Source organism: Lactobacillus sp. HBUAS51381 (assembly GCF_012641095.1).
Lineage (GTDB): Bacteria > Bacillota > Bacilli > Lactobacillales > Lactobacillaceae > Levilactobacillus.
The window spans coordinates 1-57,671 of sequence record NZ_JAAVSC010000013.1 but is presented as its reverse complement, the minus strand read 5'-3'; the positions used below and the strand labels follow the sequence as shown (position 1 = coordinate 57,671).

Annotated in this window: 49 protein-coding genes and 1 pseudogene; 5 read left to right on the top strand and 45 right to left on the bottom strand. The window is 48.3% G+C overall.

Annotated features, from left to right (window positions below):
• Positions 1–248: 248 nt before the first annotated feature.
• From HEQ50_RS06225 to HEQ50_RS06100, 26 genes are all read right to left on the bottom strand, one after another.
• Positions 249–596 carry an AzlD domain-containing protein gene (locus tag HEQ50_RS06225; RefSeq protein WP_057732216.1) on the bottom strand — a complete coding sequence of 116 codons (348 nt, stop codon included), beginning with the start codon at positions 594–596 and terminating at the stop codon, positions 249–251.
• A gap of 17 nt (positions 597–613) precedes the next feature.
• Positions 614–1,339: an AzlC family ABC transporter permease gene (locus HEQ50_RS06220; RefSeq protein ID WP_232842698.1), complete on the bottom strand. Its 726-nt coding sequence runs from the start codon at positions 1,337–1,339 to the stop codon at positions 614–616.
• A gap of 287 nt (positions 1,340–1,626) precedes the next feature.
• On the bottom strand, positions 1,627–2,121 hold the full coding sequence (locus tag HEQ50_RS06215; protein ID WP_168899663.1) for a GNAT family N-acetyltransferase: 495 nt from the start codon (positions 2,119–2,121) through the stop codon (positions 1,627–1,629).
• Positions 2,122–2,203: 82 nt separating this feature from the next.
• Entirely contained in the window at positions 2,204–2,599 is a 396-nt protein-coding gene (locus HEQ50_RS06210; RefSeq protein WP_168899662.1) for a type II toxin-antitoxin system death-on-curing family toxin, read from the bottom strand.
• Positions 2,599–2,880 carry an AbrB/MazE/SpoVT family DNA-binding domain-containing protein gene (locus tag HEQ50_RS06205; RefSeq protein WP_168899661.1) on the bottom strand — a complete coding sequence of 94 codons (282 nt, stop codon included), beginning with the start codon at positions 2,878–2,880 and terminating at the stop codon, positions 2,599–2,601. The genes HEQ50_RS06210 and HEQ50_RS06205 overlap by 1 nt, the downstream gene beginning before the upstream one ends.
• 89 nt (positions 2,881–2,969) lie before the next feature.
• Positions 2,970–6,014 (bottom strand): YhgE/Pip domain-containing protein, encoded by a 3,045-nt coding sequence (locus HEQ50_RS06200; protein ID WP_211089233.1) that lies wholly within the window; start codon positions 6,012–6,014, stop codon positions 2,970–2,972.
• Positions 6,015–6,413: 399 nt separating this feature from the next.
• Positions 6,414–7,736: a serine hydrolase gene (locus HEQ50_RS06195; RefSeq protein WP_168899670.1), complete on the bottom strand. Its 1,323-nt coding sequence runs from the start codon at positions 7,734–7,736 to the stop codon at positions 6,414–6,416.
• A gap of 74 nt (positions 7,737–7,810) precedes the next feature.
• Positions 7,811–8,980 (bottom strand): cell wall metabolism sensor histidine kinase WalK, encoded by a 1,170-nt coding sequence (locus HEQ50_RS06190; RefSeq protein ID WP_168899659.1) that lies wholly within the window; start codon positions 8,978–8,980, stop codon positions 7,811–7,813.
• Between the two features lie 76 nt (positions 8,981–9,056).
• The gene (locus tag HEQ50_RS06185) at positions 9,057–9,746 is read right to left on the bottom strand and encodes a response regulator transcription factor (RefSeq protein WP_168899658.1); all 690 of its coding nucleotides are present in this window, start codon (positions 9,744–9,746) and stop codon (positions 9,057–9,059) included.
• A gap of 932 nt (positions 9,747–10,678) precedes the next feature.
• On the bottom strand, positions 10,679–11,818 hold the full coding sequence (locus tag HEQ50_RS06180; RefSeq protein ID WP_168899657.1) for an IMP dehydrogenase: 1,140 nt from the start codon (positions 11,816–11,818) through the stop codon (positions 10,679–10,681).
• Between the two features lie 226 nt (positions 11,819–12,044).
• Entirely contained in the window at positions 12,045–13,691 is a 1,647-nt protein-coding gene (locus HEQ50_RS06175) for a DUF2339 domain-containing protein (protein WP_168899656.1), read from the bottom strand.
• 149 nt (positions 13,692–13,840) lie between these two features.
• Positions 13,841–14,395 (bottom strand): hypothetical protein, encoded by a 555-nt coding sequence (locus HEQ50_RS06170; protein ID WP_168899655.1) that lies wholly within the window; start codon positions 14,393–14,395, stop codon positions 13,841–13,843.
• A 400-nt stretch (positions 14,396–14,795) separates the two neighbouring features.
• Entirely contained in the window at positions 14,796–15,521 is a 726-nt protein-coding gene (locus HEQ50_RS06165; RefSeq protein WP_168899654.1) for a DUF1129 domain-containing protein, read from the bottom strand.
• A gap of 16 nt (positions 15,522–15,537) precedes the next feature.
• Entirely contained in the window at positions 15,538–16,638 is a 1,101-nt protein-coding gene (gene ychF, locus HEQ50_RS06160; protein ID WP_168899653.1) for a redox-regulated ATPase YchF, read from the bottom strand.
• Between the two features lie 5 nt (positions 16,639–16,643).
• The gene (locus HEQ50_RS06155) at positions 16,644–16,850 is read right to left on the bottom strand and encodes a DUF951 domain-containing protein (protein WP_168899652.1); all 207 of its coding nucleotides are present in this window, start codon (positions 16,848–16,850) and stop codon (positions 16,644–16,646) included.
• A gap of 16 nt (positions 16,851–16,866) precedes the next feature.
• The gene (locus tag HEQ50_RS06150; protein WP_168899651.1) at positions 16,867–17,751 is read right to left on the bottom strand and encodes a ParB/RepB/Spo0J family partition protein; all 885 of its coding nucleotides are present in this window, start codon (positions 17,749–17,751) and stop codon (positions 16,867–16,869) included.
• The gene (locus tag HEQ50_RS06145) at positions 17,741–18,508 is read right to left on the bottom strand and encodes a ParA family protein (protein ID WP_168899650.1); all 768 of its coding nucleotides are present in this window, start codon (positions 18,506–18,508) and stop codon (positions 17,741–17,743) included. The genes HEQ50_RS06150 and HEQ50_RS06145 overlap by 11 nt, the downstream gene beginning before the upstream one ends.
• 14 nt (positions 18,509–18,522) lie before the next feature.
• Positions 18,523–19,353, bottom strand: a complete 831-nt coding sequence (gene noc, locus HEQ50_RS06140; RefSeq protein ID WP_168899649.1) for a nucleoid occlusion protein — start codon at positions 19,351–19,353, stop codon at positions 18,523–18,525.
• A gap of 19 nt (positions 19,354–19,372) precedes the next feature.
• Positions 19,373–20,101: a 16S rRNA (guanine(527)-N(7))-methyltransferase RsmG gene (rsmG, locus tag HEQ50_RS06135; protein WP_168899648.1), complete on the bottom strand. Its 729-nt coding sequence runs from the start codon at positions 20,099–20,101 to the stop codon at positions 19,373–19,375.
• Positions 20,102–20,380: 279 nt separating this feature from the next.
• Complete coding sequence (locus HEQ50_RS06130; RefSeq protein ID WP_168899647.1) at positions 20,381–21,262, bottom strand: metallophosphoesterase; 882 nt, start codon at positions 21,260–21,262, stop codon at positions 20,381–20,383.
• 587 nt (positions 21,263–21,849) lie between these two features.
• Positions 21,850–22,764, bottom strand: a complete 915-nt coding sequence (gene rihC / locus HEQ50_RS06125) for a ribonucleoside hydrolase RihC (RefSeq protein ID WP_168899646.1) — start codon at positions 22,762–22,764, stop codon at positions 21,850–21,852.
• Positions 22,765–22,847: 83 nt separating this feature from the next.
• Positions 22,848–24,164 carry an NCS2 family permease gene (locus tag HEQ50_RS06120; protein ID WP_168899645.1) on the bottom strand — a complete coding sequence of 439 codons (1,317 nt, stop codon included), beginning with the start codon at positions 24,162–24,164 and terminating at the stop codon, positions 22,848–22,850.
• A 624-nt stretch (positions 24,165–24,788) separates the two neighbouring features.
• Positions 24,789–26,045 carry a NupC/NupG family nucleoside CNT transporter gene (locus HEQ50_RS06115; RefSeq protein ID WP_168899644.1) on the bottom strand — a complete coding sequence of 419 codons (1,257 nt, stop codon included), beginning with the start codon at positions 26,043–26,045 and terminating at the stop codon, positions 24,789–24,791.
• Between the two features lie 279 nt (positions 26,046–26,324).
• Positions 26,325–27,149: a phosphopentomutase gene (locus HEQ50_RS06110; protein ID WP_168899643.1), complete on the bottom strand. Its 825-nt coding sequence runs from the start codon at positions 27,147–27,149 to the stop codon at positions 26,325–26,327.
• 1,370 nt (positions 27,150–28,519) lie between these two features.
• Positions 28,520–29,161: an SDR family oxidoreductase gene (locus HEQ50_RS06105; protein WP_168899642.1), complete on the bottom strand. Its 642-nt coding sequence runs from the start codon at positions 29,159–29,161 to the stop codon at positions 28,520–28,522.
• Positions 29,162–29,304: 143 nt separating this feature from the next.
• A complete protein-coding gene (locus HEQ50_RS06100; RefSeq protein ID WP_168899641.1) occupies positions 29,305–29,571 on the bottom strand; it encodes a hypothetical protein in 267 nt (88 codons plus the stop codon).
• Between the two features lie 472 nt (positions 29,572–30,043).
• Here HEQ50_RS06100 and HEQ50_RS06095 point away from each other — a divergent pair, with 472 nt between their 5' ends.
• Together HEQ50_RS06095 and HEQ50_RS06090 are read left to right on the top strand one after the other, a co-directional pair.
• Complete coding sequence (locus tag HEQ50_RS06095; RefSeq protein WP_168899640.1) at positions 30,044–30,643, top strand: hypothetical protein; 600 nt, start codon at positions 30,044–30,046, stop codon at positions 30,641–30,643.
• A gap of 137 nt (positions 30,644–30,780) precedes the next feature.
• A complete protein-coding gene (locus HEQ50_RS06090) occupies positions 30,781–31,041 on the top strand; it encodes a hypothetical protein (protein ID WP_168899639.1) in 261 nt (86 codons plus the stop codon).
• Between the two features lie 205 nt (positions 31,042–31,246).
• On the opposite strand, the gene HEQ50_RS06085 is transcribed toward HEQ50_RS06090, so the two are convergent.
• Together HEQ50_RS06085 and HEQ50_RS06080 are read right to left on the bottom strand one after the other, a co-directional pair.
• Positions 31,247–31,633, bottom strand: coding sequence for a MarR family winged helix-turn-helix transcriptional regulator (locus HEQ50_RS06085; RefSeq protein WP_168899638.1), 387 nt, complete (start codon positions 31,631–31,633; stop codon positions 31,247–31,249).
• Positions 31,634–31,866: 233 nt separating this feature from the next.
• Positions 31,867–32,637: a hypothetical protein gene (locus HEQ50_RS06080; RefSeq protein ID WP_168899637.1), complete on the bottom strand. Its 771-nt coding sequence runs from the start codon at positions 32,635–32,637 to the stop codon at positions 31,867–31,869.
• Positions 32,638–32,962: 325 nt separating this feature from the next.
• Between HEQ50_RS06080 and HEQ50_RS06075 the strand changes: the two genes are divergently transcribed.
• A complete protein-coding gene (locus HEQ50_RS06075; protein ID WP_168899636.1) occupies positions 32,963–33,571 on the top strand; it encodes a hypothetical protein in 609 nt (202 codons plus the stop codon).
• Between the two features lie 69 nt (positions 33,572–33,640).
• Here HEQ50_RS06075 and HEQ50_RS12960 read toward each other — a convergent pair whose 3' ends face one another.
• From HEQ50_RS12960 to HEQ50_RS06050, 4 genes and pseudogenes are all read right to left on the bottom strand, one after another.
• A complete protein-coding gene (locus HEQ50_RS12960) occupies positions 33,641–35,026 on the bottom strand; it encodes a hypothetical protein (protein ID WP_168899635.1) in 1,386 nt (461 codons plus the stop codon).
• Positions 35,027–35,195: 169 nt separating this feature from the next.
• Positions 35,196–35,723, bottom strand: coding sequence for a hypothetical protein (locus HEQ50_RS06065; protein ID WP_168899634.1), 528 nt, complete (start codon positions 35,721–35,723; stop codon positions 35,196–35,198).
• A 270-nt stretch (positions 35,724–35,993) separates the two neighbouring features.
• Positions 35,994–36,494, bottom strand: a pseudogene (locus HEQ50_RS12790) (DUF4411 family protein).
• Positions 36,495–36,498: 4 nt separating this feature from the next.
• Positions 36,499–37,644 carry an ImmA/IrrE family metallo-endopeptidase gene (locus HEQ50_RS06050; RefSeq protein ID WP_232842696.1) on the bottom strand — a complete coding sequence of 382 codons (1,146 nt, stop codon included), beginning with the start codon at positions 37,642–37,644 and terminating at the stop codon, positions 36,499–36,501.
• 469 nt (positions 37,645–38,113) lie between these two features.
• Here HEQ50_RS06050 and HEQ50_RS06045 point away from each other — a divergent pair, with 469 nt between their 5' ends.
• Positions 38,114–39,475, top strand: coding sequence for an S-layer protein (locus tag HEQ50_RS06045; RefSeq protein ID WP_168899630.1), 1,362 nt, complete (start codon positions 38,114–38,116; stop codon positions 39,473–39,475).
• Positions 39,476–39,634: 159 nt separating this feature from the next.
• Here HEQ50_RS06045 and HEQ50_RS06040 read toward each other — a convergent pair whose 3' ends face one another.
• From HEQ50_RS06040 to HEQ50_RS06015, 6 genes are all read right to left on the bottom strand, one after another.
• Positions 39,635–40,219: a hypothetical protein gene (locus tag HEQ50_RS06040; protein WP_168899629.1), complete on the bottom strand. Its 585-nt coding sequence runs from the start codon at positions 40,217–40,219 to the stop codon at positions 39,635–39,637.
• Positions 40,212–41,483 carry an AAA family ATPase gene (locus HEQ50_RS06035; protein ID WP_370520130.1) on the bottom strand — a complete coding sequence of 424 codons (1,272 nt, stop codon included), beginning with the start codon at positions 41,481–41,483 and terminating at the stop codon, positions 40,212–40,214. Before HEQ50_RS06035 ends, HEQ50_RS06040 begins: the two co-directional genes overlap by 8 nt.
• Positions 41,484–41,855: 372 nt before the next feature.
• A complete protein-coding gene (locus tag HEQ50_RS06030; RefSeq protein ID WP_168899627.1) occupies positions 41,856–42,941 on the bottom strand; it encodes a glycoside hydrolase family 172 protein in 1,086 nt (361 codons plus the stop codon).
• 27 nt (positions 42,942–42,968) lie between these two features.
• Entirely contained in the window at positions 42,969–44,180 is a 1,212-nt protein-coding gene (locus tag HEQ50_RS06025; RefSeq protein WP_168899626.1) for an MFS transporter, read from the bottom strand.
• A gap of 18 nt (positions 44,181–44,198) precedes the next feature.
• A complete protein-coding gene (locus tag HEQ50_RS06020; RefSeq protein WP_168899625.1) occupies positions 44,199–45,992 on the bottom strand; it encodes an L-fucose isomerase in 1,794 nt (597 codons plus the stop codon).
• A 66-nt stretch (positions 45,993–46,058) separates the two neighbouring features.
• Positions 46,059–47,069, bottom strand: coding sequence for a LacI family DNA-binding transcriptional regulator (locus tag HEQ50_RS06015; RefSeq protein WP_168899624.1), 1,011 nt, complete (start codon positions 47,067–47,069; stop codon positions 46,059–46,061).
• Between the two features lie 388 nt (positions 47,070–47,457).
• On the opposite strand from HEQ50_RS06015, the gene HEQ50_RS06010 reads away from it, so the two are divergent.
• On the top strand, positions 47,458–48,774 hold the full coding sequence (locus tag HEQ50_RS06010) for a tyrosine-protein phosphatase (protein ID WP_168899623.1): 1,317 nt from the start codon (positions 47,458–47,460) through the stop codon (positions 48,772–48,774).
• Positions 48,775–48,950: 176 nt separating this feature from the next.
• On the opposite strand, the gene HEQ50_RS06005 is transcribed toward HEQ50_RS06010, so the two are convergent.
• From HEQ50_RS06005 to HEQ50_RS05975, 7 genes are all read right to left on the bottom strand, one after another.
• Entirely contained in the window at positions 48,951–49,388 is a 438-nt protein-coding gene (locus tag HEQ50_RS06005; protein WP_168899622.1) for a hypothetical protein, read from the bottom strand.
• Positions 49,381–49,938 (bottom strand): toxin-antitoxin system HicB family antitoxin, encoded by a 558-nt coding sequence (locus tag HEQ50_RS06000; protein WP_168899621.1) that lies wholly within the window; start codon positions 49,936–49,938, stop codon positions 49,381–49,383. Before HEQ50_RS06000 ends, HEQ50_RS06005 begins: the two co-directional genes overlap by 8 nt.
• A gap of 2 nt (positions 49,939–49,940) precedes the next feature.
• Positions 49,941–50,216 carry a type II toxin-antitoxin system HicA family toxin gene (locus tag HEQ50_RS05995; RefSeq protein WP_168899620.1) on the bottom strand — a complete coding sequence of 92 codons (276 nt, stop codon included), beginning with the start codon at positions 50,214–50,216 and terminating at the stop codon, positions 49,941–49,943.
• 358 nt (positions 50,217–50,574) lie between these two features.
• Positions 50,575–52,017 carry an S-layer protein gene (locus HEQ50_RS05990; RefSeq protein WP_168899619.1) on the bottom strand — a complete coding sequence of 481 codons (1,443 nt, stop codon included), beginning with the start codon at positions 52,015–52,017 and terminating at the stop codon, positions 50,575–50,577.
• Positions 52,018–52,369: 352 nt separating this feature from the next.
• Entirely contained in the window at positions 52,370–52,981 is a 612-nt protein-coding gene (locus tag HEQ50_RS05985; RefSeq protein ID WP_168899618.1) for a HEPN domain-containing protein, read from the bottom strand.
• Positions 52,978–54,006, bottom strand: a complete 1,029-nt coding sequence (locus HEQ50_RS05980) for a ParA family protein (RefSeq protein WP_168899617.1) — start codon at positions 54,004–54,006, stop codon at positions 52,978–52,980. The genes HEQ50_RS05985 and HEQ50_RS05980 overlap by 4 nt, the downstream gene beginning before the upstream one ends.
• 327 nt (positions 54,007–54,333) lie before the next feature.
• Complete coding sequence (locus tag HEQ50_RS05975; protein ID WP_168899616.1) at positions 54,334–57,429, bottom strand: YfhO family protein; 3,096 nt, start codon at positions 57,427–57,429, stop codon at positions 54,334–54,336.
• Between the last annotated feature and the right edge of the window lie 242 nt (positions 57,430–57,671).

Below are 57,671 nucleotides of genomic sequence, written 5' to 3'. Positions count from 1 at the left end.
AAAGGTTGGATCAAGTATAACACATACTGGCGACTAATTAGGTGAACGTACATTTCAGAAAAGATTAAGATTTTTTATTTATCCTTTGATTGAAATCAAAAGTATTTTGCTTGATTTTTAAGTAGTTGCGACCTTGTGAATGGACTAGTTGCCGATGGATGATCCCACCGACACCGGTTGACCAAGCCATTTAATTCTTCAAAAAAGGACCTCACCAACCGGCAAGGCCCACTCATTTAAAAATTTAGTCACGCCATGAACATCGATAGAATGAAGACGCCAATCAGACCCACGATCACCGAGATGGCCATCGAGCGGGTGCGGTAGGCCACAATAATGACCACGACCGCCGCCAGCATTTCCGAATACTTATTTAACAACAATGCGTAGCTCGCACTGTCAATAAAGATATCCTTTACGACCAGCGCCGTAAACAGTGATACCGGCACGAACTTCATCCATTCGTTAAACCATTCCGGAATCGCCCGCTTGGTGAACAACATCAGCGGGAAGAAACGCGGGATAAAGGCCACAATAAAGCCTAAGATAATTAGCCAAAAATGTTGCGTACTGTTCCACGTATTAACTGCGTTCATATAGCTCTCCCTGTGTCCTAATTAGCATCCGAATGCTCCACGGCTTCCTTCTTGGACCCCGGACTGCGCAAGCGCCACAGCCAATGACTGTCGGGCAATTTCTTGCGGAGCGTGGCCTCCAAGCCAAAACCAATCAGTGAAGCAATAATTGTCGAAATAACCAACCCTAACGTGCTCTTGGTCAGCATCATGCAGACCGCTGCGAGCACCCCTGAAATCAGGCAAATCACAATCGTCAAGCGGTTCTTGATCTGCATGACAATCATGTACAAGAACAACGCCGTCAGCGCAAAGTTGACGATGCTGAGGTCAATCTTCAAGGCACTGCCAATCAGACTCCCGACAACGTTGCTAGCCGCCCAGAAGAGCAACGAATAGTGTTCTACCATCAGCGCTTCTCTGCCCGTCCACTTTTTATCCGTGGCAAATTTCAAATAGTTAATGGCATAGTTTTCATCGTTTAACGAAACCGCGAACATGAACAAGAAGCGGTTAGATGAGCCCTTTAAGTATGGCGATAAACTCGAACTCAGTAATGCATACCGTAATTCCAGGAAAAACAGCATCAAAACAATTGATAGTAATGGGGGATTAATAGTCAACATCGTGGCAATTAAAAATTGTGCCCCACCGGAAAAGATCAACAAAGAAACCAATCCAGTCAGTAAGGTATTGAACCCTGCCGCGTGTAGCAAAATCCCACAAGCCAGCCCAATCGGTATGTAACTTAAGTTAAGGGGCATGGCTACCCGCAGTGTCGACCGCCATAAGGGTTCATTGGGGTCCGGCACTTGCTTGGGGTTTGGCCGTCGTTTATTCAAGAATGTTTGCCTCCGTCGAATACTCTGAGATATGAAGCAACCTAACGGGTTCCCCCGTTATGCATAAAACCACACGATGATATTTTAACATGTTTCACGTCATTTTCATATAACATATACAATATTTATCAAGGATGAGCCCCGACAATCCTTGATTTGATGAACTATTTGTGAAAAATCAAAGCAAGTTTTCATAACTTATTACAGCATTAGAAATGATGCCCATAAACCTCTAAGTCGGCGGTAAATCCCTGCATCTCCGCGATTGCCGGTAAATGCCCCCAGTGGTCATAGCCCGCCTTCTCAAAGAGGTGCCGACTCGCTTGATTATGACCAAAGATGCGAGAGATCACCGTCGTCACGCCTAGTCTGGGCGCCTGCTGGGCGATCCAATCAACGGCCTGGGTACCTAAGTGTTGGCCTTGATAGTGGTCATCCAGGTACAAGGCAACCTCGGCCGTATTGCGATAGCCCGCACGGTCACTGTAGGGTTCTAGGCCCACGAACCCGGCGACTTCACCCGCACTTTCAATCACCCACAATGGAAAATGATCCGGTGTAAAAGCCGCAAACCACGGCTGACGTTGGGCCACCGTTACTGGTGTTAAATCGGCAGTACTCCCCTTAGTCGCCACCGCCTGGTTATAAATGGCAATAATAGCCGCCTGATCGCGACTCTGCGCGACACGAAATTTTACGGACATGCTGTCCCCTCTTTTCTCTTATCTGCCCTCATTATACGCAAAAAGTGCCGCGAAACCAGTGGCTTCACGGCACAAATTGACGTTAAGATTTCTTCCGCAAGTGTTTTTCAAATATGGCATACACATCTTCATACTTCAGTTCACTTTCATCTGTCGCTGCGACACTGAGTGCAAGTTCAGCAATTTCTTGGTTTGTGAACCGCAACTGATAGCCGTTCAATTTAGCCATCACTAGTGCGGCCACAACAGCCGTCCGTTTGTTGCCATCCTCAAACGGGTGAAGATTGATAATTTTGATAAAAACAATGCCAATTTTTTGATGAATCTCTGGATAAGCCACGACTCCAAAAAAAGCTTGTTGCGGTAATGCAATGATTGATTCTAAACCTTTGGCATTACGAATGAACGATCTTTCTGTCGTGCCCGCTAAAACTGCCGTATTAATGGCAATCAATTCCTTTACTTTTAAATATCGCACTATTCATCACTCTTCTTGAGTGTTTCCAATGCCTCGTGATAATCCGCAAGCGTTTCATTCATGGCCGCTACAAATTCCGGCGATAAGATTTCCTTTTTCTTAGTGACTTTCAAACCATCATCTGTCAACGTAACTTCTAGCTTCGTCTCTTTCGTAATTCCCAAGGCTTTAATCATATCTGCCGGAATTGTCACACCTAGAGAATGGCCAATGTTGATAACATGGCGTTCTTCGCTCAGTGCCGAATTTTTCATGTAATCACCTTCTAAATGCTTTTCCATGAGTCTAACATCATAACGTTATAACGTCAAAACTTTACAAAAAAAGAGAAACGCAACACTAACATTGCATTTCTCTTCAGATACGCTATTTATGAATGAGCATTCGTGTTTGGATCTTCAACCGCTTGTAACTTCTGGTTGTCATCCAATTGCGAGATTCCCATCAAATGCTTCTTTTGCAGCCACCACATTGTCGGCCAGAGCAGTGCTAAACCAAGAACGGTAAAGAGTGCTAAGACCCACAAGGCTTGACCGACCATGCCGGACATCCCCGATGTAATGGCTTGCCGGAATCCGAGGATTGAGTAAGTCATTGGCAGGAATGGGTGGACGACGTTGTAGAAGTGGTTCGTCACTTCCATTGGGAACGTCCCACCAGAACCCCCGAGTTGAAGCATCAGGAGAACCATGGCGATGAATCGTCCTGGGTTATCCAGTAACATCGACAGGAACATGACAATAAACATCGACGCCTCGGCGAAGAACACGGAGATCAGAATCATCTGACCTGGGTGATCGACCGTCAAACCACCTAGCATCATCAAGGCTGGTTCAATCAGCCCCATGGCGAGTCCTTCGACTGCGCCAATGGAGACCTTACTCAAGTACCAACCCGTGGCAGTCCCGCCTTCGCGTGAGACCTTCCGAATTGGGAAGGCAAAGTTGAAGACTAGCGCCCCAACGTAGAGGGCAACGGACAGCACGTAAGGTGCCAAGGCATGCCCATAGTTTGGTACATAACTGTAGTTTTCATGCTTCAGCTTGGTTGGTGCGGCAAACATGTCGGCCGTCTTGCTGGTCAACGGTTGGGCCTGAATCTGGTCAGCCCCACTCTTCAATGACTTGGCTAACGTGCCATTCCCATCGGAAAGCTTCTTGGCCCCTTGCATCAACTGATTACTGTTATCATCCAACTTCTGCGACCCATTAGCCAATTGGTTAACCCCACTGGTCAGCGTTGGGACCTTGCTGTTCAGCGTATTTAAGCCAGAGGTTAATTGCCCCGCACCGTTCATGAGTTGACCAGAGGAGCTGGTTAACTTGTTGCCGGCGGCGGTGAGTTGTGGGGTCTTGGAGTTGAGGGTGTTGACACCGACAGCGGCTTGGTTGATACCAGAACTTAGTTGCGAAGCACCGGTAGAAAGTTGGTTAGAGCCGCTCTTTAGAGCTGAACCCTTTTTAGCCAATTTAACTGATCCATTCAGAATTCTAGTAACACCGTTCGTTAAGGTCGGAACCTTGGCATTTAAGCTAGCAACCCCATTATTCAATGTTGTTGAGCCATCAAATGCTGTCTTGACACCACCTGTATAGTCACTAAGCCCAGAATTAAGCGTCTTAGCTCCCGAGCTCAACTCATCGGCTCCCTGAACCAATTTATTAATTTTATCCGTACCACTTGCTAGTTCTGACAGTTGACCCAATTTAGATTGTAAGGCAGTTAGATCAGCTGCCTGAGCATCGCTAAGCGTTGTTTGTAACGATGCAACTTGTTCCTGCGTGAGCCCAGTGCTACTTACCACAGTCAATACTTTCGTCAAAGCAGTCTGTAACTCTCCTGATGCGTTCTGAACAGCAGCAGTGGCAGCTTCTAATGCTGAGGCATCAGCTGAAGTCCCATCGTTAGAATCCCCAGTTGAAGTATCAATCTTATTCTGTTCTGCTTGAGCGGTCTGCAATTGCTCCTGTAATTTAGTTGCTAATTGCTTAGTTTTTGCACTGTCCTCTGAAGAAGCAATCTCCTCGGCGGTCTTCTGAGCACTTGCAGTAGCTGCCTTTGCCCCGTTAACAGCGGTAGAGTCATTCCCAGCAGTAGCAGAACCAGAGGCATCTTGTTGCAGACTTTTAGCTGCCTTACTCTGTGCACTTAATGCGGCATTCATCTGAACCTCAGCAGCCATTAAATCCTTAACTGGTTGCGTCAGTGCTGTAGTCATAGCAACTAAGCTAGGATCGTTCTTTAAAGCATTCAACTCTGTAAGTAAGGTACCGGCACTCGCTAACTGCTTTTGTGTATCAGGATCGGTCAACTTGCCTAATTCGCTTTGAACTTCTTGAACTCCGGCGCTCACTTGGGCCGCACCATCGGCTAAATTACTTGCACCAGTATTCAACTCACCAGATTTACTATTGAGTGTTGACAATCCACTATTAAGCTTCTTACTACCAGTTGCTAACTGTGAAACACCATTCTTAAGTGGACCAACTCCTGAATTTAATTGCTGAGCACCATCTTTAAGCTGGTAAACACCATCAACATACTGATAAGTCCCCGTATTCAGAGTCTTAGCTCCAGTAGCTAACTTATTGGCCCCAGCTTGCATGGTTGGCATCTTAGCACTCAATTGCCCAACACCACTCGTATACTGATTAACCCCACTAGCATACTGCCCAACGCCGCTGGTATACTTCGCCAGCCCCGTCTGCAAGGTTTGCGAACCCGTCGACAACTTCTGAATCCCGGTTGCCAATGGCTTGACGGAGGTCTTCATCTGTTGCAGGCCGTTATTTAACGTGTGAACCCCGGTCGTATAGGTGTTCAGACCATCAGTTAAGGTAACCGTCCCGTCCTTCAACTTCGCGGAACCCTTAGCGGCCTTGTCCATCCCCTGCCCGACAGCGTAGATCTGCTTGAAGGTTGCTTGGGCGTAGGCCTTCGTCACCTTAGCGCGGATTTGGCTATCCAACTTGGATGACCCCACTTCACTCATCACTTGGGCAATGTAGTTCGCCGAGCCGTTCGTCTTGTAGGTGAACGTCATCTTCTTGGGATGCTTATTCAGTGCCGTAGCGGCATTGGCCGAGAAATTCTTGGGGATCGTAATCACCGTGTAGTACTTGTGGTGTTTCAACCCATCGGCCGCCGTCTTAGCGGACACGAACTTCCACCCCAATTGGTGGTTCTTCTTTAAGTTGGTAATCGTCTGATCCCCAACGTTTAATTTCTGCCCCTGATAGGTTACGGGCTTATCCTGATTAACCACCGCAACGGGTAGTTCGCCGGTCTCCCCATACGGGTCCCAGACCGACTTCAGAAAGAAGATACTGTAGAGGAATGGAATAAACATAATGGCAAGAACGGAGATTAAAATCAACCGATTATGCCGAATGTAATTCCATTCGCCTTTAATCATATTCACAAATGCCAACTCCCTTTATCCTCAAAATATCCTTAAAATTGCGCGTTTTCAGCTAATAATAAAAGTATCTTCGCACATTAATACTTGACTTGTCAAAAAAGCAACACGCCATCGACAATTCTTGGAAATCGTCACCAATTCGATAACACCGGCGTTTTGACGTTCTCACACATAATAAATTAAATTTCACCGGTCACAACGTTTCGCCATTCTTCTAAGGCTGATCTCATTGTAGAAGACCAGTCGCCGGGCTACCTTGACCAGAATCAAGTAGCCGCCATAAGACTATCATAGCCGCAAATGATTTCGATGGCACAGGACAATTCCCTCCCGTTGGTTAGGAATCAAAAAAGCCGCCCACCAAATTGGCAAGCGACTCTCAATTATTTTAATTTAAAACAGTGCGACAATTGACCGCCACATCCGAACAAAGATGTTGGCCTTCTCAACGGATTGGGTCACCCGCAACGGCACCTTGGTCGTCTTGGTATTGCCCAAGAAGCCTAACTGATCACCCTTTAAGGATAGGTTAGCCGTCCCAATCGTGGTGTTCTTGGTCACGGGTGCTTCCAAGTCACCCTTATGGCTGTATTTGGACTTCAGCTGGATCTTGGCCGAAACGTTGCTGGCCACTTGGTCGTTACGAATCCAGAGCTTGACGTCCTGACCCAACGCCGTCTTGGCCGTCTTGGCCTTGGCATCGTGGGTCGTGACGCTCTTGGCGCCGGTCACCTGGTCGCCGGCCTTGTAGGTCACGGTCTTGAAGTTATTGTAGACGTATGACATCATCTTCTGGGTTTGTTGGAACCGTGAGGCATCGGTCTCCGACTTGTGGGCCGCGTGCAACACGACCGTCACGATCCGGTTGTTATCGTTGTTCGCCGTCCCGGTAAAGTTGGCCCCGGCGGCATCGGACGTCCCGGTCTTCAGGCCATCGACGTGGAGCTTCGAGTAGGCGGCTGAGAGCCCCTTTAACATCCAGTTCCAGTTCTCCATCTTCGTGGCGTCCTTGGTTCCCTTTTCAAACCACATCTTCTTGATGCTCGTGGTCTGGAGGACTTCCGGATACTTGTTCAGCAGCGCCACGGCCAGCTTGGCTTGGTCGGCGGCGGACCATTCGTTCTCCGCGGATCCCTTAACGTTGCTATAACCGAGGTTACCGACCTGCTTGTTGGTCAGCCCACAGGCGTTATAGATCTTAACGTCCGTCATCCCCAACTTCTTGGCCTGAGCCTTCATCTGGGTGACAAACGCGTGGGGCGAACCTGCGACCGCACTTCCCAGGGCTTCCACAGCACCATTGGCCGAGTAGATCAGTGAGGCTTGATACAGCGCCTTGACCGTGTATTGATGACCGGCTCGTAGCGGGACGTTGGATAGGTCCGTGTTTTGGGCAATCTTCGCAATGTCCTTGTTCACGGTGATCTTCTGGTCCCACTTCAACTTACCCGCGTGAATGGCGTCCAGCACCATGTAGATCGACAACAGCTTGGTCATCGACGCCACGGGTAACGTCTGGTCCGCGTTCTTACTGTAGAGAATCTGGCCGGTCTTGGCATCGACCGCAATCCCCGCCTTGGCCTTCAAATTCACCGTGGTACTGGTGCTACTGGTTGCGGCGTGAGCCGTGACCGGTGCACTTAAACTACTGATGCCGCCGGTGACCAGCGTTACCGCCGTCACCAGTCCAATCAACATTTGCCGTAATCGTTTCATCATTAGAATCAAAACTCCTCTGTCTTATGTAAGGCCAAAGTGGCCATCTTTTATGCAAACTCTTGTCAAATCATTTAGCGTCCCGGCGTCTTTAACCGTTGCGGGATCTCCAGTGGCTGGTCGTGCTTGACCGGCAGATGAATCACAAAGCTAGTCAACGCGTCGTCCGATTCCACGTAAATGTAGCCGCCGTGTAAGGCGACAATGCTCTGGGCAATCGCTAAGCCCAGGCCGGTCCCGCCGGTTTCCTTGGAGCGCGACTCCTCGACGCGGTAGAACCGCTCAAAGATCATGTTCAACGATTCCTTGGGGATCTTCGGCCCATCGTTGGTGACCCGTACCTCGAGCTCGGAAGCGCTGAGTTGTTTAGCCACCAGATTGATGTGCTTCCCGCCATCGCCATACTTCAAGGCGTTCGACACCAGATTGTTGAAGACCCGCACCAACTTTTCGGGGTCGGCCTCCATCATCATGGTCTCCGACGAATTCTCCGCTCCAATCGTCATGCCCTTCTTCTGGGCCTCCAGTTCAAAACTGGCACCCAACTGTTCCAGCATGGCGGCCAAATTAATGTTGGTCAAGCTCAGCGGCGTATCCGTCTGCCGGACCTTGGTGTATTCGAAGAGATCGTCCACCAGAGATTTCATCTGTTTCGACTTCAAAAACGCCGTGTGCGTGTATTTGAGAAGGTCGTCCTCACTATGGTACTGCTTGTCTTCAATCAGCCCCAGATAGCCAATAATCGACGTCAATGGCGTCCGAATATCGTGACTGACGTTGGTAATCAGCTCGTCCTTGGACTTCTCAATCGCCCGCTCCTCATCCATGGAATTAATCACGGAATCCACCAGCGCGTTCACGGAATCCACGACCCGCTGCACGTCACCACTCACCCGGAACGGAATCCGGTGGTCGAAGTGACCGTTGGCGATGTAGTGCAGTTCGTCAATGATGTGGCGCAACTGCATTTGCCGGTAACGCCGGATCAACCGCCACCACACGACCATGGCGTCCGCCACCAGCATTAAACCGATGAACAGATTTTCCCAGCTCCACAATTGAAAGTGGTTGGGCCCCAAAACGACCGACCGTTTGATGATGAAGATCCCATCACGCAGGCCGGGATTGCTCTCGATGGCCTGCACGATCAGCACCAGCAAGGCCAGATTCAGCATCAACAGGAGAATGACGGTGACGACGCCTTCCATGAATAGCGCACTCTTCTCACGCGTGGTTAGCTTCATGAGCGATCCGCCTGCTTATTAAAATGATTGTTCCGTGGTTTCATGTCGTGCTCCTACTCTTCTGGTAACGCTAAATTTAGTGTGATTCAATCTTGTAACCCACGCCCCAAACGGTTTGAATGACCTTTTCGCCGTTGGTGGCGTCTTCGATCTTATCCCGCAAGTGACTCACGTGCACCATGACGGTCTTGGCCGACACGATACTTTCCTGCCGCCAAACGCGCTCGAAGATCTCATCGGCCGAGAAGACCCGGTTCGGATGGCTGGCCAACAGGTAAAGAATCCCAAATTCCAGCGCCGTCAACGAAACCGTCTTGCCGGCAATCGTCTTGACTTCGTGGGAATCCTTGTTGATCGTCAACGTCCCAATGTCCAAGACATCTGGGCTATCATCGGTCACCTGATCCTGACTCCGCCGCAACAGCGACTTGACTCTGGCCATGACTTCCAAGGGGTTAAATGGCTTCGTGACGTAATCATCGGCTCCGGAAATCAAGCCTTGAATCTTGTCCATGTCCCCGGTCTTGGCCGACAGGATTAAGATGGGAATTTGAGAGTCTTTCCGAACTTCCTTCATGACCTCAATTCCACTCATCTCGGGCATCATGATGTCTAAGATCATCAATGCGATGTCTGGCGTGGTGTGGAGCTTGGTCAGCGCTTCCTTGCCGTTGTAGGCGGTCAGGGGTTCGTAACCTTCATTTTTGATATAAATCTCAAGTAATTGTGCAATTTCTTTATCATCATCGACAACTAAAATTTTCATGTGGGTTGTTCTCCTTTTTCTGCTAGGGTAAATCACTAGCGGTCCTGCCCCGTGGCTTTACGTCTAGTTTAACAAATAACAGCCAGGTGGCGACCGGAAAACCCGAACCTTTAGCCGGGCGTAAGGCACTTAACCATTCCTTAATCTTACACTATTTGCCACGCGACCGCCAACTTGAAGGTTAACTGACGCTTAACTTTTTTGAGGGTGAAATCACACTGGTGGTTGCTGGCCGCCTTACCGTTCGCCGAATTTGGGCTGGAACGCTGTGGGAAGGACCGGTCCAAGCCTGAGGAGCGGTCTTGGACCTCGCTTTGAACCTCTGAGAAACGAGTTTCAAAGTCGCCATTTTCCAAGTAAATCACTTGGAAAATCCCACGGCTGAGCCCAAATTCGGCTCACTCTCGGCTACAATTTTCTTTCCTCTCAACATTGGTTAAGCCCCAAGAACCCGTCTAGTCAGTGGTGCTCTCACCTGAAGTTAGCGGTCACGGCTGAAGTGACTTCACTGTCTCTGACATAAATTCGATGGTCGATAGTCCATTGGAGTCCCAAACAACCGTCATCCATGAACGAAACCACTAAGCAAGTCGTCATTCTTGGCGTCAGTAAACTACCAACCATGGAAGAAGCTCCCACCACGCCAATCACTTTGGAGTAAACCAATCAGTGTTGCCCAAGACCGCTAGCCGAGCCAGGAGATTTTGTGGCGTTCTTTACCACAAAATCAGTGACTTTGAGACGGTGAATTTTCGGCTCAAAGCAAGGTCCGAGACCGCTCTGTGGCTCGGGCCGGCCTTCCTCAGCAATTCAGCCTGGCAAGGCAGCCAGCAAGCACTATATTGACTACCACACACATCCCTATTTAATCCAAAAGGAGACCGGCACCGCCACGCAATGTGGCTGAAGTGCTGGTCTCCCAATTTTAATGCTTATTTGTAGTTTGGTGCGGCCTTCGTGATTTGGACATCGTGTGGGTGAGATTCAATCAATCCGGCGTTCGAAATCCGGACGAATTGCGCGTTGTCAATCAGGCTTTGGATGGTTGCACTGCCCGTGTAGCCCATCCCGGAACGCAAGCCCCCGACCATTTGGAAGAGGATGTCGTTGACACTGCCCTTGTATTCCACGCGAGCCTCAATGCCTTCTGGCACCAGCTTGTTGGCTTCGTTGACGCCGCCTTGGAAGTACCGATCGGCAGAGCCGTGAGACATGGAGGCCAAGCTTCCCATCCCCCGGTACGTCTTGTACTTCTTGCCGCCGTCTTCGATAATGTCGCCAGGGGCTTCATCCGTCCCGGACAGCATGGAACCAAACATGACGGCGTTGCCACCGGCGGCTAAGGCTTTGACGATATCGCCGGAGTACTTGATACCCCCATCGGCGATGATCGGTTTGCCAAATTCACGTGCCACGTTTGCGGCATCGTAAATCGCGGTGATCTGGGGAACCCCAACACCGGCCACGACCCGTGTCGTACAGATCGAACCAGGGCCGATGCCGACCTTAACCACGTCGACACCCGCTTCGAACAGGGCCCGGGTGCCTTCACCGGTTGCCACGTTACCGGCAATCAGCGTGGCATCGGGAAAATGTTGACGAATCTCGCCAACCTTACGGAGCACACCGGCGGAATGGCCGTGCGCCGTATCAATGATGATGGCATCGGCACCGGCTTTAAGCAAGGCGCCGGCCCGGTCAAAGGTGTCGGAGGTTACCCCTACCGCAGCGGCCACCAGCAAGTGATTGTTGGCATCGACGGCCGCGTGGGGATACTGATCGGCCTCATTTTCAATCGCCTTAACGTCGGCGACCATCTGGGCCTGCGCCTCGGCACTCATGTTCTTGTGGATGACGCCCAGACCACCGTTACGGGCCATGGTCGTGGCCATCTTGGTCTCCGTGACCGTATCCATGGAGGCACTCAGGAAAGGAACGTTCAACTTCAAGTTTGGCGCCAATTGGACACTCAAATCAACTTCATTCGGCAAGACGTGACTCTCTGCGGGTATTAACAAAACATCATCAAATGTGATTCCTTCTTTAGCAAACTTCGTGTCCCAATTAGACATAGTTGATATCGCTCCTCTTTAATTTAGTCTCAGGCTCGGTTAGGAATCCTGGGAGATATTGTTTCTAAATTTACCAGTCTAGGCCACTCAGGTCAAGGACTCTCACCGAACTATTAGGAACGAATCGAAACGATAGACTAAACTAATCAACGAATAAACAAATATTGAACGCATTCATATAACCATGTACAGTCTGACTTCACGCGGCATTTCGCAGCCGCCTGACTTACTTTCGCTGATAGAGCCAGTACGTCACATTGACGCCCTCAAAGACTTGGGTATGTTGTGCAACACAGCGGTAATGGCGCGTCAGGACTTTGTTTAATTTTGCCGTCCCGGGATTAAGGTTACCACTGGTGATGCGCCCACTGCCGCCCTGCCACTGCTTAACCGACTTACCCGCCGGCGTGTTCAGAACGACCCACTCGACGCGATGTTGCTGAATCGTCTCACGTTGGGACTGTAAAATCTGGGGCGCCGCACTCTGCGGGATGTTGTAGTTCTGGAAGAAATAGGTGTTGGGAACCGCGCCCGATGCCGTGTAAAAGCCCATGTCGATCGAACCGTAGTTGAGGAGGGTCAACCGCGTCCCCGCGGGCGTTTGCCGCCGCATGATGCGGCCAAAATCAATCTGGGCGGGCTGTTGCGGCTTGGTTGTTTGCCGTTCGGTGATCGACGAATTGTTGGGAAATACCTTCGAATCGGTCACGTTGTTATTGACCCCTAACACGAGAAATAAGCTCAACAGTAACGTCACGAGAATCGGGAACGGCGCGTCCGTTCGCGGCAAGGGCACGTGCCGGAAGAACAACTGGCAGAAATAAATGAAGGGCAACACGAAGAAGCCAAAATAAATTAACTGATAATACTGATACACCGACCCGGCCTGATAGCCATACAGGGCCAACAGATCACAGCCCAATGCGCTCGCCAGGTAGAGTCCGCGCCCGAAGTTACTGTGGAAGATGGCCGGTTGAAAGATAATGACCAGCGTTCCCACCACGCCCAGGGCGAAGAACAACACGTTACCCCAGTAGAACTGCGAGACCAGCGTCACCGATTGGACGAGATTGGCAAAGGCCGCCACGGACGAGGTCAGGTAGACCTTGGTATTGAAGAGAATGTAGACCTTGATAAAGGCCCCAAGCGACCCCGTCGCCAGAAAATAGATCAGCCACGGCAACGTCGTCAGAAGAAAGCCCAACGCGCTCCACCCGACGACCCGTCCCAGCGTGCGCCACTGGCGTTTGACCAGGAGCCGACCGATCACGACCAGATAGAAGACGATCCAGGCACCCAGCAGCGTGTATTTCGACAGAAAGACAATTCCCACCAGAGCCCCCTGCGCGAAGAACCACCAGTGACTGTCCTTAAATCCCCGACGATCCAGCAAGATCATCAGATAGACTAACGAGAGCAGAAACGGCAACGTGAAGAACTCCACGGTATCGCCGTAGTCATAGTAGGGATGATAGAGGAACAAGAGCGGTGACAGGAGCGCGGTCAATAGCGCTGGGAGTTGCGTTGCGCCGAGTAATTTGGCTAATTTATACACCAGAAACATCGCGGCGGTGACCGTGGCAATCTCATAGAGAAAGATCAACAGAAAGCTCCGCGAAGAGGCCAGATAGGCGAGACCGTGCAGGAAGTACACGTATGGCCCCTTCTGCTCAAAGATGTCCTTGTACGGGACAATCCCATGCATCATGGCCTTGCCCACCGTGAAGAAGGCGTTGTTATCCGGCGACGTATCAAAGTAAAAGGCCGGTGACGTGTAGGAACAAAAGGTCATGATGAATGCCCCCACAATCGCCAACAACCCCAATGACTGGCCGTCTGGACTTCGTAATTTCAACCGGATTCGATGCAACATGGTGTCCCCTCCTCATTTATTCGCTGAACAATCAATCTGAATGGATAAGAAAAGACGTGGTTGCCCACGTCTTTTCTAGTGACTTCAGTTGCTTCATTCAACAGTCTCAGTCTACCAACTCATCACTGCTACTGCACAGTCATCACATTCTATTTGTAAATGTTGTAGCGAATCTCATAAGGACGATAGCCCTTTTGATGGACAGCGAAGCGGAAGTACTTGCCGCCCTTATCCAACTTCTTGGCTTGCTTCTTAGTCAACTTAAGCGTGAAGCGGCCATTCTTGGCCACCCGAAACTTCTTGACTTCGCGGCCCTTGCGATTAAAGAGTTCCACTTCGGCACCCTTCTTACCCTTCTGGAATAAGATATCGCGGCTATCCTTACGATAGTGTAACCGACCCCGCATCTCCTTGGAAGCAGCCAAAGTCTTGGCCCGCTTGATCCGTTTAATGGTGACCCGCTTGACGGTCTTTCTTGCTGGCTTAACCATACTGCTACTGGTATCGGCAATCCCGGTCAACCCATCAGTATCACTGGTATCCCCCGCTCCAGCTGACGGCGTAACTGCGCCACTGCTAGCATTATCACTACTCCCACTGGCGGCATTGGCTGAACTCCCATCAGCGTTAGCACCAGTTGCGACCGCACCAGCAGCGAACAAGGCTGCGACTAAACCCAAAACATATCCAAAGATTTTCTTCATAAAGAAATCCTCCCCATTGGAAATGAAATTTTTCATTAAGTCACTGATTGGCTCAACTACTTGGTGCCATCATAGGTCCTTGGGTGATGGACGACAAGCCATAGAATTTACCCGGTTAGTGGTTTAAAAAAATCAGCGGGAAACGCGGTGTACCGGGCTAAACTTAGGGTAGCGTCATCAATCCAACGCCAAATGATCGCGGCGCTGGACAATCACGGGCCAGGCGATGGTACTGAAACCTGTAATCGCGGGATTTCTGTCCAACAGCGGCGTCATCATTCGCGGGCTTAGCCAGTCCCGGGCAACGCCAAAAAAGGCGACCAGCCGCCGCTACGCTGAACGTAACGGCGACTGATCGCCTTTAAACTTAAAGTCTATTTATCGCTAAGAAATCGCCGTTCTAGCCGAAGAACCCACCATTGATCTTGTAGGTCCGCCGCATCCAGAACATCACTGCGATGGAAACCAAGCCCAGGATAATGCTTGGCCATGGCATCAGGATTGGGTTGACCACGCCTGGTAACATCTGTGCCAGGTAGAACAACGCCATCCAGACCAGGAACCCGAGTAAGACAATCAGGGCCCGCACGAAGCCATTAAGCTTGTGCTTGATCTTAGGACTGAATAACCGCGGCATGATGGGCAGGATGAACCCGGCAATCAGGGCACTGACCGTAATGGCCGTAATCCCCACGGGGCGGCTCGTCGTCATCAGTTTCGGTGAGAAGAGGTACATCAACCCAAACATCAAGTTAAAGATCATGAAGAACGTCAAGGCGTTGTACAACATGTTGGGCCAATAGTTGCGCCCAAACAGTTCATTGTCCGGCTTGGTTGGGCCTTCAACGACTTCCTTGACCCGTTCTTCGATTCCACCATAAGTATTCTTCCCGGTCTTCCCGCTCTTCTGGCCTTCAACTAGCTCATTAACCATGTCCTGCACGGCCTTGGCCTTCTTCTCTGGCGTCAACTTGGTCTTCTCAAGTTCCTTGTTGAAGCGGTACATGTATTCGGCGTTACGCTTGGTTAACCCGATATTATCAAACGCTGCCCGTTCACTCACAGCGACATTATTTCGCTTCTGGTGAACGCCCGCATTCCGCGGAGTTTGCTTGTTATCACTCATCTACTTCTGTTCCCTTCTAAACGTTGAACCGGAATTCGACGATGTCGCCGTCTTCCATCACGTAGTCTTTACCTTCAACCCGCAGCTTGCCGGCTTCCTTAACGGCCGCTTCGGATTCGTACTTGTCCAGATCATCGAACGCCATGACTTCGGCGCGGATAAACCCACGTTCGAAGTCGGAGTGAATGATTCCGGCCGCTTGAGGGGCCTTAGTGCCCGTCTTAAACGTCCAAGCACGGGTTTCCTTACCACCAGCCGTGAAGAACGTTTGCAGACCTAAGAGGTGGTATGAGGCCCGAATTAACCGGTTTAACCCAGGTTCCTCGACGCCTTCAGCTTCCAAGAAGTCTTGCTTCTCGTCGTCATCCAACTCGGCAATCTCTTCTTCGGCTTCGGCAGCCACGGCAATGGCTTCGGCGCCTTCCTTGGCCGCGTAGTCCTGAATGCTCTTGAAGTACTTGGAGCTTTCGGGATCGGCCATGTCGTCTTCGGCGATGTTAGCCACGTACAGCACTGGCTTAGAGGTCAAGAGGAAGAGACCCTTCACAATCTTGGTCTCGTCTTCGTCAAAGTCGATGGTCCGCACGGCACCCCCGTCTTCGAGGACGGGCTTAATCTTGGTTAAAACGGCCAACTCGGCCTTGGCTTCCTTGTCGCTTCCCTTGGCCGCCCGTTCCACCTTGGCGAGTCGCTTGTTGACGGCTTCCAGGTCGGACAGACCCAGTTCCAAGTTAATCGTTTCAATATCATCGATCGGATCGATCTTCCCGGACACGTGGGTGATGTTGTCATCGTCAAATGCCCGTACCACGTGGACAATGGCGTCAACCTGACGAATGTTTTCCAGGAACTTGTTCCCCAGACCTTCACCCTTGCTGGCACCCTTGACGATCCCGGCAATATCCGTGAATTCAAACGTAGTTGGCACGACCTTCTTGGCTGGAATTAAGGCCTGAATCCGGTCGAGACGGCTATCTGGAACTTCCACCATCCCCACGTTTGGGTCGATCGTAGCAAACGGGTAGTTCGCCATTTCAGCGCCCGCCTTGGTAATCGCGTTAAATAAAGTTGACTTCCCGACGTTCGGCAGGCCAACGATCCCTGCAGTTAATGACATAGCAATTATTCACTCTTTCCGTTATCGGTGTCGGCCTTACGAACCAATACCTTTTTTAATTTCTTTTCAAACTCGCGCCGTGATAACATCACCACGTGGCCACAATTCGTACACTTGATCTTAATATCGGCGCCCATCCGGGTAATCTCCCAGCGGTTCGCACCACAAGGATGGGGCTTCTTCATTTCCACCAAATCGCCTAAATCGTACATGCTTTGGCCTCCCTGCTTAATCCGTGTGAATGTTCAACAGATCCAAGATGCGGTTCAAATCGTCATTGGAGAGGTATTCAATTTCAATCCGACCCTGATGATCGTCGCCATTGCCCTCGTTGATGGAAACCTGCGTGCCAAAGCGTTCTTGGAGCTGGTTCTCCGTCGAACGTAGGAACGGCGACTTCTTCTTGGCCGGCTTCTTGGCGAGTTTTTTCGCCGCGCCGTTGAGCTTGCTGACCTCGGCCTCCAACGCACGAACGGTCATGCCATCCGCCACGGCCTTCTTGGCTAAAGCCACCAACTTGGTCTTATCCTTTAGGGACAGTAACGTCCGCGCTTGGCCCATCGACAGCTCGTTTTTTTGGAGCATGTCTTTGACGGCCTTGGGTAGGCCCAATAGCCGCAAGTAATTGGCGATGTACGGCCGACTCTTGCCTAAACGTTCGGAGACCTGCGCCTGCGTCAGGGTGAGCTTAGTCATCAACGTGTCGTAGGCCTCGGCCTCTTCAAGGGGCGTCAGATCTTCGCGTTGGAGATTCTCCAACACGGCAATCTCCATCATCTGTTCTTCAGTAACGTCTCTAACAATCGCGGGAATCGTCTCCTTACCAGCTAATTTGGAAGCCCGGAAACGCCGCTCGCCCGCAAGAATCTCGTAACGGTTGGCCCGCTTGTCCGGTTGACGCACAATAATCGGCTGGAAGACCCCCGTCTTTTCGATGGAAGCCGCTAAGTCGTTTAATCCCTTGTGATCGAACTTCTGCCGTGGTTGGTACGGGTTGGGGCGAATGTCGGCCAACGTCAAGTCAACGACCGTTTCTTCCCCAGCATCCACGCCGTTCTCGGCAAACAGCGCGTCAATCCCGCGTCCTAAACTTTTCTCTTTCTTACTTGCCATGGGCAGCTAGCACTTCCTTTGCGAGTTCAGTGTACACCTCAGCACCCTTGGATTTGGGTGCGTAATCAATAATCGGCATCCCGTGACTAGGTGCTTCCGCCAACTGCACATTCCGCGGAATGATCGTGGCGTAGACCTTGTTTTGGAAATATTTCTTCACTTCTTCGTTGACCTGCTTTCCCAGATTGGTCCGGGCATCGTACAGGGTCAACAGCACGCCTTCAATCTTCAGTTCACGGTTGAAGTGCTTCTGAACCAGCTTCACCGTGTTCAACAGCTGGGTCAGGCCTTCTAGCGCATAGTACTCGCTCTGCACCGGAATCAGAATGGAGTTGGCCGCCGTAAAGGCGTTGATGGTCAACAGTCCCAGCGAAGGCGGACAGTCGATTAAAATATAATCGTACTGATCGCGAATCTCATCCAAGGCGTCCTTTAACCGCGTCTCCCGCGCCATCATGGGTGTGAGCTCGATCTCAGCACCAGAAAGCTGGATGGTTGCGGGCACGATATCCAACCCCGGATGTTCCGTATGCAAAATCGCGTCGTTAATCGGCGTCTCGTTGACCAAGACGTCGTAAACTTCGCGTTCAATGGCGGCCTTTTGAATGCCCACGCCGCTGGTCGCGTTGCCTTGGGCATCGGTATCGACCAACAAGACCTTCTGGCCAGCGGAGGCCAATGCCGCCCCCAGGTTAACCCCGGTCGTGGTCTTACCCACGCCACCTTTTTGATTGGCTAATGCGATGATATAGCCCATATGTCGTTCCACCTCTAGCTTTCTTTGGGAATGTCAATAATGATCCGGTAACTGTCTGCAGTTTCTTCTTCCTTAGTCGTCAACGACATGCCCGCGTCCGTGACCATCTTCACCGATTGGCGAATCGTGTTCACGGCTACCCGCGTATCGCCGGAAACGCCGTGCTTGGTTACCTTACGCCGCCGTTTGGGCTGCTTTTGCTTGGCAATCAAGGCCTCAGTCTCCTTGACGGTCAGTTGACCGTCAGCGATCCGCTGTAACATGGCCGGTTGATCGTCGACCGGTAACGCAAGCAAGGCGCGGCCGTGACGTTCGGTGATCTGCCGGTTCAAAATGGCGTTGCGCACGGGTTCGGCTAACTTCAGAAGCCGTAGCTTGTTGGCCACAAAGCCCTGACTCTTACCAATACCTTCGGCCAACTGGGCCTGGGTCATGTGGTTGAGCGTCATCAATTGTTGATAAGCGTGGGCCTCTTCGATCGCGGAAAGTTCCTCACGTTGGAGGTTTTCAATCAGCGCCATGGACGCCGTCTCGTCATCGCTCATCTCTTCAACGATGGCGGGCACCTCGGTCCATTTCAGACTGTTCACCGCCCGAAAGCGCCGTTCGCCAGCAATAATCTCGTAATGGTCGGGCTCGTACTGACGTAACACGATTGGTTGGAGCAAGCCATGTTCTTCAATCGTCTGGGCCAGCTCGGTGATGGCCGTGGGATCAAACCGTTGGCGCGGTTGGAACCGGTTGGGAATGATCTGGTCAACCGGAATCATCACCACGTTTTGTTTCACGGGATGTGTCGGCTGTGTCGCCTTTTCCCGATTATTTCCAAATAATGAAAATGGCAATTATCTTACCCCCATCCCATTAATCTTCTAACGGTTCTTTGTTCGGCGTTCCCGCTTTACGGGGGTAACGCTTAGGTGTGTGCTTAACCTTGTCGATGACCACGATGTGGCGTTGGTCATGGCTAACGGGCAATTCAAACGCATGATCGGCGCTGAGTTGACCGCCCAGCGTCGTGATGGCCGTTTGGCTCACCGCTAGTTCATCGGCGGTGGCCGCTGCCTTTAACGCCACAAACTGGCCGCCGACCTTTACCAAAGGCAAGCAGAGTTCGCTGAGCACGGACATCCGCGCAACTGCTCGGGCGAGTACCAAGTCATAGCCCTCACGGTTGGCGGCGCGCTTGCCACCGAATTCTTCAGCGCGGGCATGGTGAAAGGCCACGCCGGTCAGATCGAGCTTAGCCGCCAGTTCGTTTAAGAACGTGATCCGCTTGTTCAACGAATCGACGATGCTAATCTGAAGCTGGGGAAACAGGATCTTAAGCGGCAGGGATGGAAACCCGGCACCGGCACCAACGTCACAAACCGTCAGGGGTTCCGTTCGCAATGCGGGCACATAAAAAGCAGGGGTCAGTGAGTCGTAAAAATGTTTCAAATAGACATCTGGCTCCGCCGTAATCGTCGTTAAATTGACGTGTTCATTGGTCGCAACTAAGAACGCAAAATACGTTGCAAATTGCTGTTCCTGTGTTGCGGTTAACGTAATGCCTTGCGTGGCTAGCGCGGCACGAAACTCTTCTGGATTCATACACTCTCTCCCAGTTAACTTCTGTGAAACACAATTGTTTCACGTTTGATTATACTTTACCTTACTTATCTGCGAAACGCAACCGACGACCCAGCCAAATCAGACCAGGTGTGGTCAGTTCGCAATCACGTCGTTTCCTATTATACCGAAAATTCGGTTCACATGAAACGCCTATCACTGGGAAAATAATCAAAGGGAGGACTCCCGGCGCTACGCTAGGAATCCTCCCTTCCAAAAAGCTTGGGGGTGACGTTGTCATTAAAAAGGCTACCCTGGCGCTCACATGAACGGCTCGTTAACCGGACGTCGCGGGCCCATCAACCGCGGACGGTGTTTGGCAAACCCGGTATTGCTGACGGTAATCGTGTCGATAATCTGCTGCCCTAAGTATAGCGGATGGTTGGTGACACTCGCCATCCCCCGTTGAATCGTGATGACGTTGTAGTTAATCGCATCATAGACTTCATGGTAATGCGGGTCCTGACAGTTAATGTAGGTTGCCGCCGAGCCAACAACCGTCACGGGAATCGTGTTATCGACCAGGTAACTCGCGCCAAAGTGTAAATGGCCGGTAAAGATGCCCCCGATATTGTGCCCGTGCAGAATGGCCAGTAATTCCCGATTGTTCTGTAGCAGGGCATACCGCATGGCACGTAGCGCTGGCGCATCCAGTGGGTGATGCAGGAAGATAAAGGCCCGGCGCCGCGGTGCAATGTGTAGGTTCTTATTCAACCAGTCCAACTGTTCGCGATCCAGCCAACCGGCTTCTTTAGTGGCTTCCCATTTGGAATCGAGAAAGTAAAAATCCATATTCTGATATATCTGCTTGTAGGCGTAATACGGCTGATGTGTCTGCGCTAAATAGCCGGCATTAAAGGCTTCACGGTCGTCCTGATCACCGAGGATCACCTGAATGGGCGCTTGCAAGCGCTCGGACTGCGCCGTTAGGTACGTGCGTAACTGCGCGTAATCCTGTCCGGTCCCGTCCTGCACCAGATCACCGCTGATCACGATGAGGTCCGGCTGAATCTGATGGGCGAGTACGTCGTCAAAAATCCGCTGAAGCTTCACAATTGGTAGGACCTGTTGATGATGCTGTGGTTCGACGGCGGCCGCTGTGAGTTGCGGATCCGATAAGTGTACGATGGTAAATTTATTCATGGCCCCGTTTCTCCCCCCCGAAATAAAGACTGAAAATCTACCGCCGACATACCCCGTGTCGGCGATCGAAACGTTCGCTAAGTTACTCTCAGCATAGCGAATTAATGTAAATAATCGGTATGATCCCTGTCAACATCATGTAAAGTTTTCGCAAATAGTGAGCAATCTAACGCAATTGCTGAACCAATTGTCCGCGAAATGATTGTTGGCACGCTTAAAGGACGCAGTGAACTTCACACATTCACTACGCCCTTCCACTCAGTTCGCGAACACACTCGCGGACTAGCTATGATGTTTGGCCGGTCGAGAAATCCATAACATCGGCAACCAAGTCACAATCAGTATGATCAACGTCTCGATGTCTGTTGTGGACATATGATCATCCTCTTCCCCTTGAGTTAACCCCATGATAGCAAGCGGATGTATCGTTTCTGTATGGAAATTCTCTTGTTTTTGTAAAAGTTCTGAGTCGTTTGTGGCCGTCAGCTTGCGAGGAGCTGGCCGCCTTATCATCGCCAAAAATCCCGGTCCAGACAACTTTGACGTTGGCCGAACCGGGATCACTGTGACACTTTTATTTGGCTGAATTAGTCCTTAATTGCCCGAACTTCTTCAAGGAACCACTTGTTGAATTCGACCGCGTCGATGTCAACGGAAACCTTAGCGTTGGTCTTGCCATCGTGGTAAGCGCCACGAATATCACCGACCGTTTCACCAATAGCTGGGCCGTCTGTTTGCACGTCGATCCACATGTCTTCCGTGGTGATAGCTTCTGGGTGAAGCAGGTAGAAGATGGTGTTCACGTCATGCATGGCAATACCCTTGTCACTGTTGTCACCATCGTTGACGATGATGTCATGCAGCATCTTACCCGTTTCGCTAATCTTAGGCAGTTCTTCGATGCTTTCGTGGGTCAATAGTGCCTTCATGGTAATGTCCAAGCCAACCATCACAATTGGCACGCCGGACTTGTACATGATTGCGGCGGCATCTGGGTCGGTGAAGACGTTGAATTCGGCGGCACTGGTCATGTTCCCCTTGCCTAAGGCACCACCCATGGCCACGATTTGCTTGATGTGACTCTTTACTTCTGGGTATTCGGAGAACAGTAAGGCGATGTTGGTGTATGAACCCGTTGGAACCAACGTAATAGGTTCGTCGCTGGCCATGATTTCATCGTGTAAGGCTTCTACGGCCGTCTTTGCCAAAGGCTTTGGCAGATCAGTTGGGAAGTCGTAACCTGGCATCCCGGATTCCCCGTGAATCCGCGCAGCATCTTCAAAGTCCTTGAACAGTGGTTGTTCGGCACCGGCGGCCACTGGGATGTTGGCATTGAAGAACCGCACGATCTTTTGGGCGTTGATCGTGGTCTTGTCGACCGTCACGTTACCCGCCACCGTCGTGATCAACTTCAAGTCAATGCTAGGGTCGTTGATCGCCATGGTTAAAGCAGCTGCATCATCAATTCCGGGGTCCGTATCCATAATAATTTTTGTCGTCATTTTTGTTTCCTCCCAATGAAATTAATTCGGTTTTAATCGCGGCCGTAACCGCTTACGTTAAACCCTTAAGTGAAACCCCGCCATTACAGCAGGGCACTAAATACTAAATCAAGCAGAAACAGCACGCCTAACAGGTAGACGGGCCAGGTCATGTCCTTGGCCTTACCTAGCGCGACCTTCATAATCGGGTAGCACACGAAGCCAAAGGCCAGACCCGTTGAAATACTGTTGGTGAATGGAATCAACACGATAATCAAGAATGCGGGGAACCACTCGGAGAAATCGGCCATCTTAATGTTACCAATCGCCGCCATCATCAACGCCCCGGTAATGATAATCACCGGCGCAATCGCCGCGGATGGCACGTAAGCCAAGAGGGGCACGAAGACCAGCGACAATGCGAACAGGACTGCGGCGACCAACGCCATAATCCCGGTCCGCCCGCCAGTCTCGATTCCCGAAGCACTTTCGGCCGCGGCAACCGTGGGGCTGGTTCCCAAGAAGCTCGACAGGAAGGTCGTCACCGAACTCCCCTCAAAGGTCTTCTTGAACTTCTTTTGGTTGGGCAGCAAGCCTTGCAGGAGTCCCATGGATTCAAAGACCAGAATCATGGTCATCGAGAAGGCGGCCAAGATAAATGGCGTACTCAACCAGTGAGAGAAATCATTCTTGAAGACAATCTCGTGGTATTGCCCTAGCCGTGCCAGGTCAACACTGGGCGTATCGCTATCCTTGATTCCAAAGAAGAACGCGACCAGGCTCGTGGCGATAATCGCAATGAAGAAATTCCCCTTCACCTTCCGGATGTACAGAATCAAGCTGAGGACTAACCCAAACAAGGCCAGTAACGGCGTGGGTTTGGTTAGATCTCCCAGAACAACTAGTGACGAGGTCTTCCCCGCGACGATCAGCCCGGCTTTCTCCAGGCCAATCTCCACCAGGAAGAGCCCAATCCCCGCAGTAATCCCACTCTTTAACGATTCGGGAATCGCCTCCGAGAGAATGGTCGACACCTTGGTAAAGGCGATCAGCATGTAAATAAAACTGGCGACCGCCGCAATTCCGAGGGCTTCTTGCCAACTCAAACCCATGTTCACCACGATGGTGTAGGTAAAGAAGGCATTGACCCCCATCCCCGGTGTTAAGATGATTGGCGCGTTAGCCCAGAAGGCCATCACCAAACACCCAATAACCGAAGAAAAGATGGTCGCAAAGACACTCAAATCGGTGGGAATTCCCGCATCCTTTAAAATCAACGGGTTCACAATGATAATATACGAGATGGCGAAAAAGCCAGTAACTCCCGCGATCAGTTCGTTGCGGACGACATCCTTATGCCGCAAGGCTTCTCGTAGCGTCATGTTATTCGCTAATTCCACCTGCGATTGTTGCTTATCCATAAAAATCCCTATCTTTCGATGCGCCGGTTCACCGACGCACAAACTTCAACGGGCTTTGCAACCAGATGGTCTCACGCATCTGGCTGGGTTTCACTTCCCAGCTAGGAAGGTCGGCACCCGTACGGACTAACCGAACAGTTACGAATTAGTCTCGCTACATTGTACACAACATTTGTTAAAAGTTATGGTGAACGGCATGTTGCCACGTTATGGTTAACCAGTCGCCTTACCGGGCGGTCAAAATAGGCCGGAACGCTGTGAACGGTCGCCGGAAGCCACAGAGTGGTCTTCCGACTTGCACTTGAACCTCTATAAACCGAGTTTCAAGTGCACCAATTCTCTAAGCGGCAAGCCGCTAAAAGAATTTTCACGGCTGGGCCTATTTTGCCCGCCCTCACGGCTCAGACTTGCCGCAAGAGACCAACCGCTGTTCACCAATTAACTTGTGCCTGCCGCGCGTCATCCAACAAAACTGACTGATTCAGCTCATTGGTCACTAATGCCTGTACTAAAATCCTAATATCAAGGCATTAATTAAGCGCGCTTTTGACACAGATAGCCCAAAGCCAACGGCCCTGGGCTATCAATTTTTAAACTTGAATCTTATCTAAAGCGTGGAACATCTTACCAAACGAAGAGACCAACGATCCCGGCGGAAAGCAGGGAAACTAAGATCCCGGAAAGTAACATGTAGCCAACGTTCTTAGAAATCAATTCGTTGTTTTCACGGTCAACGATCCCCTTGAAACAACCAATGATCATCCCAGTAGTTGAGAAGTTCGCGAAGGAAGTTAAGAAGACAGTCAAGATGGCACGGTAGTGAGCGGAGAATGCATCAGTGTTGATGGTAGAAGCAATCTTACCCATGACAACGAATTCGTTCGTAACCAGCTTAGTCCCCATGTATTGGGCAAAGCCGAAGGCATCGTGGACGTTCAGACCCATTAACCAAGCAAATGGGAACATGATGATCCCTAAGATGTGTTCCAGAGATAACCATGGGTTGAACAGTTCAAGAATCCGGTCAATCAATGCAGCTAACGCAACGAAGGCGATAACGTTGGCGGCGATGATCAAGATCAGACGGCCGGCACCCAGGATAGAATCACCCAAGAATGAGAAGAATGGTTCCTTCTTACCGTTGTCTTCAACAGCATCTGCTTCAGCAGCGGAGCTAGAACCACCGATTTTGGCGATGGTATCTTCTTCAGGTGCCACTTCAACAGGGTTCAACATGTTCGTTACAATAATGGCGTTCAAGATGTTAATTGGAACGGCCGTCAGAACAAATTGACCAGGCACCATTTGGGTATATGCACCCAGAATGGAGGCCGTGATACATGACATTGACATCATGGCAAGCGTCAAGTTACGTTCCTTACGCATGCTCTTTAATTGTAATTGAGAAACGGCTAAGGCTTCAGTGTTCCCTAAGAACATCATTTCAACAGAGAAGAATGATTCGAACTTAGGTTGTCCAGTGATGAAGGAAAGGCCACGACCAACCCACTTGATGATCCAAGGCAATACCCCGATGTATGTCAGGATATCGAACATTGGAACAACCAATAAGATTGGCAGCAGTGAACTTGTGATGAAGTTCATCGACTTAGCAGTCCCACCGAATTCTGGGGTTACCCAGTTAGGCAAGGCAAAGACGATCCCTTGATAAGCCACTTGAACCAACCAGTTGAATCCATCGGCGGCACCCTTAACGATGTCTTGCCCGATTGAGAAACTGGTGAAGAACCAAGCCAGAACCAAGTTAAGAATTAAAACAATCCCAGTTGATTTCCAGTTGATTTTTTTCTTATTCTTTGAGAATAAGAAGGCGATGGCGAGGTAAACAATTACCCCTAAAATATTGACTGCGACTAGCATTGGTCAAAATACCTCTTTCCGATATTATTCTTTGATGTATGGACGTTTGCCATACAAAAGTTGACACGATGTGGCTGCAGAAATTATGTACCGCATAACTTCTGTTACGAACGAACGGCATCAGTTCGTAACCCTAGATTTCAACGTTTTCGGCGAATGGTGAAATTGCAAAATAATAGATGTATCGTTGCCTACTCGACGTTGACCTTTGCAACCTAGTGGTTACCCCCTAACGATGATGCACCCTCACCCCCTTTCAAGGTTCGTTCAAAACTTCTTCTACTGCGTAAATTCATTTAAAAAGCTATGTCCGGCCGCGTGACTCGCTAAACCGAAGTTCTCAAGAACCGTTGCGCCAACATCGGCAAGCGTGCGCCGAATGCCTAACGCGTGGGTACTTGGCCGCGATGCCGAATAGGCCAACACCGGTAAATATTCCCGCGTCGGCGTCACGGCAATGGTGGGATCGACTGCGTGACTGGCCGTCACAATCAGGAGATCATTGACCCCCATGTCATGAATAATCTGGCCCAGTGCCTGGTCGGTGGCCATCAATGACTCGCCGAACGCTGCGGTGTCGCCCTGCTCCCCGGCAAACCGGAAATCAGGCAACATGATCAGTGCCATCCCCGAGGACGGCCGGTACAACAATTCATTGAACACACGGAAGGCTTCCTGGTTACTCCCCAGTTGAACCTTCTCAGCGGCGTCCTGGGTTTGCAGGTAACTCAGAAATGGGGCGGCAATCGTGACGGGATACCCCGCCTCGGGTAAGGTAGCCAACACACTCTGTGTACGGGTCCGCCCGTTATAATCCCACATCTCACGTAGGCCTGTTTCTGGATGATTATCCTGCGCGGCCATATGAAGGCGACCGTAGAAGCCCATTGGTGCGGCAACTGGATTAATCCCCAGTAGCGGATGGCCAACCCGAATGTTTCCGAGTCCCAAGCGCTGTAATGTTGGAAGATTTAGTTTACCCGACCAACTAACCGCCACATGACCTAATGTATCAGTTCCGACCGACTGGAAGCGATTTGCGTCCGGGGCTTCCCCCAGTCCTAATCCAGCGAAATCAATCACGAAAATGCGATGAAAGGCCATCAACTCTCACTCCTTAGGTCAGCGTCCGTTCCAAAATCTACTGGACGTTTTTTCGGTCTAGTAATAATATACCGTTTCCGCGAGCGCCTGTAAATGGCTGATTGCAAGAAATCTGAGAAACTCGATTTCCGAACATTATGCCCCTTAACCAGCGGTAGTGAGCGGCTCAAATCCCCGGCATCCCCGCAATTAGCCGAACTGGCGCCCAAAAGCATAAAAGGATTTACTAAGCGACTTTGCCCGATATGTTAGCGCTATCATCTAACTGCAAATACCGTACCACCGGGAAGCAAAACTGTCAAACTGTTTTACGCGGTTTACCATATTTTAAACCCGCCACAGCTTGGTTGAGTCGAACAACCTACTCCAGAAGTCATAAAAACGGGCTTCAAGTTGAATGGAGATAACTTGAAGTCCGCTAACTTCCGGAAAGGAGGTTGTGACGTAATTCCCGTTTCATAATCATCTTAATACTTAATCGCCTCATAACTCATATTTCGCACCAACTGACGCAACCGTATACTCATACTATATTTTATTTCAGGCTACCGTTTTGGTTTGTTTCGGTGAATCTTAATGCCTTCATTACCCTAACAGAACACGCTCTAACGATTCTACTTGAAATCCTTGCATGACCTCTGTCACCGTAACATCCGAGCTCTAGTTAACGCTTGTAACACTGTCTACACGTCTCTAAACACATGCGCTTACGTGAAGCGCTAAGCTGACACTATATTCAGTTAATTCATCATTCTTGAACTTGTCACTTGACTCTACCAGAGTTCGTTAGAAGGTTTATCGGAGTTGTCTAAACATTCTGTGGTACAGGTTTCTCTACTCGTAAATCTGACTTACGTGAAAACGGAAATCAGTTTCGTAAAGCATTGAATCAACTAGATCATGTGATGCCATCACAACCTTTAATTCCTTTCCGTGACATAATAGTAACACGGGTTGTAAGCGTTTGCAATAGAAAAGCCATAACTTCTCGATTAATTTTGCTCACCTCCGTCGAAACGTTGCAGGGACGCCCTTTCTCAAAGGTAAAAAAATATCGCCAACCCGTTCAAAGCGGTGGCGATATCGCAACATATGAATCAATTCCAGGCAAATTCCATGGGTTCTTGTTTGGAGGAAAAGTTTCACAGAGATGTGCTTAGTAAATTGATTCCAATTTAAGTGAGACCTGACACAAATGTCGTGTGGCATTGCGCAACACACAACATAGTTATACCGCGAATCCATCTGCAATGCACACTTTTTGAATCTACATTTTTGATGAGTTGAAGCGTAGCGCTGACATACGGGGAATTATAGTAAGAAAATTATTTTTTTAATTTTCGCGGTCCCTAACCCCTCATCTAACGATTCTAATACCAGGCTGGCTTGTCACCATCGGTGTTGGGCTTGTTCACCCCGAGTGATTCGCGAACGGCTTCCGTTGGATTGGCAACCAGCTTCGTCACCACAGCGGCAATGCTCTTCCGGGAAACCTCGGTCCCCTTGAACGCTTCGCCCTTTTGCGTGGTTTCGTAATCAACCTCGTCCTTGTTGTCCAACCATGCCGGGCGAATCACCGTGTAATCCAGATCGGAATCTTCAATGATCTTCGCTGCGGCCGCATAGGTTTCGAGGTACCCACCGTCCAACATTTGGTGGTTCCAACGGCCAAAGTTACCGGGGACCTCATCGTAAATACCCAACGTTGAAATCCAGATTAGTCGCTTAACGTGACTAGCCGCCATGGCCGCCACCACTGCTTTAGCCTCGTCCTCAATGTTGTGGCCCGCCAGATTGGCATAAACAACATCGATACCCGCCATCGCCGACTTCAGATTGGCAACACTGCTGGCGTCACCTTCAAATACGGTGACCCGGTCACTGGCAGCGTCCGCGAGGCGTTGTGCGTTACGCAAAAATAATGTGAGGTGATTTTGGTCATTGTCTAAAAGCTGGGCTGTTGCCAACTTGGCAATCTTACCATTGGCGCCTAGTACTAATACGTTTGTCATGAAGATTATCCCCTTTACTTTTGGTTTACGCTTATACTGTAATACTAATAGTTACATTTAGCAACCAAAAGCTCCGGTCTTTTTTGCGCAATTCAGGGTGAAACAAAAAAACACCCCAGTCACCGACTGAGATGTCCTTGCTATTAGATCAACATTAACGTGACGCCGTCAATCGGCGTGAGGCTGTCGCCAAGATCACCGAAGACCAATTCCTTCTTAAAAACAGGTTGGTCTAATTCGGTTATATTCGTCTTCTCGATGGTCAGATGATAACGGCCATGCCGATCCTTACTCAGACCGTAATTCACGAATTCTTGTTCGGGGGCGTATTCCGCAAAATGGACGGCGTAATGTCCGAGCTGGTGGGATACGACCAGACGAATCCCGTTTTCATCTCTAAAAATGTGCAAAATTGTTCACTCCTAAATTGATTGAAACTATTCGGGCCACGGCACCAAAATAAAAGGAAGGGTCGCGGCAACGCGCCCCTTCCATTATCGGCCCGTAGCCAATCAAGATTGGAAAACGTGCCGTGGCCATCGACAATCACGGCTCATTCATCCATGATTAACCTACGTGCGCACGGTGATGTCAGCCTTGCCAAACCACGAGGGGCCCGGCTTCACCAGAATAGTTCCTCTATGTACTTAGATTGTACCATACTTACTGTAAAAAGATTAACCACGATGGATTTGTTCACGATATTTGCGAAAACTTAAGGCATCCCCCTTGCCAGCGAACGGGGAAACATGTTTCAATGATTAATAATAGTGTAATTAATGGACTCGGGCGATCCCGCGCAAGTGCCGCACCGCTGGTCAGCCGGCCCTAAATTTATTGATTATTCGACTAGTAATAACGCAATTTCGATGGAGGCCCATAATGGCAAATACGAAAAACAGTCAAGCAGCAAAGATTCGCCAACAGATCATCACTTGGTTACAGGATGATCAGACTTCGGAGGTGGTTTCCGAGGAGATGTTCCCCGGTATTCGTGGCATTCGAGCCGTTAAGCTCCGGGAAATGTTGGGTAAACTCGGCTACGTCCAATCCGTGGTCATGGGAGCCGTGTCCGCTGCGCCTTCCATCGATCCCCGCATTAAAAAGGCCGCGGTCAAGCCACGCGAAGTCTATTACTATTTCGATGTGAACACCCCGGCCCCGGCCAAGATTCAACGTCAAGCACAGCGGGCCGCTACCGCTGATCCAGCGACGACGGCCACCACGCCGCAGGCCACCCATCTCAAAACAACCGGATTGCCGGGACTTTCTGGGACCGCGGCCTTTAAACAGGTGCTCGCCGCCAACGCCCAACTCACGACGGCTGTGGACGGTCTCCTGACCGCCGCTCAGAACGAACGGCCATTAACCGAGCTGGAGTTAAACTTTCTAACGGAACTGGCCACTAAACTGGCCCAGCAGACCGAATCCCTGCAGAATTTCACCGCCCAGTCCCGGATCGATCAGCTTCGGCGCCTCTAATGCCAATTAATTTGTTCATTGACTAACTTTTCCCCTGAATTATTTGACCAATTTAACGTTTTTCGTAAAATTCCCTTGACTTTTGGGCACGTGACCTTTAATCTGTTATAAATTACTTTTATGGGGGACGATTGCTCATGGCATTACACGAAGACAACCGGGTGTTTTGTGAAAAGACCGAACTTTTCTCAGATCCATTCTACGGGACCATCACCAAAATCTACGAACATTCTGCTCTGGTGAAAGTTGAACCTGAACAACTGTCTAAGAAGGAAACGGATAAGATTGATTCCTTCGGTGACTTAGTGGTCATCCGCTTCAGCGAGCTTCAACTCGTCGATGCGGCCGGCAAGCCACTGGCTGAGCCGGACGATGAACCACTTGAAGCAGCAGAATAAATTAACCATCAGAGTCTGGGCGTGAGCGTCCAGGCTTTTTTTTGCGCTTTAGTCAACCGCTGGTGCGTCGCAAAAGGGCTAGCGGGTTCAAACGCCGGTTAGCCACCCACTAGCACCCAACACGTCGTCTTTCGATTGCCCACTAGCCCCGCTGTGCGCAACAAAAGAAGATGCAAGTCGTCTTGCATCTTCTTTTGTTAACGCATTAATGATCATTCACAACCTCGGTCAGTTGCTTAATCAGCTCTGGCAGCTCTTGGTTGAGCACGTCACTGACGTGTTCTTCAATGCGCCGCCCACGCGTCGTAATCTCAAAGACGTGGTAACGCCGGTCTGTGGCCAACGTTTCATCATCGATATACCCGTTATTTAATAACCGGCTAATCTGAATTGAAATCATTGATTGACCTACGTTGAGGCGCCGTGCCAATTCACTGGTGCTGACCTTCTCCATTGCGAGTTCGTGTAGAATCCGATATTGTTCGAACGTAATTGCATCCCCGCTGCTTGGTCGCTTAATAAAGGGACGGAGCAATGAATTCAACTGGTGAATTCGTTGAACATCCACGGCTAACTTATTGGCTTCCATCATGTTACTCTTCCTCCTCGTGACTACCGACAGTCTGTTATCGTCGGTGCGTCTTTAACATAGTCATCGCGTAGTGATAACTTAGTAGCTTAAACCATAAGCCCTAAAAGTTACCTCCCCTAAACATCCTACCACAGATAACAGACTACATTATAAACAAATCACATCTTGGCTAAATTCGCTATTAATTTCTTAATATGGAGGCTTTAAAACGCTGAACAATCGCATATTTTGAACTAGTAGTTTTCATCTTCAAAGTCGAAGATCGCGCGGTTCCCACGAAAAACGTTGAGAATCCCCATCCGAATATGCTGCGTGCTCAACGGATGGTTACACAGCACTAAGAAGGCGGACACTAAAGCCACGGTCCGTTGCAGGCGTGACTCCAAGCCATCGAATTCACTATAGCCAAAGTCGCAGGCATCGTCAGGCGCAAAGTGCCGGCGCGCTTCCTGGTGCTCTTGGATCAAGTAGCGCTTGATCTGGTGGGCCTCACCCATCTTCTTACGAAGCCGCGTTGCCCGATCTCGAAATATCATCTCCATCCCGTTCTCTAATTGTACACGAACCTTTTTCTCCGAGGCCGCATTTACCCGTTGGATGGCTTGTACGCCAACCCAGCTGCTCTGATTCCTCCGCATCGGTTGTTCGGTAACTAAGAGCTGAAGATTACCACTAACGACTGGTGTGGGTCCACTCAGATGCAGAATAGCCACGTTTGTCTTGTGATCATGCCACGTCTTGTCCGTGGAAGCAATTGCCAAATTAACGAGTTCTCGAGGGGCTAAGGGCGTCCGCATAAAGCCATCACGCATGGTCAGGACGATGGTGTCGCCTGGACGGTTGTTCTTAATAAATAACAGCGACTGCCAGTCAACTTCAACTTCTCCTCGCGGAACATAGCGGGTGACATCCTCTACTTTTAAATGCGTAAAATCAATGACACCCGTACTCTCAATCTTTGAGCGGACTGCTGGCGTGAGTCCCCTAGTCAACAAATTAACCATTTACTAATCCCTTTCTCAAGAAAATTAAGGTCTATGACAACTGACCACGTCTCTCCTGTGGCCCAAGTCTAGATTCCCACAAAATCCGAATTATAGCAAGAAATAAACATTGAATTTTGAAAATAATTTATCAGACAAAATATAAACAGCTAACCGTCATTAAAGGTTTTCGGGCACCATGATTTCGTGGGTGGTATACGAATTATAATTTGAATTATACGGATTAAATTCGCCTTTTCTCATTATTTTTACGATGGATTTTCATGAAGCTATCACGGCTTTATCAGATGGGCTTGCTATAATCTAGCTAAAGATGAGGTGAGGTATGATGACGATGCACCGGCAGCCGTTGCGCGCTGTGCTGTACAAGGCTCGGTTGATCTTGGCCGATGGGGCCAGTTACGAGGAGGTTCTCAAGAATCTTGATATTCCCGCTTGGTACTTACACGAATTGGAACAAGGCCACATCCGGCACCCCAATCCGGATTTACTGGCGCTGATCTTCCAAAGTTATGGCCTTAATTATCAGCAGGTGGCCGCCTTGCAGCGCTCCGAAGACCTCACAACGGCGTTATTTGAACTAACTATCTCCGATAACCTGCGTTTGGCCGCGAATCATCACCAGGCCATGGATTGGCCGGACAGTGCGGCCTTCGCCGCGAAACACGGCATCATCCAACCGGAACCGGCCATGCTAAACAGCTACGCCGATATTTTACGATGCTTACGACTACGCAACAACGACGCCATTCACACGGCCAGCCTGCGCTATGACGTCTCACCGATGGTTTATTGGCAAATGGAGGCCGCCCAGATCCCGGTAACCGCCCAAATCTTGGCGTTGTTGGCGGAACAGCTACGGGTGGAAAGCCTCCAACCGTTGTTGGCCGCTACCGATCTACCGGCGGCGGTGGATCGGCAGTTGCGTGAGTAATTTAATTTTCAGATATAAAAAGGACCGTCCAGATGGGCGGCCCTTCGTGCTCAATGTTGAGGCAATGATTTACTTGGTTGCCGTCGAATTGGCAAAGTAAGTCGTCGTTGTGGCAGTTGCCGTGGTTCCTGCAGGTGAAGTCCCTTCACTTTCGGTCCCCACGTAGAAGGCCTTGGTCGTTGAGCCGTAAGTTCCGCTCAACGTGCTTGACAACTTGTAGGTGGTAAAGTATTGCGTGGTGCTGGTTCCCTTCGTGTAGTTAGGCGTGTACAGCGTCCCTAAGTTAGCCGCATTCAGGTAGGCGGTCACATCGCTAGCGGCGAAGGTCTGTCCTTCAACACCGGAGAAGTCTGCGGCTGCGGGGAAGACAACCGTATCATTAGCTGCCGTCTTGCCAGCCGTATAAGCGGTTAAGGGCGTTGCTGCTTGGGAAAGGTCGCCGTTACCAGTCGTTGCGTAAAAGTTAATCTTAGTCGACTTGGTGGCATTCTGTGCGACACTCAAAGTAATCGTGTCCCCGGTCTTCGCGTTAGCCAACGCCGTCAAATTAACGGAATCGGAACGGGAATATTTGTAACCAGTCCCTGCGAGAACGGCCTTGCCCCAGTCGTTCGTGGCTTGGGAAGTGGCACTCGTCCCAACAGCCGTACCAGCAGCCGTTGATAACTTACCAGCGGCATCCTTTAGCCCAGTTAACGTCGCCGTCGCTACGGTCTTACCAGCAGAGGTGTTGAAATCGACCTTCACATCCGTTGCGTTGTTGAACGCCGCGTTGCTTGGCTTGGTTGCTGTCACAGCCTTCGAATAGATCCACCCGTTAACGGCTGGGTTAGTGGCATCCGTCACGTAGTAGTACAGGGAACCTTCACGGGTCTTCTTGGCTGCAGAGGTGATGGTCAGGGCATCGTTGGCATAGGCTGTCGTGTCCTTAACTGACTTGCTGGCCTTGTATTGCGTGTACTTCGGCGCATCCCACGTCACGTTAGACTTGCCTGGCTTGGCGAAGTAAACGGTCGTGTTGGCTGGCTTAGCCACGGACTTCATGGTTGAAGCCTTCTTGAGGCCCCCGGCAAAGGTGCCGGACTTCTTACCGCCGTAAACGTATCCGCGGTATTGGCCATCCATGGAAACGACCTTGTAGTAAACGGAGCCCTTGTTCGTTACCTTTTGGTAGTAAGCCCGGAAATAGTCGGCGGACTTCTTGGATGACGCCAACTTCTTCATGGTTGTCTTAGAAGCCACGACTTTGGCCCCCTTGACCGTTCCTGGCTTAGAGTACAGGGCGTTGGTGCCGTTAGGCTGAACGTTACGCTTGGTGCCATCGGTGGTCAGTGTTTTACTGGAAACAACCTTGGCCTTGCTGGCAGCTTGAGCAGTGGTCGCAACCGTGGTAACGGCGCCCAGACTCAAGACAGCTAAACCAAGATACAATGATTTCGCTAAACTTGATTGCATAATGTATGATCTCCTCTAATAGTTGCAGTGATATGTTAACGTTTTCTAGTATACCAAACTATTTAGAGGATTACCGATAATTCGGTTAAAATTGGTCCCCTGTTTACGAAACGGGGAGCCGCTGCCATGTCGCGCAGTGGCCCCCCATTTTAATCTATTATCGACTGAACTAGCCGGTAACATCCACGAAATGCCCCAATTTCTCTAGGAGGCCCTCCGCGTCTACTTCGGCTTGCCGGCACCGTTCCTGCATAATTGCTTGGTGCGTCAAGATTAGCCGGCTGAGTGTCATTGGCGACAGTAACCAGCGTAATTTAAGCTCTTGTTCATAGGGCTGCAAAGCCATATTGGCCTCAATATCCATCAGTAGGCTCTCGTCCATCCCCAGAATGATGGCCGTCTCGGCTTGAGACAAGCCTAACTTTTGTCGTGCCACGCGGATTTCTTCCGGTTGCAAGAAATTATACTTTCGCCGGTAAATCGCAAAGTCCGTTCGAAAGTTATAGTCCGGATCGTCAACCGGCTCTAAATACTCCTCTTCGTCATCCACATCCGCAGTGGCGGGTACCCAGTAACGGTGCGTGTTCGCAATGGGTTCACTAAAAATCGTAATGCGTTCTTCAACCTCAATGACTTTAAATTCGACCGGTGCCCCCGTGATATCCGGATGGCTGACCTGCGCCACAACTTTAACCATGTCGCCAACTCCCCTTTCAAACCCCAACCATCGTCTGCTTACATAAATTCGCTAATATTCTGCAAACGTGGCCGCTTTTCAACGTCCCCATTACTATACCGGATTTTTAGGGCTGAGTCGTGGATGTTGGCTTACAAATAAAGTTATATGAAAGCATCGTGCTAGATACCGTTAACACAAGGTCCACTGCATAGAGTACGTAGCCATTTCGAGATATTTATTCCAAAATAAAAGTTCTTAGATCGTCTGATCCAAGAACTTTTTGACCGTTTAAAGTGAAAGGTTTAGCACATCTAGCAACTCATACAGTGTAATGGTTTGAACATCAAACTGATTGGCTACAGCATTGATTTTAGGTTCTCTTTTGGATAAGCTCCCAATCTCTGGCAGAGTTGCTCGGCCATTACCATCCATCGTGACAATCGTCTGCTGATTGACTTTGGCCGTGGCGATTAACCAAGGATCTGCTTTATCCGGATCTTGCCAAGTTGAGATTCCGGCTGGACTCCAACGTTCAGAATCCCCCAGCCAATCCATAATATCGCTGTAAACTGCCATGATTTCAGGGCTTGGTCCAATTTAACTTTGCTTAAACGTGTTCTGCGTCCAAGCAACCAGATTATCCGGATATAAGATCTCATGATAAACAAACGTTGTCATCTTAACGTGACCATTCTTCGCAAGAAAGGCCCAAACCGACTTGAAAACTTCAGGCCGATACCACTTTTTATGCGCATCTATTAATGAATTAGAGTCAATTAAATAGTCCATATAATCACGCCGTCCCTAACAGTTTGTCCACAGTCGCATCATAAGTCTTCAACGTCACTCCCAACATAGATGCTGCCGTAGCGATTGCCATGTTGCCACTAGATTCACGATTAATCACTGCGTTGGCAAACCGGCGATCGACACGTGAAAGGGCCGTATTGTAAAAATCACCACCCGATGATTTCTTTTTTTGTTTCAAGTAACGCTGCTGCTCATCTTGCGCCCAATCAACCAGCTTCTGATCGTAAATTCCGATCGATCGTAGCCGAATCGCCGTGGCAACCAGACTGGTATGAAACTTACGTGATACATGTTTTAAATTGTCTTCGGCTGAACGCGAATCCTTTATTTCTAATCGAAGCTTCTCCTCTGGCATGAGAATATTAACGGTTACTTGGTTAATCCACCGTTCACTCGCCACATCATCCTCCAGTGAAGCATTGAGGACTTCACTGCGACCAAGCAACGTGTGAACCAACTCATGAACCAAAGAAAAGATCTTGGCTTTCTTGCTATCTGCACCGTTAATAAAAATTAAAGGAATAACCTCATCAATGAGCACAAATGCCCGAAATTCATCAACATTTAACGATCGATGCGTATTGGTTCCAACAATCCCATTCTGCATCACCATAATCCCCAGCTTGCTAATTTTAGCTCGCAGATCATTAAAGAAATCATCATCGCCCAGGGATTGTGTAAATATGTCTGACAAGTTCAGCAATTTCGAAATATTCTGAGCCACCGCCCCTACACGCATGTCTTCGTTGATGCTTTGTGAGAGTTCAAACCGTGCTTGGCCATCTTGTCCTAACAAATATTCCTTCATCCAAGCTTGCCGTGATTCCATTGCATGGATGGTGTCAATCAATCGTCGACTTGGCTGCACCGCAACGTTATTAATCGTCCTGAACTTAACGAATGTATTCTTTTCCTCGGGAACTTCACTCTTAAAGAAGTAATTAAAGGGAATCCGGGTGTCCCGGCTAAAGTTTTGAACTTGTTTGAAGGTAGGGAAGTCATGGTCGGTCTTAGGGGCTTCCCACACATCCAAACGATACTTCCGCCGTAGTTCATCCTCGGACTTTTCTCCATTCGCAATTGCCCATTGAATCACCTTACGACTGACTGGGACTCTTAACGTCGTCATCACACTTCCTACCCCCTTTCGCTTAATCTTCCCCAAGTTTAGCATATTTTATCCAATTGAGCTGGGGAAATACTCCGCTTAATTAGACGCTCATCATAGATGGTATAAGGGGTATAATTTACGCCTAACGTACTCACCGACTATCACCTAGAACTTTTCACAACCACCTAAACGAGATTGAATCTGACATTTAGCTTAATCAAAACTAAACAGGTACACCTCTTTTTTACATTTAACGTTAAACAATCCATCCGTTTAACCAATCATGGAACCCAGCTGTCGCAGTCCTGTAACTTCTTTCTCTCTGTATGTTGGCTAACCCGAAATCCCCTCACAATAAGCTAGCCAACCCCGTGATAACCACATCCCCACAAACTCCCCCCGCTGGCTAAATATCGGCCAATCCTTTGCTATACTGACCCTTGTTAAGCGCGACTTAACCATTCGAAAAAGTAAGGGAGATACTGCTATGCAAACAAGCTTAAAGAAATCACTTTACGTTGGCTTGGCGGCCCTGAGTTTTGCTGGGATCGCTTCTGCCACTGCGACGACTGCTTCAGCCAAATCTTATGCGACCGCGGGCACCTATACGACTTTAAAGACGGCTGCCACGTCACGCAACGTTGAAGTCAATGGAACCAATGCCCTTTATTCCAAACCGGGAACGGTCAAAGGCGCCAAGGTGGTCGCCTCCAAGACAACCATGAAGAAGTTGGCTGCTTCCACAAAGTCTGCCAGTTACTTCCGTGCCTACGGTCAAAAGGTCACTAACCGTGGTTCGGTCTACTACAAGGTCGTTTCCATGGATGGCAAGTACCGCGGCTACATCTACGGCGGGAAGACGGCTGGGACCTTTGCCGGCGGCATCAAGTCAGCCAATACCACCACCGCAGCGACAACGCCAGCAACCAAGACTTATTACTTAAAGAACCCAGGAACCAGCAACACCTTATGGACCGCACCGAAATACACGCAATACAAGGCGACTAAGGTCATCAACAGCACCTCTGCGCTGGCCTCTGATTCCTTCACCGTGGATTCTGCGGTCACTAAGACCAAGGAAGGCTCCCTGTACTACCACGTGACCGATAACAACAATACTAAGATTTCCGGTTGGATCTACGCGGGCGCCTTACAAACCGGTGAAAACAGCACCATCACGAGCGCCAAGTCGATCACGGTTAATTACGTCGACAGCTCGACTGGCAAGAGCGTGAAGAGTGGCGTGTTAATCACCGCTTCTGATGCCAAATCCGGTTCGACCTTAGGGACCACGGACGCTGCCAGTGTAAATAGCGATATTGCTTCTTCAACCTACTTGCCTGCAGGGTATAGCTTAGCCAATTCATCCAACACCTACGTCTCAGACACCACGACTTGGGGCAGTAGCGTGACGGTTCCCGTTACGGCCAACGCCGACGCCGGGATCACCATTGCCAACTCGTACGCCTTGAACGCCACGACCGGCGCTTCCGATAAATTAACCACCACGGATGCCTTAGCTTCCGATGGCAGTACGTCTGTCTCGGCTGCCCAATCCAGCTTCACTTCGGATTACCAAGGTGTTAGCGGTACGGTCGCTTCTCAAAGTGGCCTGACCACGGCCTTAACGTCGGCTAAGTTGAACACGATCTACGTGCCCGTATACGAATCCGATGGGACCACGCAATCCACAAACTCAGCGGGTAATAAGCTCTACACGAAGTACACGTTGAATACGTCATCATTGCCGACCGGCATTACGTTCGGCAGTTCTTCATTAACCTTGAACTACAACGCAGCCGGAAGTTACGCCTTGACGGCCGGTACCAGCACCATGACCGCCGAATAAGCTTTACCGATAAAACAGCTTGATTGCTTAAACACCTTGAGACTGTATCCTGCCTACCAGATTTAAGGGAAGCTGTCGCATAAGCGGCTTCCAAACATAATGAATAAAGGCGAAAAACTAGAATTTAGTTTTTCGCCTTTTTGATGTCTGCTATGCTGTTTAAAACCTAAATTGACCGCTTGGGGACCATTCAGAACTCAACAAATGAGCTTTGACTTTGGTTAAATCGATGCGCTGATCGTTCTTACTGACCATCACCAGGAAATTTCGACCACGTAGACGAACTGGATATTTTCTCGAACGATCCAAGCTTGCCCGCCCCGTACGCCGAATGACAAGATTATAAACCGGCATCTGTGCGACCTGTCGGAGATCATCCTGATCCGAGACGACCATATCGAGAATGTGACGTAACCACTTCATGCCACCCGTAAATTGACGAGCAGTGTGCGTATTCCCCATACCCTTGGTGTCCTTGACCTCAATTTGAAAGATGGCTTGATCAATAATTGTACAGTCGTTGTCCATGCCATGACCTCGTTTGGTACCCACCAGATAACCGGCCTTCGCTTTAAAATCCTCAATTCGAAAGACCACGCCATGAGATCCACTCACCTTAAATAGCAAATCAAAGGCATACTTTTCCTCTTGAATCAGTTGCGTCACCATCTGGCCGTGATCTCCGGCAACGTAAACCTCGTCAACGATAAATTGATTGAACGCCGAGAAATAGGCATCATTCATCCGTCGAGCCTCCATCATCTTCTAATTGGTCCAGCAACTGATAATAGCGCTGGTTAATTTGATTCGTGGTGTGATCGAAGTTTTCAAATTCTTCGCGTTCGGTGATATCGCCTAGGTCTCTAACACCAGTAGCTGTGAATTCATAGACTGAGACCTGTTGCGTGCTACCTAGATGCTGTGGATCACTAATCTTTGACTGGAGAACTTGATTGACCAATTCTTTGACAAAGTAGTCACTATGCGTGGAAACCACTACCGGCGTTAACTTCATAGCCAAACCAAACAGAAGGTCAGCCACAAGCTTCTGTCGCTCCGGATGTAAATTCATTTCTGGTTCGTCCAGTAATAAATAGCCCATGCCCTGTTTTCTCAAAAATAAGTCAAGTCCAAATAACGACTTCAGTGATGAGGAGACCAAACTAAACTTAATGTTACGAGCTGCCTGATCATTCGCCAACTGATACTGAAGTTGATTATGATCTTCGTCATAGGAGAACTTACCAGGAATCAGTTCTGACAAAATCCTTTTTCCCAATTCAGAAACGTTTTGACCATAATCCTGTGTTAGCAATCCCAATGATCCATTCAAAAAGCGAATGTAAGCCTCGATAGGGTAAGGATACCGTTCCAGCGAGGTTGGCTGTTCTGCAGGATTTGATAAATTTTCGTTAATCAATTGTGAGTTTATTCGGGTTCGAAAGACGTTGATTCCAATTCTCTCCGCCGGTAAGTATACGCTCTGATACATATTACCGACTAAGAAGTTGGCAATGACACGATCAATGCGTTTAGCAACGGCATCTAGTGACATTGCAGTTGTCGAACTGGTTGTGTCATCCACGACTTCTTCCTTGTTGGACAGCTTGAGTATTCCCCTAGTCTGATCACGTTCCGCACGAAACCGGTAAAAACCGCCTTGTCCCTGAGCGAATTTGTCACGATCGGTATAACCCCAAAGCGTTCCCGCAATGGTCATATCTTCCGGAAAATCGCTAGCCGCTATTTCAATCTTAGTGACACCTGGCTGGTAGAGATCCTCATCTTTAAAGAACGACTGAAAGTAAGTTCCCTCCGTATTCAACGCATTGAATTCAGCAATAATCTTCTTAACCAGCTTTTGTCGATAAGCAACGGTTGGAATCTCAGCATCTCCCTGTGCAATCAGTTTATGTAAATCATCCAGCGTAAATAAATTCGGCTGAAAGCTAGTCTCCAACCAATTACGAAAAGCAAAGACCGCATAAGCCGCCAAAGTCTTGCCCATGCCGTTGTTTCCAATGAACACGGTTAATTTGTTAAGTGTGATTGTCGCGTCCTTAATTGGACCGAGATTCTGAATTCTCATGTGCTTTGCCCCTCACTCACCATGGTGATTGATTCAAAAGTTGAAACGTTTATTTGAGTTCAAGTATACCATTAATCCCCTATCAGTTCTGTAACGCTACTAGCAATCATAATCACTCAGCTCATATTAATTAGGATAGTCACCATTTCTTTCAGTTATGCTGTTTCAGCATAACATGGTAGTTACCGATTCCCTAGAACTATCGTTTTGAACTAAAACTTTTCACGACCCGCAACCAAACGAAAAAGTGGTACCGCTCACTGACAAGTACCACTCTTCACTGTTATTCAATTAATTCGGATAATTAAAGTAAGGTTCAGTCTCCGCATCTGTAGGTTCGATAACATCTGGTAACGGTAAACGTTGCTCAACCGGCAATAATGGTTGAAAAGCTTGATGCGGCTCGTCTTGATACCAGTAAGCCGTTGATGCGTAATCATCAGATCGATGATTGGCATGACCATGTTCAATCGTGACCTTAATTGACTGATCGAAAGTGATGGGATCTTGGATATGATAGTGATAGTACGTAACTTTACCACTCCAGTTAGGGCCACCGCCTAATATAATGCCGAAATATGGCGAGTTATACTCTTGCGTTGGGCACCATGAGGTATTGAAGTAGTCTTCCATCCCCGTTCCCTTCAAAGTTGGCGTCTTATCACCATCAACGAAGATCATATCATCGCCTTCACCATACCAATTCCATTTCTGCGTAAATCGTAGATTATGAATGTTCAGATTGGTCCCGATATATTGACCAGACCCCTTAGCATCTAAAATAACATAATTATCTTGTCCTGCTAGATTCTTACCGCCAAATTCAAACTCGGCATTGTTTTTTTCATTACCATTGGCAGCATCCTTCGTAAGTTCCCGATGCCACTGCGCGTGGAACCGCATCGGATTAGTTACTTCATCCAAGGCAACATAATCGATATAGAAGTAAAATTTCAAATCAGAAGTGGCTTGATCCTCCACTTCAATTCGGGCCTTCTTAAACGGCATCGGTAAATAACAATTCAACGCCTGACCATCTTCCGGTGCCATCTGGAATGGGGCCGAAACGAAGTTTTTCGTTATGCCATGTCCCATTCCAAAGAAATCGCCAATTGGTGCTTCAACACTTGGCTCTTCTTCATCATCCCAATACATTCGTAAAACAATTTTCCGATACAGATAAGCTTCATCTCCACTTAAACCAACCATTGTCATCCAAATATGGTTAATCTTACCCGGCTCTTGGTGATCGAAGACGGTTAGTGTCTTCCCTGCTTCCAATGTGAAATAATCCTTATTTCCACCACTCCGGTCATAGCTTGATTCCCGAAGACGTTTACCTGGTTGCTTTTGATCAATATTTGCTAATTCTGTCATAATTTAATATCCTCCTTTAAGCGTACGTCAAACCGCTAAATCTGCATCGTCACTTCGTTGATGGTAGAAGAAATAAAAGACGCCAAAGCCGATTGCGACTGCCATTAGGACAAACGCGCCAACTGTAATCGGTGCCCGGAATGATTGCGTCCCAAAGATCGCGGCCACCATGCCTAAGAAGTAGTGGGGTAAATAGTTTCCAGTACTCTGGAACACATTTTGAATGGCCGAAACAATCGCAGCATTTTCGTTATTCGCACATGCCGCCGTCTTCATGTAGAACGACGATTGCATGGTTCCAATACCGAGTCCTGTTACCACGGCGCTAGCATACAGCATCGGGAGGGTATGTGACATCGAGATCATCAGCGTCCCAATACCGAGAATTCCGGTACAAACTGTAATTGTGTAATCCTTAAAGAACTTATTGATAAACCCAAAGGATAAGGCGGCAAACATCGCCACAAAGGTCGCAGTAGAAAGGACTTGAGCTGTCGTCTGGGCATTCCCAAGGTGTTCTGTAATGATGACACTTGACAGATTTACTTGATAAACGGTCTGCATGATGGCACAAATCAACAGGAACAAGACAAATACGTAGAGTCGTTTGGGTACCGTTCGAATAGACTTGCCCAATGATTGCTGTTCTGATAATGGCTTAACTTTAGGCTCTGGTAAGAAGAGCAGAAGTAACCCAAAACTCAGTAACAAGACGAAGTAAGCCGACCAACTGATTTTGATTGAAACTCCTACAAGAATTCCAACCAGCATTTGCAAGCTAATGATCGACAAATTTTTGACAACTTCCCCGATACCAAACATAAACGCTCGCTTCTCACCAGCAAATAAATCAATAATTAGAGCATTCCCCAGTGGGAATAGAAGCCCCAATCCAAATCCTAAGACAACTCGAGCCACAATCACCGTGGAGAAAGTCGTCAAAAACATTGGTGCAATCCCACCCAGAATGATCAACGTAAAGGAAATACTCAATGTTTGGCGATACTTCCAACGCCGACCAGTCAGAATCCCGGAAATAATGGCTGCGGGAATCGAAGCTAAGTTGGGAATCGTGATTAATGAAGCAATTTGTTCGTGTGTTACACCCGGATAGACCGCCGTCAGGTTCTGCAAGGCTGGATCCATCACGTTGGCCCCTACACAAGCAAAGTAGATCTGGAAAACCCCAATGGCCGTCAGGATCATCTTCGTTCTACCGCTAAATCGATTCGTAAGCATAAGTTAATCCTCCCGTGGCTAGTGACCCAGCTTGCTGTATAGAGCGCCAAATGCCTGGCAAGCTAACACATCAGCCGATTCTCGATTGTTCGTTCCAAAATTATTCCAAGCACTCGGCCGGAAAAGCTGTTGATCTGTCAAATTATGCATAATCACTGGAATTCTCAGCATAGCCGCTAACGTAATCAGTTCTTCACCAATATGGCCATACGAGATTGCCCCATGATTCGACCCCCAGTTATTCATGGTGTCATAGACACTTGTGAAGGCCCCATGTCCCGTCAAACGTGGTGCAAACCAGGTTGTCGGCCAATTAGGATCGGTACGGTTATCTAACTGTTGCGTCACGTCATCTGGAAGAGCCACCGTGTATCCTTCCATGAATTGCAGGGTTGGTCCTACTCCTGCAACCAAATTCAACCGCGTCATTGTCACTGGCATTTTAGCTTCTGTCACAAACCGAGAAGAAAAACCACCACCGCGGAAATATTCCGTATCCCCTGGGCACCATTCCGTCGCTTCTAATAAAGCGCTTTCATCTTCATCCGTTAACCGCCAAGGCTCCTTGACAATCGCCTGACCCTCTTCAATTTCACGTCCGCTGTAATCAATTGCTGCGGCACCAGAATTCTTCAAATGAATGATTCCGTCCTTAGCTAAGCCGGTCAGTTCATATCCGGTTGCTTGTTTGACACTTGCTGGACTCCAATACGTTCGTACATCCGCAAAGAGCTGCGCTTTATTACTAAGTAAGTGGTTAAACATCATTGAAACAGCATTCAGACTATCATTTTCGGTAGCTACCAGATAAGGTTCCCGTGGGCCATTCCAATCAAAACTACTGTTGAGCCACGCTTCCATAAAATCACCGTTCGGGAAATGGTCAGTCCATTGTCGCTGCCCCTGAAAACCTGCGATCAGTGCGTTATGCCCATTAGATTCCTCGATATGGTTTTGCTTTGCCAATTCAGGGTTGCCAACCATCAAGTCCTTAGCAATCAAGCTCATCTTAATAACAAATTCCCAGTCGGCAGCTTGTTGCTCCGGCGTTCGCTTGTGAGCATCATCGTTCTTATCAAATCCAGTTGGACAGTTTTGTTTAACCCATTTAAAGGCCTTATCATACTCGGTATGATCATAGATGCCCTCATCAATCCGCCGAATAAATTCACTCATATCAATGGATTCTAGCCGCATGCCTAAGTAGTCGGTCAAGAACTTCGTGTTTACATCGGACCCCCCAATCCCCATGGCGATGCTTCCCATTTGTAGGTAAGATTTGTCCTTCATCAAGGCCACTGCCAGACCAGCTTTAGTGAACAGCTTAAGTTTACGTTGAACGTCTTCAGGAATTGTGTTGTCATCAAGCTCCTGAACGTTTTGACCATAAATAGGGAAAACATTGATGCCCAATTGATCATGAGCCGCTTTCGCTGCAGCTAAGTAGACAGCACCGGGCCGTTCACTCCCATTGAATCCCCAAATGGCTTTGGGCCGACCAGGCGTCATGTCAATCGTCTCATAGCCGTAATCCCAACACGGTGTAACACTGATGGATAAACCAACATTTTGAGTTTTAAACTTATCCTCACATTGAGCAGCTTCAGCAACTCCCCCAATTGTCGTATCGGCAATGATGCACTGCACCGGTTGACCGTTAGGATATCTCAAATTACTCTCCAAGAAATTTTTAACTGTGGTCGCCATTGCCATTGTCTTCTCTTCCAGTGATTCGCGAATACCGAACCGGCGACCATCAATGATGGGACGAATTCCAATCTTCGGTAACTGACCAACTAATTTATCATACATTGTGTCATTCACTCCTTTTGATATTTTTAAAAATGAAACGTTTCATTTATGTGTCAAAAAAATTTTTTAATTTTTTTTGACGGACTCACCAATCACTAATGAAGCTTGTAATTTGACCAACTTGGGCTGAGTCGCACCTTGACCTCGTAACCGTTGTAACAGACATTGCGCAACGGCATCACTAATCTCCTTGAGCGGTTGTTCAACAATCGTCAAGCTAGGGCTAAATAATGTGGAAAACAGAAGATTGTCGAAACCGACGATCGAGACGTCTTCTGGAAACGATAGTTTTAATTCCTTAAGTGCCCTGATTACGCCTAACGTGATATCAAAGTTAGTCGCAAATATGGCTGTCGGACGATCGGGTAAAGCTAGTAGTTGCTTCGTGGCTTCATAGCCATGCTCCAAGGAGTAGTCTCCAGTTCGTACGTAAGCAGGATTGACCGTAACCTGATGTTCTGTCATAGCTTGTATAAATCCGCGTTTACGGTCGGTCGATGTGCTCAGCGTATCCGGCCCTAAAATAATGCCAATTTTCTCGTGTCGTTGTTTCAGTAGATAATCTGTTACCTGGTGAGAAATTGCAAAACTATCAATAATGACGGTATCACACTTCAGGTGATCAATCGTTCTATCGACTAAAACAATCGGCATCTGCTTATTTGCCAGTAACTTTGCATAGTCGTCATTACTGGACCCTGGAATCACGATCATCCCATCCACCATCCGACTGGCTAAGAACTGAAACTTGCTAGGAATCAGATCCGGATCATTGTGGTAACCACAAACGATCAGGCTATAACCATAACGGTATAAGGTTCGCTCAATATGCTCAACCAAATTCGTACAGAAATAATCATCCAAAGCGGGCGTCAAAATCCCAATTGTCTTAGATTTTTTTGTCTTCAAGCTCCGCGCCATCGTATTAACATGGTAATCCAATTGGCGAATTGCTTCGTCTAAAATTTCTTGATTAGCAGACTTAACACTTCCTCCATTTATGTACTTCGAGACCGTCCCAATTGATAGGTGCGTGTACTCCGCGATATCTTTTAAAGTCGAATTCTTCATTGTCATCTGTATGCCTTTCAAAAATAAAACGTTTCATTTTTATGATCTACCTGACCACGTCTTTACTATAACAGATATTTTTAAAAATGCAAGCGCTTTCTTTATTTTAATGAAATCACATAATTTGAACCCGTGTTGCCGGTGCTCAGCTTGGTCGATGCTGAAGAATCCTTCCCATTGGTACGGTGTCGTCAATCCTTAACGATGTCACGCCACCCCACGGCACATTATTAATATATCTATAGACATCGTCACTAATCATGTATTGCCTATAACTATTTTATACCGTATATCATATTTACCAACTTCATACAATAACCATACACTTTCGTAACATCCCCCTGCTATACTTCGTTCTCGTAATCAAGAAAAACAACTTAACAGGAGGATTCACATGAAACGTGCAACGATCGTCAAAACACTAAGCCTCGCCTGGGTGGCTCTTTCATTGGGTAACTTGGGAGCTTCCAGTGCCTTAGCAGCAACGACCGCAACCGCTGACACGGCCCCCATAACCCAAGTGGCCGCCGCACCAGCCAAACAACCCAAGCCGGGCTCACCAGAATATCCCCAATACATAGCCGACCAAATCGCGCAGTACGGGGATGTTAAAGACAAGCTAATTTCTCTTGAAGGCACCCAGAATACCCGCGACATCGAGGGTTACCAGACTGCCGATGGTAAATGGCAGATTCGCCAAAACCGGATTCTCCGTTCCGACAATCTCAGTAAATTGACCGACGCCGATGCCACTAAATTGGCTCAGGATCATCACGTCACATCCATCGTGGACTTCCGGACGCCGGGTCAACAAGCGAAGCAACCGGACAAAACTATCCCTGGGGCAACGCTCACCAGTATCTCTGTGTTGGGTTCCCTCGCCGATACGAACGGCAAGGGTGACGGTGAATTCTACAACTGGCAATTGGAATTCGGCTATTTCGCGGTAAAGGGCTATCATCAATTCTTAAATATGATGCTGACGAACCCGAACGCCACGCTCTACCACTGTAGCTCCGGTAAGGACCGGACCGGGATTGCGACCGTCCTGATCATGTCAATTCTGGGCATGGATCGGCAGACGATTATCAAGGATTATCTACAGTCCAACCAGACCGGCCGCTTCGTGGATCGCGCATGGCTGATGGAATACTATCGTGAAATCTTCGCACGCTACGGCTCCATGGAAAAGTACATCACGGAACTGCTGGAATTCTCTCCAGCCCAACAGGAACAACTGCGGGCAAAATACCTGGTCTCAACCGATGGTAAACAAACACCCTACCCGGGAGCCAGCACGTCCACGCCAACTTACCCCGCTGCGCCGGTAGCGCCAAGTGCCCCAGCACCAGAACCGGCTCAGCCTGAACAACCGGCAAAACCGAACAAGCCAACGAAACCCAATAAACCAAGCAAACCTAATAAGCCCCAAGCTTCTAAGCCTCACAAGAAGCCCAAAGCTAAGGTTGTTTCGATGAAGAAACTCCACACCAAATTCACTTACCGAGTGAAGGGAAACAAGAAGCTCTTCAAGGATGTTTACCTCAACAAGGTCTTACGTAAAGCCCCAAAGAAGTCGGTGAAAAAGTGGCAATTAGTCAAGCTCGCTAAGGTGAAGACTAAGAGCAAGATCACTTATCACTATCAGATTAAGGATCGCGCCGGACATAAAGCCTGGGTGATGAAGCAACATATGGTTAAGGTTAAATAGATCGTTTTGAGTGACGCTCTGTGGTTGGGAGCGTCACTTTTGACGTTGTACCAAAAATACCACGTTAGATTGCCTGCATGATGCGGCACACCTAACCTGGCATATAACTCAAAATATATTGGATTTAATCTTTAAAATGAGTTTTAACATTTAGACAGCGTTCAGAAAGTATTAGCTCACAATCTCTTTTTACTCTGAGAACTGTCCCACTGCAAATTGGGAATAATCGGATAATTATTCGCTTCAGTAGAAAGTTGCGTGCTCACTAATATAAATTTATTTGTTAAAGTCCCGCTAATTCTGTTAAGAAGCGCTTTAACATCCTCATCTGGTTCCACCATTTTAAACTTATCTTCGAACTTTTCATCAATTAAAAAGATTCCGGAAATTACCGTTGATATCTTATAACCATTTTCTTGATTTTTAATAGGAAGCGAGGCTCGAATATATATTTTATTTTCTTCCGTAATATCTTCAAGCTTATTAATCTTGATAGCATCGCTTTTATTAACATTCTTTTCTGGGACTTGCTCAGTATTCGAACCAGTTACTTCAAAGTTTAGACTTTCTAGTCTCACCTGAACAACGCCAATTTCATCACTCATATCAGACACTTGTTATCCCTCCCTGTAACAGTTTAGGTAACTGTGTTGTATCAACCGATTTGATATTCGAATCTTTGTCATCTTGCGCTTGTCCAACTCCAATACTGTATATATTATATATATTTGTTTGACTACTGAGTTTACGTGACGTCTTGAACAGTCCTTTGATTCTTGACTCTAAATAACTAGTAACTGATACCCGTTCGCTTCTGGATTCCAACAACTCATTGATATAAGCATTTAGACTAACGTCTTCTCGCTTCGCTTGAAAATCCAACTGGGCATGCAAGCTTTTCGACATACGTAAGGTAACTCTGCCCGAAAATTCTTGCTCTCTTTTAGGTTCTGGAATAGATTCATGTGCTTCAATATTCGCTAAAAACCAAGCGCTTTTGGCATCGTCAAGACTTTTTCTAAGCTCCTCTTCAGTATTTTCATAAATTTTAAAACCAGGTAAATCGGGAATCGATAGCTGGAAATACTTTTCTCCATCATCTTCAGTAATTGGAGTAATAACAAAAGAATAATCTAATCCCATATAATAATTTAGATCTTTCATTATTATTTATCCTCCTCTTGTGCTTCAATTTTATCGACAAATTCAAGTATTTGACTGACATTATATCTTTTCAGTGCTTGATGGGCGTGACGAGGTAAAATAATTGTATCACGTATCCCAGAATGCTTCACGGCATAATGTGAGCCACCACTATTATTAGTAAACACGCATCCATAATGTTCCAAAAATCTTTTTGCATCCGCGAAAGTCAAATCTTTAGGCACCGGAACGTTATTAAATCTTGCCGCTAGTTTTTCAAATGAACTGATTGTAATCACCTACGCACCGTATATAGTGTCATCTCACTGCTGTTGTAATCATACTATCAATCTGATAGAAAAATCAAGAATTAACTGTAAAACAAAAGAATATCCACCGATCCGACAACCTTTCCACTATTGTCTTAAAGGTATTTTCTACAACTCTCTAGCCACTACCAATTCTGATTATGCTCGCCCCAGCATAACATACTACCTTGCAAGCACCTAGCACTATCGTTTCACTCATAAATCTGTTGCATCGAGCAATGATTGTCCGTTGTAAAAATCCACCGGCTGCGGCTCACTGCATATCAAAAAGGCCCCAGACCATTCGATCCGGGACCTTCATACATTATGCAATCAATTATGTTAAATCTTAGTAGTTAGTCACACCGCTGTTAGTGGCATCAGGTAAAGCCGTTGCGACCGTTGCTTGTTGGTCAAAGACGGCAAGAATGGTATCACCGTATTTAGCATTACTATTCGCTCTTGCAGTCTTATCCGCACTGTACGTGTAGGTAATGTAGTAGCTTTCACCACTCTTAATCGTGGTCGACTTAGAACTATCAGCCGTATTAGCAAACGTCATATTAGACGTTGCCTTCAATAGCTTGGAGTAAAGTGGCTTGGTGAAGAAACTATCAGTGACCGTCTGAGTCTTCCCATTAGCTGTCGTCACAATGGCATCATTGCTGTTACCCGTCAATTCAGCCGCTTGGGCCGCCGTAATAGCTGGCTTGCCCTTAGAGAAATCGTTAGGGTTCAATTGATTCCCAGCTAATACACCATTGGCAGATGGTAAGTAGAACGCGATCGTAGACGTTGCTGCCTTGTAGACACTGATCGTCACGGTCCCACCGTAGACGGCCTTAGCAGCCTTGGTGGCTACAGCCGTATCAGATACCTTGTAACCAGCGGGTGTGTTCGTGGCATCGTTGATGAAGTCAGTAACTGTTTGACCAGCCATATTCTTATCAGTTAATTGAACTGGATTATTTTGCTTTGTGTTCTTCGTCGCCGTCACAAACGTAGAAGTGCCAACAGAGTTCCCATTTGAGCCCACGTAGTTGATGGTGACACTGTTGTCAGCCGTTGCCTTAGCATCAGAAGCCTTCAAAGCCAAACCACCCAGACTTTGGGTCGTGGCATCTGCCTTGTAGCCCTTGCCAGCGTAAATCCAGCCAGCAATGGAATTATCTTGATCATCAGTCACGTAGTAGTATAAGCTACCTTCACGCGTCTTCGTCTGGGCCTTAGATACCGTAAACGTATCCTTAGAACCTGCACCGTACAGGCTAACACTCTTGGCCTTGTATTGGGTGTTCTTAGGTGCCGTCCAGAGACCGTTCTTCTTAGCGTTAGCCAAGTGGTAACCGGTCGTCTTAGCTGGCATTGCGGCTGTTTGGGTCGTGTCAGCGGATTGAATCCCACGGGCAAACGTGGTCGTGCTCCGGCCACCGTAGATGTAACCACGGTACTTACCATTCATGGAAACAACTTTGTAGTAAACCAGGCCCTTGTTGGTCTTGGCTACCCGGTAAGCCCGGAAGTAATCAGCGGACTTCTTGGAGTTCGCCATCTTCTTCATCGTTGACTTGGAAGCCACGCGCTTAGCACCTTTGACAGTACCAGGCTTGCTGTATAAAGCATTCGTCCCCGTTGCTTCAACGTTGCGGGTTTCGCCGGCCGTCTTTAAAGCGACATCAGACGTCACCTTAACCTTGGAAGCGGCGCTAGCTGTGGTGTTAACCGTGGCAACGGCTCCTAAACTCAATACTGCTAACCCCAGATACAGTGAGTTCTTCAAACTACTTTGCATGTATTTTTCTCCTCCGATGGAACATATTTGTTGTGAAAGATTCACAACAGCCTCTAGTATACCAGGAAAGTACGAGAAAACAGCCCGGATTGGCGAGCTTTAGCAAAACTTTAGGTCCACCAAAATACAGCAGTTACCTCTCTCAGATATACCTAGAATCTGTAAAAATTATCTTAAATGTTACTTTCGATAGATTATCACTAAAAAGATAAGCTTTTATAAGAAAAATTGCTTGAAAGTATCCATTACATCATACTTCGTATAGTACTCAACTTACGAAGCAAACAGATTCACTTTCGGATCAGCCTTTTCCCCCAGATAATTACATATCATGATTTAATAACACAAATAATCATAGATCATTAAGTTCACGCGACAGCAATTCAAACGTACTAAAAACTATTTCCTGAACTACTTTTTGACAGTTAACAACATCAGCTTCAGATATTGAAGATCTTGCCAAAGATTCGTTTTGAAAATCCGCTTGATGGACAATCTGGTTTCGTCGAGATGCAATTAAATCAATAGCTACTTTTAAATCTATTGAAGAGTTACTGGAATTACAGATTGCAGTCCACTTATGCCTCTGTGGCCAAACAAAGGATAAACTATCAGCAATATTTCGAGAGTTCTGCATGGAATAGTTAGCAAGTTTATCGATAAACTTATCGACAAGGTCAGAGCTATTCTCCAAAGAACTAAATGAACTAAAACTAAACTGTGTACTAGAAATTCGGTCGGTTAGTTTATTTTGAGCAATTCGATAAGCGATACCATCAATAATCACATCATGAAAAAACTTATCCATTGCTGATACGATTTGAACCCATTGCCAGCGCAATAAATCTGAATAGTCAATTGATACCTTTTGATCTTTTAAGAACGCGACTATGGTTTTAGATTCCTGTAGGGTATTTATATTATCCTCGAATAAGCTTTTAGAGTTTGAAGTAAAATGTATCAAAGTTCTGCCAGCTCTTCCATCAAGTAATCTGATAACAATCCAAACGTGGCTTTAATTTTATCACGCTTCTCTGTCATCGAATTCAACGCAGCACCTGACTGTGCAATTTGATCATCCTTCAGATCGAACACTGGCACGGCATATTCATTTGAAAAGGTCATTAGAGCATCGAAGTTCCGGATTTCAGCCAATGTATACAGACTTTCCACGAGATGCTCAGGATAGTCATCTAAGAGCATCTTATTCTTCTTCAGAGCCGGAACAAGTGTTTGACAAATTGCTATCTTAATCTGTTTGATTAAGTCTGTATAAGCATTCGCCGGTTTCCCCTTCATGAGATTAAATCGTTGTATCAAGCTTCCGAGAAAGACATGCCGTGAGTCTGGTAATTTGTATGCCGCAGACTTGAAATTTTCATTGAAATCTGCAGCAACCTTATTCCATCTTGGTGTAACTTTCGCAAGAGTGTTAATTGCCATAACAGAGAATGGATCAGGATTAGTTGGGAGAATAAAGCCATCCGATGACATAAACAGAGTTTGATTAATAGCCCCCAGTCCGGGATTCATATCGATGATAACGATATCAATATTATATTTCTCGGAACAAGCTTGAATGAGATAATAAAAGGACCCCGGCAAATTTTGAAGTGTTGACAACTGCTGATTTTGAAGCAATGCAAAGCTCAGTTGGGTTTCCAACTCAGAAAGGTTCAAATGTCCTGGCAATAAAAACAAGTTACTATTCTTTGTCTGCACGCACTTTAGCCCTGTTATGGGATTAGGTCCTCCTGCAAACGCCGGTTGTACACCATCGTACAAATTATTCTTTTTGGTCTCTTCGTTTGTGTAATAATTTTCAAAATTATCCCCCAAGATTAATCCCGTTAAATTACACTGTGGATCTCCATCCACTAAAAGTACCCGCTTATTTCGGCTTGCTAAATTCCACCCAATATTGAATGCGCTAGTAGTTTTCGATACACCGCCTTTGTGATTGAACATAGCAATTACTTTTGATGTCATAACTTATCATCCTCCACTTGCGAATTCACCTGACAACCAACCATAATTTCACCCCCACAACGTGGGGAATACACTTCTATAGCCTGCTTACTTCTCATAGGCTACTGGATCACCTCTACAACATAGAGATAAATTTATAAATATATTATATAACGTAGTATATGATAAGTACAGAGTCTAGACAAAATTCTTGTTATTCTGAATTAATAACTACTTGAAACTATTCTCCAGGTACACTAAAAAGGCCCTCGAAGTCGCATCCAGCCTCTTCAAAAGGGCTTTATAGTTTTCATATAGATACACTTCAACCGCCATACCCAAGCATTCCTAATGCCGATGCGGAACCGGTCGCCAAATATAATGCCAAACTGACGCAACCAGTAAGATTAGCGCTCCCAATATCGTTAGCCCTAGTCCTGGTCGAAGTCCCGGCGTATGGTAGCTCAACTTGATTCGGTGATTACCAGCCTTGAGTCTGGCCCCAACAAAGCCTTCGTTCACCTTAATCGTCTGCGTCGCTTGACCATCAACCGTCAACTTCCAGCCCGGTGTATAGGGGATCGACGTCGTCAAAATACTGGCCTGCTTCGTCTGCAAGCTTCCCGTGACGTGGTTAGCCGTCACGCGCTGATGCTTCAGGCCATGGTTCTGCAGCGTCTTAATCCGCTGATCGTAATGCCGGTTAAACGGCATCGCAATCAATTTCGCCGACTTAAGCTTAATGTTCTTCGCCGTATGGAACGTGATCTTAACGGTCTTCCGTGCATGAGACGAATAACCCAGATTGATCAGCGCCTTGGTTCTCGGCTCGTAGTCCGACAGATTATCAATTCCCAATTGGGTAAAGTTCTTGGTCGACCCCTTCGTAGACGCCGTGATCCAATAGCTCCCCATGTCCGGGTTCAGTAAGGCCGCCCGCCAGTTGTCAACTTTCGTTAAAGTTGGCCGCGGTTGACCACTCAGGATCGCCGTACTGGCTTTCTCTTGAACCATTTCTTGGGCCGTTTGCCGCCGCGAACGAATGCCATCCAACTGCAGATACAATTCGGCCCCCTTCGTGCGTTGTGGCTGGTCAATCGTCAGTTCATAGGTGAGCTGCTTGCCCTGCGCATCACTACTCAATTGGTGCAATCCCGTTTGATTGGCCCGACGATCCTGCTTTAAAATCTGCCGGTTACGTCCCCACACGTAAGCCAGTGCCGAGCGGTTCTGACGCAGCTTTACGAGTGGTCCGTACTTCTCTACGTCGGCCCGACTAATCTTGCCATCCGCGTCCGTTTTCAGTTGCGGATTCGCGATGTTAGGGCCGTACGTCTGCGATTGCTTACCGTTCAAGATGGCCTTCTGCCCGGCCGCGGCTTGCGCTAACCGGTAGGGAATCGTCTTGTTGGGGCCATCAATCACCTTAGTAGTCTCTGCTTCAACATGGTACTTCAAGACGTGCTTGGGCGACTGATAATTGGCCTGGCGAACGGTCTTATTCCGCTTCACCACCGCCGCCTGTGTCAGACTGCGCTCGCGATCCACCGCGGATAACTGCCGCCACTGCCAATCCGTCAGCACGTGCGTCTGCGCATACACCAATGGAGCATTCAGCTTCGTCGTCAAGATCTGCGTGCCCGTGCCATTCGACAGCCCATAGACAGCCTTCTCGGGATAAACTCGCTTCTGGGCGTGATAGCCATAGGGCATTGCCGCGCCGTCAGCCAATTGGTCCTCGCGAGTAAAGATGTGCTTCACACCCAGTAAATGGTCCAGTGTGCTTCGATTGTCGCCCTGTCCTAGCGGCGAATTCATCGCATATTGAGCGTCCTGAAGTGCTTCGCTAAACCGCCCGACCGAACCGTTTTGCACGGAAAAGTAGGACATGATCCCCGGTAGTTGGTGCGCCATGGTCATATTATTCCCAACTGTCTGAAAAACGTTGTAGGACGGCGTGACATTGACTCGAGAAAAGGCTGATCCGGTGTGAATGCCCCGTTCGGCGCCATCAAAGTAGTCGGCCAGATAAGCCGTCGCATCACCCTGTCGTAATTGTTGATCGGCACGGCCACCGGCCTCAATGTTGTAGTACCCCCACGCATTGCCAATCAGATTCAATCCAACGACGACCCAAATCAACCGTAACAAGGTACGCGAGTGAACGGCAATGCCGGCAATCACGAGTAGCGTCATCACCAGTAAAAAACCGTAGACGACGAAGTTCCGTGGTGGATTGTTGAAGATTAGCCCGTTTCCCACGTAGACGACGAGCAATAATCCCAGGGCACTACCGCCCAACCACCACCCATCACGCGCCGTGAGTTGGGTCAGATGGTCATAAAAGATCATTGTCGCTAGGGCAAACGGCACCGCCGCCAGTAAGAGCCAGCGATTAGAGGGGGTGGAGAAGACGTTAAAGAACGCCGCCACCGCCGGGATCAAGAGCCCCAGGCCAATCGCCACCAGTGTTCCCGCTAAATAACGATAATTCCACCAATGCACCAACACGTAGACGCAACCCAGAAAGGTCAGACTACTGAGCCCCAGAATCACCCAGTAGTTCAGGCTATCGCCGGTCGTCAGGATTGAATTCCCCAACTTGAGGTAATAACTCAACGGATAAAGCTTGAGACCGTTGGCAAATAGGCCGCCCGTTCGTGTTGAATTCAACATCATCAGCGCTGACGGCACCAATAGAACACCCGAGAGTAGTAGCCCACCCATTGCGGCATAGAGGCTTCGTAAGATCACCTGTAGCGGTCGAATCTTCAGCGTACCCAGTCGCCGAACGTGGGCATAACGAATCACAATATAAATGAGGCTACCCAACCCCAATATGTAGGCAAAATAAAAGTTACTGAGAATCGTCAGCCCGGTCATCCCCCCCAGTAACGCCCAGCTTCGGCCCCGCAAGATCCAGTTAATTCCCACCAGTAAAAGGGGGAAGCTAATCATCGGAAGTAGGAAAAAGGGATGGTGATACCCAATCATCAGGGAATAACCGGTGAAGGCATAGGTTAAGGCCCCCATGAGCTGACTCCCCGGCCGGAAATGATACTCGTGCGCCAAGGCTAAAAAGGCCAGTCCACTCGCATAGAGCCGCGCCACGACCATGTAGCCAAAGCCGGCTTCGAGCCACTTGCCGGGCAGTAATGCCAGAATATAAGCAAACGGATCACCTAATACGTAATAGGCTAAGGTGGTCAGCTTGTCGGCCCCAATCCCCAGCGTCCACGACCACCCTACTAGGCCATTGAGCCCGTCTTGGTGTAGGAGTCGTTGGAACTCCTGCATGATGGGATAATGCTGGGCAATCCCATCCATGTCCCAGATAAAGGTCCGCCCAGCTAACCGTAAAATTCCAAAACTCATCGTCGCAAGTACCGCAAAGCAGAGTGAGTAAACCACCCACACGGGAATCCGGTGACTCTTGATCTTCATAAATAAATTCCTCCAAACCAGCGTTGTGTCTCGAAAAATGCAATAAGTTCAGTATAACAAAAAATACCGCCCAATTCGCCAAGCGAACGGAACGGTATTGTAGTTGTAATCTTTATTCTCATCAAAAACAGTTGACAAAAGATATAATCGAGTAGGAGGTAGCCGATTAGTTCGGCTACCGACCTCTCACACCACCGTACGTACGGTTCCGTATACGGCGGTTCAGTAACTTAAGCATTTTG

Coding starts and splice junctions, on each gene's coding strand:
- rihC (WP_168899646.1), bottom strand. CDS start 22,764: ATGACGACAAAAATTATTATGGATACGGACCCCGGAATTGATGATGCA.
- HEQ50_RS06190 (WP_168899659.1), bottom strand. CDS start 8,980: ATGAAGCTAACCACGCGTGAGAAGAGTGCGCTATTCATGGAAGGCGTC.
- HEQ50_RS06000 (WP_168899621.1), bottom strand. CDS start 49,938: ATGAAAGATCTAAATTATTATATGGGATTAGATTATTCTTTTGTTATT.
- HEQ50_RS06180 (WP_168899657.1), bottom strand. CDS start 11,818: ATGTCTAATTGGGACACGAAGTTTGCTAAAGAAGGAATCACATTTGAT.
- HEQ50_RS06050 (WP_232842696.1), bottom strand. CDS start 37,644: ATGACGACGTTAAGAGTCCCAGTCAGTCGTAAGGTGATTCAATGGGCA.
- HEQ50_RS06185 (WP_168899658.1), bottom strand. CDS start 9,746: ATGAAAATTTTAGTTGTCGATGATGATAAAGAAATTGCACAATTACTT.
- ychF (WP_168899653.1), bottom strand. CDS start 16,638: ATGTCATTAACTGCAGGGATCGTTGGCCTGCCGAACGTCGGGAAGTCA.
- HEQ50_RS06045 (WP_168899630.1), top strand. CDS start 38,114: ATGCAAACAAGCTTAAAGAAATCACTTTACGTTGGCTTGGCGGCCCTG.
- HEQ50_RS06085 (WP_168899638.1), bottom strand. CDS start 31,633: ATGATGGAAGCCAATAAGTTAGCCGTGGATGTTCAACGAATTCACCAG.
- HEQ50_RS06030 (WP_168899627.1), bottom strand. CDS start 42,941: ATGACAGAATTAGCAAATATTGATCAAAAGCAACCAGGTAAACGTCTT.
- HEQ50_RS06035 (WP_370520130.1), bottom strand. CDS start 41,483: ATGGGCAAGACTTTGGCGGCTTATGCGGTCTTTGCTTTTCGTAATTGG.
- HEQ50_RS06080 (WP_168899637.1), bottom strand. CDS start 32,637: ATGGTTAATTTGTTGACTAGGGGACTCACGCCAGCAGTCCGCTCAAAG.
- HEQ50_RS06120 (WP_168899645.1), bottom strand. CDS start 24,164: ATGGATAAGCAACAATCGCAGGTGGAATTAGCGAATAACATGACGCTA.
- HEQ50_RS06130 (WP_168899647.1), bottom strand. CDS start 21,262: ATGAATAAATTTACCATCGTACACTTATCGGATCCGCAACTCACAGCG.
- HEQ50_RS05980 (WP_168899617.1), bottom strand. CDS start 54,006: ATGACATCAAAAGTAATTGCTATGTTCAATCACAAAGGCGGTGTATCG.
- HEQ50_RS06065 (WP_168899634.1), bottom strand. CDS start 35,723: ATGGTTAAAGTTGTGGCGCAGGTCAGCCATCCGGATATCACGGGGGCA.
- HEQ50_RS06220 (WP_232842698.1), bottom strand. CDS start 1,339: ATGCCCCTTAACTTAAGTTACATACCGATTGGGCTGGCTTGTGGGATT.
- HEQ50_RS06205 (WP_168899661.1), bottom strand. CDS start 2,880: ATGGAAAAGCATTTAGAAGGTGATTACATGAAAAATTCGGCACTGAGC.
- HEQ50_RS12960 (WP_168899635.1), bottom strand. CDS start 35,026: ATGCAATCAAGTTTAGCGAAATCATTGTATCTTGGTTTAGCTGTCTTG.
- HEQ50_RS06015 (WP_168899624.1), bottom strand. CDS start 47,069: ATGACAATGAAGAATTCGACTTTAAAAGATATCGCGGAGTACACGCAC.
- HEQ50_RS06175 (WP_168899656.1), bottom strand. CDS start 13,691: ATGTTGCATCGAATCCGGTTGAAATTACGAAGTCCAGACGGCCAGTCA.
- HEQ50_RS06040 (WP_168899629.1), bottom strand. CDS start 40,219: ATGAATGATGCCTATTTCTCGGCGTTCAATCAATTTATCGTTGACGAG.
- HEQ50_RS06195 (WP_168899670.1), bottom strand. CDS start 7,736: ATGAAACGATTACGGCAAATGTTGATTGGACTGGTGACGGCGGTAACG.
- HEQ50_RS05990 (WP_168899619.1), bottom strand. CDS start 52,017: ATGCAAAGTAGTTTGAAGAACTCACTGTATCTGGGGTTAGCAGTATTG.
- HEQ50_RS06025 (WP_168899626.1), bottom strand. CDS start 44,180: ATGCTTACGAATCGATTTAGCGGTAGAACGAAGATGATCCTGACGGCC.
- HEQ50_RS06075 (WP_168899636.1), top strand. CDS start 32,963: ATGATGACGATGCACCGGCAGCCGTTGCGCGCTGTGCTGTACAAGGCT.
- HEQ50_RS06145 (WP_168899650.1), bottom strand. CDS start 18,508: ATGGGCTATATCATCGCATTAGCCAATCAAAAAGGTGGCGTGGGTAAG.
- HEQ50_RS06090 (WP_168899639.1), top strand. CDS start 30,781: ATGGCATTACACGAAGACAACCGGGTGTTTTGTGAAAAGACCGAACTT.
- HEQ50_RS06110 (WP_168899643.1), bottom strand. CDS start 27,149: ATGGCCTTTCATCGCATTTTCGTGATTGATTTCGCTGGATTAGGACTG.
- rsmG (WP_168899648.1), bottom strand. CDS start 20,101: ATGAATCCAGAAGAGTTTCGTGCCGCGCTAGCCACGCAAGGCATTACG.
- HEQ50_RS06165 (WP_168899654.1), bottom strand. CDS start 15,521: ATGAGTGATAACAAGCAAACTCCGCGGAATGCGGGCGTTCACCAGAAG.
- HEQ50_RS06200 (WP_211089233.1), bottom strand. CDS start 6,014: ATGATTAAAGGCGAATGGAATTACATTCGGCATAATCGGTTGATTTTA.
- HEQ50_RS06170 (WP_168899655.1), bottom strand. CDS start 14,395: ATGAAGAAAATCTTTGGATATGTTTTGGGTTTAGTCGCAGCCTTGTTC.
- HEQ50_RS05975 (WP_168899616.1), bottom strand. CDS start 57,429: ATGAAGATCAAGAGTCACCGGATTCCCGTGTGGGTGGTTTACTCACTC.
- HEQ50_RS06225 (WP_057732216.1), bottom strand. CDS start 596: ATGAACGCAGTTAATACGTGGAACAGTACGCAACATTTTTGGCTAATT.
- HEQ50_RS06105 (WP_168899642.1), bottom strand. CDS start 29,161: ATGACAAACGTATTAGTACTAGGCGCCAATGGTAAGATTGCCAAGTTG.
- HEQ50_RS06095 (WP_168899640.1), top strand. CDS start 30,044: ATGGCAAATACGAAAAACAGTCAAGCAGCAAAGATTCGCCAACAGATC.
- HEQ50_RS06020 (WP_168899625.1), bottom strand. CDS start 45,992: ATGTATGATAAATTAGTTGGTCAGTTACCGAAGATTGGAATTCGTCCC.
- HEQ50_RS06155 (WP_168899652.1), bottom strand. CDS start 16,850: ATGTACGATTTAGGCGATTTGGTGGAAATGAAGAAGCCCCATCCTTGT.
- HEQ50_RS06215 (WP_168899663.1), bottom strand. CDS start 2,121: ATGTCCGTAAAATTTCGTGTCGCGCAGAGTCGCGATCAGGCGGCTATT.
- HEQ50_RS06010 (WP_168899623.1), top strand. CDS start 47,458: ATGAAACGTGCAACGATCGTCAAAACACTAAGCCTCGCCTGGGTGGCT.
- HEQ50_RS06150 (WP_168899651.1), bottom strand. CDS start 17,751: ATGGCAAGTAAGAAAGAGAAAAGTTTAGGACGCGGGATTGACGCGCTG.
- HEQ50_RS06115 (WP_168899644.1), bottom strand. CDS start 26,045: ATGCTAGTCGCAGTCAATATTTTAGGGGTAATTGTTTACCTCGCCATC.